The organism is Pigmentiphaga sp. NML080357 (assembly GCF_002188465.1).
Taxonomy (GTDB): Bacteria; Pseudomonadota; Gammaproteobacteria; order Burkholderiales; family Burkholderiaceae_B; genus Pigmentiphaga.
On the sequence record NZ_NINW01000041.1, the window covers coordinates 114,419 to 170,062 of the forward strand.

A 55,644-nucleotide genomic window follows, 5' to 3' on the forward strand; every position below is an offset into this window, starting at 1 on the left:
CAGCGCTGGCAAGAGTGGCTGTCCCTGTATGAACCCGACGCGGTGTACTGGGTACCGGCCTGGAAGGACGATCACCTTCCCACGAACGACCCGTCGAGCGAAATCTCGCTCATCTATGCGGCGGGCCGCCACCGGCTGGAGGAACGCGTCAAGCGCGCCACCGGCACGAAGTCCCTGGCATCCCAGCCGCTGCCCCGCACGATGCATTGCATCAGCAATCCGATAGTGAGCGCGGGCGCCAGCGGCGATGCGTGGCTGGTCCGGTCTTACTGCGTCACGCACATCTACGACTTGCGCACCGAGACGCTGCGCAGCGCGGCCAGCCGCTGCGAGCACACGCTGGTGATGCGGGACGGCCAGCCCCGCATCGCGCGCAAGAAAGCGCTGCTGATCAACGACAAGGTGCCGACCGTGCTCGATTTCTATTGCATCTGACAGGAAGGAACGATGGCGATGAACACGACGCCAAGGGACGCGATGCCCACCGTCCAGCGCCCTCTCCGGCAAGCCGAGCTCGACCGCCTGCTGGACGACCGCGCCGGCGAGGGCATTTTCCGCATTCATCGCGATGCCTTCACGAACCCGGCCGTCTTCGAGCACGAGCTGGCATCGATCTTCGAAAGCACCTGGGTCTTCGTCGGCCTGGGCTCGCAACTGAAGGCATCGCACGATTTCTTCACCACCCGCATCGGCCGCCAGCCGGTCCTGGTCACCCGCGACGGCGGCGGCACGCTGCACTGCCTGCTGAACTCCTGCCGCCACCGCGGCATGGTGGTCACGGCGCAGCGCGGCGGCAATCGGCGCACCCATACCTGTCGCTATCACGGCTGGGTCTACGGCAGCGACGGCGCCAACCAGTACGTCGCCAACCAGGCCGAGGGACGCTATCCCGGCTGGTTCCGATCCGCCGACCATGGTCTGGCGCCGGTGGCCCGCTTCGACAGCTACCGGGACTTCCTTTTCGCCAGCCTGTCGGACGACGTGCCGCCACTGTCCGAATACCTGGGCGACGCCCGCGCGTTCCTGGACCTCATCGCCGACCAGGGTCCCGACGGCCTGGAGTTCGTGCCCGGAAACGCCGGCTATACGTTCAATGCCAACTGGAAGCTGCAGTTGGAAAACTCGCTGGACATGTACCACTTCTCGTCCACCCACGCCTCGTACGTGGAACTGCTGGCGCGCCGCGAGACCGATGCCTACGCCGGCGGCCCGCCGCCCGCGACGTCGGAAACCCAGGGCACGTTCAGCTTCGGACACGGGCATGCGGTGACGTGGCGCGAAAGCCGCGCGTCGGAAACCCTCCTGGCGCGGCGCCGCGCGGCCTACTCGGCCACGATGGACGAGCCCCGCCTGCGATGGGCCTTGCGAGCCAAGAACCTGACCATCTTCCCCAACCTGCAGATCGTGGACAACGTCACGAGCACCATGCTGCGCGTCATCCACCCGCTGGCGGTGGACCGGACGGAAATGCGGACCCATTGCCTCGCGCCCAAGGGCGAGGATGCCGACATACGCACCGCCCGCATCCGCGACTACGAGGACTTCTTCAATGCCAGCGGCCTGGCCACGCCGGACGACAACGTGGCGTACGAGCACAGCCAGGCCGGTTTCGCCGCCAGGGCGGCGGGCTGGACCGCCGGCTACCTGCGCGGCCTGGAGACGGACGGCATGCCGTCCATCGATGCCTACGCCGCCGAACTCGGCATGCGCCATGTCGACGGCCGCCTCGGACCGAGGACCCTGGGCGACGAGACCTGCTTCCACGACGGCTACCGTGAATGGCATCGGCTGATGCGGCGCGCGCTGGAACGGTAGCGGCTGCCCGGCGCCTCGGGCCGGCATTCGCATCCCCCATCCATACCAATAAACGGAGACAACCATGTCGATACGTCGAAACATCCTCGGCGCCGCGCTCGCGGTGGCGGCGTTCGTGGCCGGCCCTGCCGCGGCGCAGGACGCCTACCCGCAAGGCCCGGCGACCATGATCGTGCCCTTTCCCGCGGGCGGTCCCACCGACGTCCTGGCCCGCATCGTGAGCCAGCAATTGGCGGAAACCTGGAAGCATCCGGTGATCGTCGACTACAAGCCCGGCGCCAGCACCATGCTCGGCACGGCCGCCGTCGCCAGGGCAGCGCCGGACGGCTACACCATAGGCGTGGTCAATTCGGCCTACGTAATCAACCCCAGCCTGCAGAAGAAACTGCTCTACAAGAACGACGACCTGGCCGCGGTCACGCAATTGATACGCGTGCCGCTGGCCATTGCCGCCAACCCCGGCGCGCCGTTCAATACGCTCGACGAGCTGGTCGACTACGCCAAGCGCCATCCCGGCGCGGTGACCTTCGCCAGCCCCGGCACCGGCGGCACCTCGCATCTGGCCGGCGAACTGCTGGCTCGCCGCGCGGGGGTGGACCTCGTCCACGTCCCCTACAAGGGCAGCGCGCCGGCCCACACCGACGTCATCGGCGGGCGCGTCATGGTCATGATCGACCCCATTTTTTCCCTCATGCCGCACATCCAGTCCGGCCGCTTGAAAATGCTGGCCACGACCGGCCCCAAGCGCGAAGCGGCCTATCCGGACTATGCCGCGGTTGCGGAGAAATATCCCGGCTTCTCGGTGCAGGCGTTCATCGGCCTGGTCGTCCCGGCAGGCACGCCGGCGGCGATCATCGACAAGATCCAGCGCGACGCCGCGGCCGCGCTGGCCATGCCCTCGGTCAAGCAGCGCGTGGAGGGCCTGGGCATGGCGATCGTGGCCTCCCGTCCCTCGGAATTCGAGAGCCGGATCAAGACGGAGACGGAACAATGGGCGCGGGTCATCCGCGACGCGAAGATCGAACTGCAGGACTGAGCCTTCCGCACCGCTTCGATGCCGGCGTGGGCAATGGCACAATAGGGCTCCTCCGTGTCGACGGTGCCTCTATGCCCACTCCAAGCAAAATCCGCGTCTGGGACCTGCCCACCCGAATTTTCCATTGGCTGCTGGTAGCCTGTGTCGTCGGCGCATTCGTCACCATCAAGGTCGGCGGCCTCTGGACCGAATACCACATGCTGTTCGGCTATGCGGTGCTGGGCCTGATCCTGTTTCGCATCGTCTGGGGCTTCGTGGGCAGCAGCCATGCCCGCTTTTTCCGTTTCGTGCGCGGCCCCGGCGCCATCCTGGCGTACTTGAAGGGAACCATGCCGCGCACGCCCGGCCACAATCCGCTGGGAGCGCTGTCCGTCCTGGCCATGATCCTGCTGCTGGGCTGCCAGGCGGTCACGGGCCTTTTCGCCAACGACGACATCTTTACCGAAGGTCCGCTGGCAAGCCGCGTCGGCAAGGAGCTGTCGGACCGGCTCACGGGCCTGCACAAGCTCGACGAGTGGCCCATCCTGATCCTGCTCGGCCTGCACGTGGCCGCGATCATCTGGTATCGCCTGGCCAAGAAGCAGAAACTGACCAGCGCCATGGTGACCGGCGATGCGCCGGCTTCCGAATTCGGCCCCGAGACGGACTCCGCACGCGACACCGCGGGCACGCGCCTACTGGCCCTCGTCATCGCAGCCATCGTCGCCGCCGTGGTCTACGGCATCGTTTCGTTGCGGCCGGCCGGCTTCTGATCGCTACCGGCCCGGCGCTCAGTCGAAGCGACCGCCGTGGTGGCCGCCGCGCCCTTCCCCGTTTCCGTGGCTCGCGGGCCCGCGGCCGAAGTCACGCCCGCCGAACTCGCGGCCGGCGAATTCCCGGCTCCCGGCGTCACGGCCGCTGAACCCGCGCCCGCCCTGCGGCCCATCCATTCCGCGCCCCGGCCCGGCTTCGGGACGCGGCCCCGCTTGCACACCGCCGGCATCGCCACGGCCGACGCTCCAGCCGCCTTCCCGGCCGCCTTGCCCGCCTGCCGGCGGCCTCGAAGCCACGGCGCCGGGACCGCGGCCGGCATCCTGACCGGCGTCGGCCCGCTGCCCGCCCGGACGGCCGTCTAGCCTGCCGCCGGGCGTCCCGCGGTCGCCCGGGGCGGAGCGGCTGCCGTCGAAACGGCTGCCGTGGTTCCCGTCGAAGCGTCCGCCGGCCGTCCCCCGGCCGTCTCCATGTCCCGGGTCCCGGTCGCGCAACGTGGTGCGATCGATGTTGGGCAGGTCCCGCCGCCAGGCGTCGGCACGGGCCCGGTAGGCTTCCCGGGCGGCGAAGTGCGCGGCCGGGTCGCCGCCGTAGAACTGCCGCGCCCTGCCGGGATCCCCGTAGGCCACGTTGCGGCGATGATAGGGATCATGCCGCCATTCGACGTGTCGGAAGCGGGTGCGGTTGAAGTTGTTGTAGTTGTAGATATTGACCACGTTCACCCGATGCGCGTGCCAGTCGTAGCCGCCCCAGAGGGCATGGCCGATGAACAGTCCCACGCCGAACGAGAACACCACGCCGGCGGCGACGTAGCCGGGCGGATACCAGTAGAACGGCGTATAGGCCGGATAGAGCCACGGGCCGTACACGACAGTGGGGTTGTAGACCGGGACATAGACGACGTCGGGGCGGGCTGGCTCGATGCGGATGACCGTCGCGCCGCCGGAAGCGGGGGCCACGGTCACCGTCTGCTCGGGGCCGGACTTCAGGTTGCCGGCCGCCTGCGCCCGCGCCCGCAGCGCCTGGACCTGGTCCATCAGGGCGTCCTGCTGAGCCAGGAAGACGTCGCCCAGGCGGGTGGTCCAGGTCAGGCGGTCATTCATCATGGCCAGGACGTTGGGGAAGGCCACCAGCGACTTGACGCTGGGATCCCAGTCCTGGTCCTGCAAGGCCGCTTCCAGCTCCGCGCCCTTGAGATCGGGATGGGCTTTTTGCCAGCGCGCGGCCTCCACCACTTCCAGCGGATAGGTGGAGGCCATCAGGACCTGCGAAAGCAGCGCGTCGGGATACAAGGCGATCGGCGCGGCCAGTTGTTCCAGCTCGGCCGTCTGGGCGAGGCTGCCGCGGGTGGAGACCGTGGTCTGGGCGGCGACCGGCACAGGCGTGCCGGCCACGGTGGAAAAGGCCGCGGCCATGCACAAAGCGATTTTCGGGACGGAAGCCATGGCGGCCCCCCTTGTCAGAAGTACACGGGTATTCGACCGCCGGACCACGAAAAAAGCCAGGGCGGACCCTGGCTTTTTTTGAAACAACCGGCTTACAAACGAGGAAAGCTATTTCGATCGATTACCGATTGCGGAAGTTGTCGTGGCAGGCCTTGCAACTGGCGCCCACCGCGCCATAGGCGGTCCGCACCTGGGCCAGGTCCCCGGACTGGGCCGCCGCGACCAGCTTGGCGATATCCCCCTGCAAACGCTCCTGGCCTTGCTTGAACTTGGCGTTGTCGGACCACACCGCCGGCCGGGCGCCGCCCCCTTCCGTTCCCTCGCCGAACGCGCTCCAAGGCAGCTTGGACATCATGGCGACGATGGCCACGTCGGCCTGCACCTGTGCCGGATCGTACGGCTGCTGTCCGCGCACCACCGGCGCGATGCGGCCGAAGTGATTGGACATGACGGTAAGCACCGACTGGCGGTACTTGATGGCGTCCTCGGGTTTGGCGAACTGGGCGGCCGCGGTGGCGGGCAGCAGCATCGGCGCCGCGGCAATACAGGCTACGGACAGTACGCGCGCAAGCTTCTTCATCAAGGGCTCCTGGGTGGAACGAGAAGGGAGTTGGACCAGCGGGAAAATAAACCAGGCAGACGATCCTGCCAACGACTTCGATGCGAGGACCTCGCGGAGGTTCCATGGGAGGGAAGCCCACCCCCTTGCGGCCTTCGGCCGCTCCCCCTCAAGAGGGCGGCACTGGCGGACCGGCAAAGCCGGATCCGCTGTGCCCTGGGGTACGACCAGGCTGGCGGGGAACGGCGATTCTGCCTTTTGCCTTCGCGTAACCACCGAGCAACTGTGCCTACCTCTACGCTGGCAGCCAGCGAAGCACCGACACCCCAACCCAAGATAACAGTACTAGACCCGGGATGCGGCGGATCTGGCTCCGCCAGTCCGCCCGCATCGCCCCCTCGAGGGGGACGCGCGCAGCGCGGAGGGGGGGTTATATAGCTCGCGCCAGCTTCGCCGCGAGCCCGATGTAGCTGCGTGGCGTCATCGCCAGCAATCTCGCCTTGGGTTCATCCGGCAGTTCGAGGCCCAGGATGAACTCGCGCAGGGCCTCTTCGGTGATGCCCTTGCCGCGGGTGAGCGCCTTCAGGCGTTCATAGGGCTGGGGCAACCCGTAGCGGCGCATGACGGTCTGCACCGGTTCGGCCAGGACTTCCCAGCACGCGTCCAGGTCGGCGTCGATGGCGGGCGCGTTGATCTCGAGCTTGTCGAGGCCGCGCAGGCAGGCGTCGTAGGCCACCAGGCAATAGCCGAAGCCCACGCCCAGGTTGCGCAGCACGGTGGAGTCGGTCAGGTCGCGCTGCCAGCGGGAAATGGGCAGCTTGTCGGCCAGGTGGCGCAGCGTGGCATTGGCCAGGCCGAGGTTGCCTTCGGAGTTCTCGAAATCGATGGGGTTGACCTTGTGCGGCATGGTCGACGAGCCGATCTCGCCTTCCTTCAGGCGCTGCTTGAAGTAGCCGAGGGCGATGTAGCCCCAGATGTCGCGGTTGACGTCGAGCAGGATCACGTTGGCGCGCGCCACGGCGTCGAAGAGGCTCGCCATCCAGTCGTGCGGCTCGATCTGGATGGTGTGGCGGTTCTGCGTCAGGCCCAGTCCGGTGAGCACCTTGGCACTGAAGGTTTCCCAGTCGATCTCGGGATAGGCCGACAGGTGGGCGTTGAAGTTGCCGGTGGCGCCGTTGAGCTTGGCCAGCGGCTCGACGCGCTCGATCTCGGCAATGGCCCGGCCCAGGCGTGCCGCCATGTTGGCGAATTCCTTGCCCATCGTGGTGGGGCTGGCGGGCTGGCCATGGGTGCGCGACAGCAACGGCTGGTCGGCGTGCTGGTCGGCCAGCGCCACGAGCTTGTCGTAGAGCTTGCGCAGCGCCGGCACCAGGGCCTGGTCCCGCGCGGCACGCAGCATCAGCGCGTGCGACGTGTTATTGATGTCTTCCGAGGTGCAGGCGAAGTGGATGAACTCGGCCGCGCCGCGCAGCTCGTCGTTGTCGGCGACCTTTTCCTTCAGCCAGTATTCCACCGCCTTGACGTCGTGATTGGTCGTGCGCTCGATTTCCTTGATGCGCGCGGCGTCGTCTTCGGAGAACTCGGACACCAGCGCCGCCAGGCGCTGGCGGGCCGCGACGCTGAAGGGCTTCAACTCCGGCAGTCCGGCGTCGGACAGCGCGACCAGCCACGCCACTTCGACCTGCACCCGGTGATGCATGAAGCCGGCTTCGGACAAAAGCGGGCGCAGCAAGGCGCCACGGCTGGCATAGCGGCCGTCCAGCGGCGACAATGCATTGAGGGGGGTGAGCTGGTCGGAAGTTTTCATAAGCACTTGAAAGTAAAAAGAAATTGTAGCACCGCACCGTTTCCGGGACCGGCCTGGATGGTATACTCCGCGACCCATCCCACGCCCGCCGGTGGCTCGATTTTAGGCCCTCCGGTTTTCGCCCTATGAAATTGATCGGCTCGTTGGCCAGCCCTTTCGTCCGCAAAGTCCGCATCGTCCTGGCAGAGAAAAAACTCGACTACCAGTTCGAACAGGAAAACGTGTGGGCCGAAGACACGCGCATCCAGGACTCCAATCCGCTGGGGAAGGTACCCTGCCTGATCATGGAGGACGGCGGCGCCGTGTTCGATTCGCGCGTCATCGCCGAGTACCTGGACACCATCACGCCGGTCTGTCGCCTGCTGCCGCAGTCCGGCCGCGACCGCGCGGAGGTCAAGTGCTGGGAAGCGCTGGCCGACGGCCTCCTGGACGCCGCCGTGCTAATCCGCGCCGAGCACACCCAGCGGCCGGAAGCCCTGCGCAGCGCGAGCTGGATCGCCCGCCAGCAAGGCAAGATCGATGCCGCGCTGGAAGCCATGGAAACGGGCCTGGGCGAAAAGCCCTTCTGCGCGGGCAACAGCTATACGCTGGCCGACGTCGCCGTGGGCTGTGCGCTCGGCTACCTGGATTTCCGCTATCCGGAGCAGGACTGGCGCAGCAGCCACCCGCGGCTGACGCGGCTGCTCGACAAACTGTCGCAGCGCCCCTCGTTCATCGACACCGACCCGCGCAAGGCCTAGCCGGCCGTTCGCCCCGCCTCCCCCGCGGCCCGGCCAGGCGCCGCATGACCATGCCGGCGACTCGCCCGGGCCGCGGGCGATTTCCGCCCGCTGCTATGCTTGACTCCGTTTTCGCACGAAGGAGGCTTGCATGTCCTGGTTCACCGCCCGATACACCACCTTCTGGCTGGCCGTGCTGGGCACCGCGGTGTTCGGAATCGTCGCCCTGTACGACCCCGACTGGAGCGTCCTTGCGCTGATGTTCGCCGCCCTGGTGGTACTGGGCATCGTCGACCTGCTCCAGAAAAAGCACGCCATCCGGCGCAATTACCCGATCCTGGGCAACCTGCGTTTCCTGTTCGAATTCATCCGGCCCGAACTGCGCCAGTATTTCTTCGAGGACGACACCAAGGCGGCGCCGTTCTCCCGCAACCAGCGCTCCATCGTCTACCAGCGGGCCAAGCAGGACATCGACAAGCGCCCCTTCGGAACACAGGAAGACGTCTACGAGCGGCGCTACGAATGGATCAACCACTCGATGGCGCCCGTGCACATCGAGAACTTCGATTTCCGCGTCACCGTGGGCGGGCCGGACTGTACCCAGCCCTACAGCGCCTCGGTCTTCAACATCTCGGCCATGAGCTTCGGCGCCCTCTCGGCCAACGCGGTGCTGGCCCTGAACACCGGCGCGCGCAAAGGCAACTTCGCCCACGACACCGGCGAGGGCGGCATCAGCCGCTATCACCGCGCGCCGGGCGGCGACCTGATCTGGAACATCGGCTCGGGCTACTTCGGCTGCCGGGACGCCGACGGCAACTTCAGCGAGGAAGCCTTCGTCGCCAACGCCACGTCGCCGCAAGTCCGCATGATCGAGATCAAGCTCTCGCAAGGCGCCAAGCCCGGGCACGGCGGCATCCTGCCGGGCGCCAAGGTCACGCCCGAGATCGCCGAGGCGCGCGGCGTGCTGACAGGCGTGGATTGCAATTCGCCCTCGCGGCACGGCGCCTTCTCCACGCCGATCGGCCTGATGCAGTTCGTGGCGAGACTGCGCAAGCTGTCCGGCGGCAAGCCGGTGGGCTTCAAGCTGTGCGTGGGCCATCCCTGGGAATGGTTCGCCATCGTCAAGGCCATGCTGCAGACCGGCATCACGCCGGACTTCATCGTGGTGGACGGCGCCGAAGGCGGCACCGGCGCGGCGCCCGTGGAGTTCACCGACCACGTGGGCGTGCCGCTGCAGGATGGCCTGCTGCTGGTCCACAACACCCTGGTGGGCGTCGACCTGCGCGACAAGATACGCATCGGCGCCTCGGGCAAGATCATCACCGCCTTCGACATCGCACGCACGCTGGCGCTGGGCGCGGACTGGTGCAACAGCGCCCGGGGCTTCATGTTCTCGCTGGGTTGCGTCCAGGCTCAGGCCTGCCACACCGACAAGTGCCCGACCGGCGTCACGACGCAGGACCCGCTGCGCCAGAAGGCGCTGGTCGTGCCGGACAAGGCCGAACGGGTCTACAACTTCCACCGCAATACGCTGCGGGCGCTGAGCGAGCTGGTCTCGGCGGCGGGCCTCGACCATCCCTCCAAGCTGAGCGCCGAGCACATCGTCCGCCGCGTATCGGGCAACGAAGTGAAGCTGCTCGCCGGCCTGTTCCCCTTTCTCAAGCGCGGCGAACTGCTGGCCGGTTCGTCCTCCTATGCGGTCTATCGGAAATACTGGCCGATGGCGCAGGCCGAGTCGTTCGAGGCCATGCTGCCGCAGACCGAGGCCGCGACCGCCTGAATCATTCAGGCGAAGCCGCCGTTGGCCCGCAGCACCTGGGCATTGACCCAGCCGCCGTCCGGACCGGCGAGGAACGACACCACGCCGGCGATGTCCTCCGGCGTGCCCAGACGCTCGAGCGGCGGCAGCTTGGCCATCTGCGCGATCTGCTCGGGACTCTTGCCGTGGAAGAACAGCTCGGTGCCGACCGGCCCCGGCGCGACGGCATTGACGGTAATGCCGCGTCCGCGCAGCTCGTTGGCAAGCACGCGCACCAGGCCTTCCACGCCCGCCTTCGACGCGATGTAGGGACCATAGGCCGGGAACGACCTGGCAATCACGCTGGTGGACAAGGCAATGATGCGGCCGCCCTCGCCCACGTGGGCCGCGGCCTGGGCCAGCACCAGGAACGCGCCGCGCAGGTTGGTGGCGATCACCTTGTCGAAATCCGCCAGGCTGCTTTCGGCGATGCGCGCCATGGGCAGAATCCCGGCGCTGTTGACCACCACGTCGATGCGGCCCAGCTCGCGCTTGGCGGCCGCGAACAGCTCGGCGACCTGCTCGGGCCGTCCGACGTCGCCCTGGATCGCGATGGCCTGGCCACCGGCGGATTCGATTGCGGCCACCGTCTGCTCGGCGGCAACCGTATTGCCGGCATAGTTGACGACGACGGCGAAGCCATCGGCGGCAAGGCGCTTGGAGATGGCTTGACCGATGCCGCGAGAACCGCCCGTGACCAGGGCGACGCGAGAAATATCCGTATTCATGGAACGCTCCGTTGGAAGGTGGGATACCGTGGCACCCATTCTCCTTGTTAATTTCCATGAAATAAATACGCCAAAATTGGCAATAAAATTCAACACCACACAACAATTGCCGCCATGGACCGATTCGACTCGCTGCAGCTCTTCACTCGCATCGTGGAACTGGGCAGCTTCAGCCGCGCCGCGGCCGCGCTCGACATTCCGCGCGCCACCGCCACGCATGCGATCAAGGAACTCGAGGGACGGCTGGGCACCCGGCTGCTGGACCGCACGACACGCCACGTGCGGCCGACTCCCGATGGCCAGGCGTTCTATGAACGGTGCGTGCACGTCCTGAGCGAACTGGACGACGCCGAATCCTCGTTGCGGCACCTCGCCGCCAACCCGCGCGGCGTGCTGCGCGTGGACCTGCACGGCACACATGCGACGCAGGTCATCCTGCCGCGCATCGACGAGTTCCGCGCTCGCTATCCCGGCCTCGACCTGGTCGTCAGCGGCGGCGACAGATTGGTCGATCTCGTGCGGGAAGGCGTGGACTGCGTGGTACGCGCGGGCAAGCCCCGGGACTCGACGCTCGCGGCAAGGCGCCTGGCGGTCATGCCTCAGATCGTCTGCGCCAGCCCCGCCTACCTGGCCCGGTTCGGCACGCCCCGCCACCCTGACGAGCTCGCGGCGCACCAGGCGGTGAAATTCTTCTCGAGCAGCGGCGCCGTGGATTACCCGCTGGAACTGATCGTCGACGGGCAGTTGCGCACGTTCGCACTGGACGGCTGGGTATCGGTCAACGATGCCGAGAACTACGTCATCTGCGGCCGGCGCGGCTGCGGCCTGGTCCAGTTGCCGCGCTTCCACGTGGAAGAGGACTTGCGCGCCGGGCGCCTGGTCGAAGTACTGGGGGCGTGGGCCAGCCCCGCCATGCCGCTGGCCGCGATGTATCCGTCCCAACGGCAGTTGTCGCCGCGCGTGCGGGTGTTCATCGACTGGCTGGTGCAGGTGTACGAAGAGAAGTTCGGTCCGCCGCCCGTGGGCCAGGCTTAGGCCGAACGGGGGTACGAGAGCCCTTGCCGCTGGATCTTCCAAGGGGCGTTCTCCCTCGGGGACGGCGGCAGGCAAAAAAAAGCGCGCCGAAGCGCGCTTTCTTCCCTCCGTACCGGCTGATGCCGGAACGCGGCCTCTTGGTCAGGCAGCCTCGGCCTGCACCGGGTTGCGCAACAGGCCGACCTTCTCGATCTCGATCTCGACCACGTCGCCCGGCTTCATCCAGACTTGCGGATTGCGCGCCTGGCCCACGCCGGCGGGCGTGCCCATGACGATGACGTCGCCAGGCTCAAGCGTCAGGACTTCGGTAAGCAGTTCGATGGTCTCGGGCACGTCGAAGATCATGTCGCTGGTGTTGGCGTCCTGCATGACCTGGCCGTTCAGGCGGCACTTGATGGACAGGCCGCGGGCCGCTTCGGGCAGTTCGTCGGCGGTGACCAGTTGCGGGCCGAAGCCGCCCGTGGCGTCGAAATTCTTGCCGATGGTCCATTGCGGCGTGCGCTTCTGGTAGTCGCGCACCGAGATGTCGTTGAAGCACGCATAACCGAAGACGAGGTCGAGCGCCTTGTCGCGCTTGACGTGCCGGCCGGCCTTGCCGATCACCACGGCGAGCTCGGCCTCGTAGTCGAACTTGTCGGAGACGCGCGGACGCAGCGTGGGCTCGCCGTGCGCCAGCAGCGAAGTGGCGCCGCGGAAGAAGAACCACGGATATTCCGGCTTGTCGCGGCCGCCTTCCTTGGCATGATCGAAATAGTTCAAGCCCAGGCAGATGATCTTGCCAGGACGCGGCACGACCGGCGCATAGGCGATCGAATCGAGCGACAGGCGCGGGGCGGACGAGGCGATCGCGGCCTTGGCGGCGGCCTGCAGGTCGACACCTGCCTGCAGCGCGGCGCCCAGGTCGGCCGGTACTTGGGGCTGGGCCTGGTTCAGGTCGATGACGCCATCGTCGGCCAGGACACCGAGGCGCACGGCGCCGTCTTTGCGGAAACTCACGAATTTCATCTCAAACTCCGGTTGTGCAAGGTAAGAAACGCGCATGCGCGACGTGCCTGCCAGGGGACGGCGCTCCCCGACGGGGTCTATTCGCTCCTTTGGCTCCGCCATTTTATATACATTTTTTGGAATGGCAATTTTTTATACATATTTTCCTCGGCAATCGCGGTTTATACACTTTCGGATAAAATCCGATCCCAGGGCGCAACCGCCCGGGCAGCCCCGGCATGCCGGGCATTCTGGAGTCTTCGTGGCAAAAACCCCCGCCCTTCCAGTCGATCAAGGCGCAGCCGCCCCGACCATGGCGACCTCGCTGTACGACCGCATGCGCGCCGATCTGCTGGCGGGCCGGCTGCTCGCCCCCGGTCGCAAGCTGCAAATCGAATTCCTGAGTCATCACTACGGCGCCGGGCAGACGCCCGTGCGCGAGGCCCTGAACCGGCTCACGGCGGACGGCCTGGTGGAACAGCGCGACCAGCGTGGCTTCGCCGTAGCCGCGGTCAGCCCGGCGGACCTGATCGAAATCACCAACACCCGTTGTTGGCTGGAGGAACTCGCGCTGCGCAAATCCATGGCGTCCGGCTCCTCGCAGTGGGAGGAAGAACTGGTACTGGCCTTCCATCGACTGTCGAAGACACCCCGCTCCTTGCACCCCGAGCGCTTCGAGGCCAATCCGGAATGGGAACAACGGCACCGGGCCTTTCACCGGGCGCTGATAGGCGGCTGCGGCTCGCGCTGGCTGATCGGTTTCTGCGAGCAACTGGCCGACCAGCTCTATCGCTATCGCCAGTTGTCGGTGCAGAAAATCTTTCCGGACCGGCCGATCCAGGAAGAACACGAGGCGCTGATGGAAGCCATCACCGCCGGCAACGCCGACCTTGCCGTCTCGCTATTGACCGAGCACTATCAGAAGACCGCCCGGATCGTGCTCGAGGATCCTGAAGTATTCCCCCGATAGGGGGACCCACCCCCTTGCGGCCTTCGGCCGCTCCCCCTCAAGGGGGCGGCGCTGGCGGACCGGCAAAGCCGGATCCGCGGCGCCCTGGGTCTAGTGCGAATTTCTCGGATTGCGGCACCGTAGCTACCGCTGGCAGCCAGCGAAGCACCGGCGCCACATTCCAAGAAAGCGGTACTAGATCCAGGATGCGGCGGATCCGGCTCCGCCGGTCCGCCCGCATCGCCCCCTGGGGGGCGCCCGTCAGGGCGTAGGGGGGGGCGTAATCACACCGCCACCCAGGCAGACTTCGCCGTCATACAGCACGGCCGATTGGCCCGGCGTCACCGCCCATTGCGCCTCGGGGAAGCTCAGCTCGAAGCCTTCGCCTTCGGCCCGTTCGAGCACGGACGCGGCGTCGGGTTGGCGGTAGCGCGTCTTGGCGCCGTAAGAACCGGGCGCGGGGGGCTCGCCGGCCACCCACGAGGCCTGCTGCGCATGCAGCGACTCGCTCAGCAGCCAGGGGTGGTCGTGGCCTTGCACCACGTACAGCGTATTCGATTCGAGATCCTTCTTCGCCACGTACCAGGCGTCGGCCGTGCCGTCCTCCTGCTGGCGTCCCTTCACGCCGCCTATGCCCAGGCCCTTGCGCTGGCCCAGGGTGTAGAAGGACAACCCCACATGCCGGCCCAGGACCTGGCCTTCCGGAGTGCGTATCGGGCCGGGCTGGGTCGGCAGGTAGCGGTTCAGGAATTCGCGGAACGGCCGTTCGCCGATGAAGCAGATGCCGGTGGAGTCCTTCTTCGCGGCATTGGACAGTCCGAGTTCGTGGGCGATGCGGCGCACTTCGGTCTTGCGGATCTCGCCCAGCGGGAACACGGTGCGCGACAGCTGGTCCTGGTTCAGGCGATGCAGGAAATAGCTCTGGTCCTTGGTGTCGTCCAGAGCCTTGAGCAGCTGGTAGCGCCCCGCCTGCGGCCCGGATTCCACACGGCGCACGCGCGCGTAGTGGCCGGTCGCGATGTGTTCGGCCCCCATGCGCATGGCGTGGTCCAGGAAAGCCTTGAACTTGATCTCGGCATTGCACAGCACGTCGGGGTTGGGCGTGCGGCCGGCCGAATATTCGCGCAGGAATTCCGCGAAGACGCGGTCCTTGTATTCGGCGGCGAAATTGACCGCCTCGATATCGATGCCGACGACGTCGGCCACGCTGGCCGCGTCCAGCCAATCCTGGCGGGTCGAGCAGTATTCGGAGTCGTCGTCGTCCTCCCAGTTCTTCATGAACAGGCCGACGACCTCGTAGCCCTGCTGCTTCAGCAGCCAGGCGCTGACCGACGAATCCACACCGCCGGACATGCCGATGACGATGCGTCCCTTACTGCTTGCCATGATGCGTATCCAAGATTGCTGAATGGGTATAGAGGGCGTCCAGGGCCAGCCATGCCCGCCCCGACGCCCGCGCGCGCAGATAGTCGTCCACGCAGCGCATCACCAGCGGACTGCGATGCTCGGCCTGCCGGGCACGCAATTCGTCGGCGGAAATCCAGAACGCGCGGCGTATGCCTTCGTCCAGCGCGCGGCCGGGGATGGGCTCTCCCACGGCGCCGACGAATGCGAATCGCAGGAAGGTGGGCGCGGCCTCGCCGCCGGGACGCCACAGGTAGGTGCCCAGCAGCCCTTCCGGCCGGAAAGGATGCGCGGTTTCTTCCAGGGTTTCGCGGAGCACCGCCTGCTCGAGCGATTCGCCGGCTTCCAAGTGGCCGGCCGGCTGGTTCAGCCTGATGCCGTCGTCGGTGTCTTCTTCGATGACCAGAAACCTGCCGCCGCGCTCGATCACGGCGGCGACGGTCACGCGGGGCGTCCAGACCATGGATGTTGCTCGTTCGGATCCATGGGCGATTTTACCCCGTCCCGCCGGATGCCTCCGAAGCGCCAGCGCCGCCTTGCCGAGGGGGCCGCGCGAAGGCGCGGAGAAGGTGGACTTCCGTTCCCTGGAGGGCGCCTGTCAAGGCGTAGAGGGGCATCTACAGGAGGCCACCGTCACCTGATTCCGGGCATGTCGAAGCCCAGCTCCTCGAGCTTGCCGATCAGCTCGGCCTCTTGCTCGCCCGGCATGTCGGTCAGCGGCGGACGCACGGCGCGCCAGGCGGGATCCTGCGAGAAATACGCGATGACGGCCTTGAGCGCCGGGATCATCGGGTACTTCTGCACCAGCTCGCGGGTCTGGCTGACTTTCTGCTGCAAGGCCTCCGCGTCGGGCCCCTGCCAATTGTCGTAGAGCCGGCTGATGGGCCCCGGGTTGATGTTGCCGGTGGCCGTGATGCAGCCCTTGCCGCCGGCTCGCAGGCCGCGCAGCAGCAGCGTCTCGCTGGCGGGGAACACGTCGAAGCCGGTCGAGGCGAAGGCATCGATGACGGACTTGGAGTAGTTCCAGTCGCCGGACGAATCCTTCAGGCCCACGACGGTGTCGGGATAGGCCTTGACCAGGCGCTCGATCAGCGGCAGCGAAATCGGCACCTGCGATACCGGCGGGATGTGATACAGGTAGACGCGCAGCGCGGAATCGCCGACGTTCTCGATGACCTGGCTGTAGTACCGGAACAGGCCTTCGTCGGACACGCCCTTGTAGAAGAACGGCGGCAGCATCAACACGCCGGCGGCCCCCAGCTTGACCGCCGCCGTCGTCAACTGCGCGGCCTCGGGCACCGAGCAGGCGCCCGTGCCGGGCATGAGCTTGGCGCCGGGAATGCCGTCCGCCACCAGCTTGTTCATCAGTTCGATCTTCTCCGGCGCCGACAGCGAATTGGCTTCGCTGTTGGTACCGAAGATGGCCAGGCCCGCGCAGCCGCTGTCGAGCAGCCAGCGGCAATGACGGGCGAAGCGGCCGGCGTCGGGCAGCATGTCGTTCTGGAATGGCGTGACGACCGGAGCAAGCAGGCCTTGCAGGCGGGGTGGAGTGGACATGTCTCTCTCTTCCTCGATCAGTGGGCTTGGATTCGTTGCAGGCGGGCCATCGCGTTGCTCATGTGCGCATGGGCGGCCTGCCTGGCGGCGGCGGGATCGTGCGCGGCGATCGCCTCGTAGATGGCTTCGTGTTCCATCCTGATGTCGCTGAGCCAGCCGGCCAGCTCGCAGTTGCGCCGGCTGATGGAAAGCTGGCTACGGGTATAGCGTTCCAGGAATTCGAAGAAATCGTCGTAGACCGGGTTGTTGGCCGCGCGCGCGATGGCCCGGTGGAACAGGATGTCTTCCTCCACGCCGTCGCCGCCGCGCTGGCTTGCCTGGTTCAGGACCTTGAGCGCGCTGCGGATCTCCTTGACCTGCGCCGGCGTGGCACGGGCGGCCGCCAGCGCGGCGGCCTCGGTTTCGACGCCTATGCGCAGTTCGAATACCTGCTGCACGACGGCATGGGCCTCCTGGCGATCGCCGCCGATGCGGAAAGGCCGCCCCACGGGCGTGGCGGCGACGAACGCGCCGAGCCCCTGGCGCGTGGTGACCAGGCCGTCGGACTTCAGGCGGGCGATGGCTTCGCGTACCACGGTGCGGCTGACGCCGAACTCGGACGCCAGGCGTTCTTCAGTCGGCAATCGGCTGCCGGCCGCCCGCTCGCCCGACACGATCTGCGTGGAGAGCACTTCGCTGAGCTGTTCGGCAAGATTGCTGCTGCGCAACGGGTTCGACGACATGCGGGCCAGGACGAGATGAAGTGGGTTCACATATTGCCCGGTTATCATACAACCCGTCAACCAGGAGACCAGCAACACCGGGGCGGCCGGACAGGGCGGCAAGAAAGCCACGGGAAAACAGAAGGCGCATGCTAGGATGCACCGGGGCGATACGGGGGGAACGCACAGGCCGCGCAAGACGGCAATGCCCTCGTGCCGATCCGCCACAACGCACAGAGGAGAGTCTCATGAAGATTGGGGTCCCGACTGAAATACGGCCGGGGGAGACGCGTGTTGCCGCCACGCCGGAAACGGTGAAGAAGCTCACGGCCGGCGACGCCAACCAGGTGCTGGTGCAAGCCGGCGCCGGAGGACAAGCCAGCTTTACCGACGAGGCCTATGCCGCCGCGGGCGCCACGCTGGTGCCCGATGCCGCGCAAGTCTATGCGCAGGCCGACCTGGTCTTGAAAGTACAGGCGCCGCAGGAATCCGAGCTCGCGCAGCTGCGAGAGGGCCAGATCCTGCTCGGCATGCTCAATCCGTTCGATGCCGAGGGCCTTACGAAACTCGCCGCCACCGGCGTGACGGGATTCGCGCTCGAGGCGGCTCCCCGCATCACGCGGGCGCAGAGCCTGGACGTCCTGTCCTCGCAGGCGAACATCGCGGGCTACAAGGCAGTCATCGTGGCCGCCGATCACTATGGCCGCTTCATGCCCATGCTGATGACCGCCGCCGGCACCGTCAAGGCGGCGCGCGTGGTGGTGCTGGGCGCCGGCGTGGCGGGCCTGCAGGCCATTGCCACCGCCAAGCGGCTGGGCGCGGTGGTCGAGGCCTCCGACGTGCGCCCCGCCGCCAAGGAACAGATCGAATCGCTGGGGGCCAAGTTCATCGACGTGCCCTACGAGACCGACGAGGAACGCGAGATCGCCCAAGGAGTGGGCGGCTATGCGCGCCCCATGCCGGCCGCGTGGATGGCGCGCCAGGCGGCGCTCGTGGCCGAGCGGTGCAGACAGGCCGACATCGTCATCACGACGGCATTGATCCCGGGCCGCCCTGCGCCCGTCCTCGTCAGCGAAGAGACGGTCGCCGGCATGAAGCCGGGCTCGGTCATCGTCGACCTCGCCGTCGAACGCGGCGGCAACTGCCCGCTGTCCAAGCCCGATCAGGTGGTCGAAGCGCACGGCGTGAAGATCGTCGGCTACACCAACCTCGCCGCCCGCGTGGCGACCGACGCATCGGCCCTCTACGCCCGCAACCTGCTGGATTTCCTGAAGCTGGTCGTCGCCAAGGATGGCGCGCCGGCCATCCAGCGCGAAGACGAGATCGTCGCCGCCTGCATGGTGTGCGATGCCCATCGTGTGCTGAGGAACAAGTAATGGAACTCATCGACCACACCATCATCAACCTGATCATCTTCGTGCTGGCCATCTACGTGGGCTACCACGTCGTCTGGAACGTCACCCCCGCCCTGCATACGCCGCTGATGGCGGTGACCAACGCCATTTCGGCCATCATCATCGTCGGCGCCATGCTTGCCGCGGCCCTGACCGATACGGGCCTGGGCAAGGCCATGGGCGTGCTGGCCGTGGCGCTGGCCGCGGTCAACGTGTTCGGCGGCTTCCTCGTCACGCGGCGCATGCTGGAGATGTTCCGCAAGAAGCCCAAGGCTGCCCCGGCCGGCGCGTCCAAGCAGGAGGCCCGCTGATGCTTTCGCTCAACGTCGTCACCCTGCTGTACCTCGTCGCCTCGGTATGTTTCATCCAGGCGCTCAAGGGACTCTCGCACCCCACGACTTCCCGCATGGGCAACACCTTCGGCATGATCGGCATGGCGATCGCCGTGCTGACCACCGCCGCGCTCATCGCCAAGCTGAGCGGCGAACCCATCGCCGGGCTGGGCTGGGTGGTGCTCGGGCTCCTGGTGGGCGGCACCGCCGGCACCATCATGGCCAAGCGCGTGGAAATGACCAAGATGCCCGAGCTGGTGGCCTTCATGCACAGCATGATCGGTCTGGCCGCGGTATTCATCGCCATTGCGGCGGTGGCCGAGCCGCACGCCTTCGGCATCGCCGGTCCGGGGCTTCCCATCCCCACCGGCAACCGCATCGAACTGTTTATCGGCACCTTCGTCGGCGCGATCACCTTCTCCGGTTCGGTCATCGCCTTCGGCAAGCTCTCGGGCCGCTACAAGTTGCGCGTGTTCCGTGGCGCGCCGGTGGTGTTCGCCGGCCAGCACATGCTGAACCTGCTCCTGGCGATCGTCATGGTGGCCTGCGGCATCTGGTTCGCCGTCACGCAGCAATGGACGCCCTACGTGATCATGACCGCCATCGCCTTCGTGCTGGGCGTGCTCATCATCATTCCCATCGGCGGCGCCGACATGCCGGTGGTGGTGTCGATGCTGAACAGCTACTCGGGCTGGGCGGCCGCGGGCATCGGGTTTTCGCTCAACAACCCCATGCTCATCATCGCCGGCTCGCTGGTGGGTTCGTCGGGCGCGATCCTGTCCTACATCATGTGCAAGGCGATGAACCGCTCGTTCTTCAACGTGATCCTGGGCGGTTTCGGCGGCGACGCCTCGGCCGGCGCGGCGGCCGGCGACCAGCAGCAGCGCAGCGTGAAATCGGGCAGCCCCGATGATGCGGCCTTCATGCTGACCAATGCCGAGACCGTGGTGATCGTGCCAGGCTACGGCCTGGCGGTGGCCCGCGCCCAGCATGCGCTCAAGGAACTCACCACCAAGCTGACCGAGAAAGGCGTGGACGTGAAATACGCCATCCATCCGGTGGCCGGCCGCATGCCCGGGCACATGAACGTGCTGCTGGCCGAGGCCGAGGTACCCTACGACCAGGTGTTCGAAATGGAGGACATCAACTCCGAGTTCGGACAGGTCGACGTGGTGCTGGTGCTGGGCGCCAACGACGTGGTGAACCCCGCCGCGAAGAACGACCCCAAGTCGCCCATCGCGGGCATGCCCATTCTCGAGGCCTACAAGGCGCGCACCATCATCGTCAACAAGCGGTCGATGGCGGCGGGCTACGCGGGCCTGGACAACGAACTGTTCTACCTGGACAAGACCATGATGGTGTTCGGCGACGCGAAGAAGGTCGTCGAGGACATGGTCAAGGCCGTGGAGTAAGCAGCGCCCGTAGCGTCGAGATCAGCGCCAGCGGTTGGTCCAGCATCACATAGTGATAGGACTCCGGGACGACGATCGGCCCGCGTCCATGCCGCAGGCAGGCAACGGTGCGTTCCGCGTCCTGCTGGCGGACCACGGCGCTGAACTCGCCACGCACGTAGTCCACGGGGACATCCAGCCCGCGCAGCAGTCCGCCCATGTCCGGCTCGTGCGGTCCGGGCGGCAGGAACGGATCGAATTTCCATAGCCAGCCCTGCCCTACCGGACGCAGCGAAAAGCGCGCCACGTGATCCAGCAGGAAATCGTTATCGCATGGCTGCCCGGGTGTCAGCCGATAGCGGGCCCTGGCACTGGCGAAATCGGGATAAGGCTCGGTGCGAGGCCGGCGGGGCGGCGATGCCGAGCTGGGCGGGCTATCGGCGAAACGGCAGATGCTGTCGACCGCCACCACGTGCCGGATCCTGCCGGGAAACTCCGCGGCGGCCCGCAATGCACGGGCGCCGCCGAAGCTGTGCCCGACCACCGCGGCTGGCCCGAGTCCGGCATCGTCGATGACCGCCGCGATATCCGCGGCGAAACCCAGGGCGCTGTAGGCCTGGCGATGACCGCTGTCGCCCATGCCTGAGAGGTCGATGGCCGCGACTCGGTAGCGGTCGGCGAAGTATGGTGCGATGAAATCCCAATAGCGCGCATGCGCCCGGTAGCCGTGGACGAACAGCAGGCCCGGCCGCGTCCGGTGCTCCAGCCCCCACCCCAGGTAGTGCAGGCGCACGCCGTCCGACGTAACGAACCGCGACTCGGCCGGCCATGCCAGCGCACGCTCGAACCAGGCCGGCACGCCGGTTCCGGGCTTGCCCTCGATCATCCTCGGTCCACCCTGGCTCGAGGCTGGGCGCCTGCGCCATCCACCACCGAGGCATGGCGGCCGGACTGCGCAATGTCCATCCTCGCTTCGGCGACGAGCTGCAGGTGGCGTGCGATGGCTGCGCGCCGCTCGGCCAGCACCAGCCGCTTGGTCAGCCGCGTGGCTCGCATCGAATTGCCGGACAACGATCGCGCCAACGCAAGCGCCTCGGCATAGGGATCCGGCACGACGCGGTTGACCAGGCGGATCTCCCGGGCCTCCTCGGCCGTATAAGCGCGTCCCGTCAGCATGATCTCCAGCGCGGCGGCTTCGCCCACGATGCCCGGCAAGGTGATGTCGCTGATGCCGGACAGCATGCCGTGCTCGACCTCGGGAAAGGCCAGGCGCGCGTCGGGACCGGCTATGCGCATGTCGCAATGGATGGCCAGCGTCAGCCCGAAGCCGATCACATAGCCATGCAACGCCGCCACGACCGGCTTGGTCAGTTCCACGCCCACCGACGGTATGGCATTGGCCAGGGTCTCGGTGTCGACCGTGCGTCCCGTGGCCTTCATTTCCTTGAAATCCGATCCCGCCGAGAACGCCTTGGGGCCCGCGCCGCGTACCACGATCGCCCTCACATCGTCGCGCGCCTCGGCCTTTCGCCAGATGTCTGCCAGGGCCGCCTTGTGAGCGGCATCCAACGCATTCAGGCGCTCGGGCCGGTTCAGGGTGACGACAAACACGCCGTCGCCCATGCCTTCGAATTCGATGCTCATCGATGCTCCTTCCATGCCTGCGCGTCGAGACAGGCGTGGAAGGGCATTCTAGGAATAGTTTGTATAGAGCACAACATGTGTTTATTATGAACATACCGCCCAGGGCCGACAGGCTGCCGCCCATCCATCCATGAACATCCCCACGCTTCTCGAACAGGCCGGCAGGACCTGGCCCGATCGTTGCGCATTGATCGACGCGGATAGCGGCCGGCGCTATGGCTTCCCGGAACTGGTCCGCGCGATATTCGGGTTCTCGCACCGGCTGCTCGCGGCATTCGACACCCGCCCGGGCGACCGCATCGCGCTGCTGGGAGACGCCACGCCCGACTTCCTGTTCGCCGACTACGGCGTCATGAGCGCGGGCCGCGTCAGGGTGTCGCTGGATCCTGCCCTCGATCCGGCCGAGCTGCTGGCCCAGTTGCGCGATTCCGAAGCTCGCGTGCTGCTGTATTGCCCGCCCTACTCCGCGCGGATAGAAGCGCTGGGCCCGGACCTGGAGGCTTGCGGCATCGATGCCCGCCCGCTCGAAAGCCTCGCCCCGGCGCCGGACCCGGCCGGGTCCGGCCCGCCCATCCCGTGCGAACCGGACTGGATCGCGGCGCTGAACTATACGGGCGGCACCACGGGCACGCCCAAGGCAGTCGTGCATACGCACGCCACCTACTGCGCCGCCCTACACAACATCGCCAAGGCGCGCCGCCCGTGGACGGGCGACCGGATGCTCAACGTACGGCCGCTCTGGCCGATCGCGGCAATTTCGCTGCTTGCGCACCTGCTGCAAGGCGGCACGCTGATTCTGGGATCCCATTTCGATCCTCGGCGCTTCCTCGAACTGGTGGAGCGATACCGGCCGACCTGCACGTCGCTGGTGCCCACGCACCTGGTCCGCATACTTCGGTTGTTGCCGGATGTCCGCGCCGATCTCGGCTCGCTGTCGTGCATAGAAATCGGCGCGGCGGCCATGCCGCCGGAATTGTTCGAACAGGCGGTCTCCGTCTTCGGTCCTGTCTTCTCCGTCATCTATGGCCTGACGGAAGCTCCTTGGACCTGCTATCGTCCCCCGCCCGCCGCCTCGGAACTGCTGGCCGATCCCGCCGGCACGCTCGGCCTGGTCGGGCCTGCCACCGACCTGGCAGAGGTCGCCATCGGCGATGGCCAAGCGCGCCTGCCACCCGGAACGACCGGCGAAGTGTTGATACGCGGCCCCCATGTCATGCGGGGTTACTGGAACCAGCCGGAGCTGACTGCGGCCGTGATCGAAGACGGCTGGTTCCATACAGGCGACCTGGGCTGCCTCGATGTCCAGGGGCGGCTGCGCATACAGGGCCGGGCCAAGGCCGTCATCCGGACCGGCGGCAAGTCGGTGCAGCCCGACGAAGTGGAGCAAGTGCTGTGCAGCCATCCGTGGGTGCTGGAGGCCGCGGTCGTCGGCGTCGCGGATCCCGAATGGGGCGAGATCGTCGCCGCGGCGGTCGTGGCGCGGCCTGGCGCCCGCCTGAACGGCGAGGAACTGGCTGCGCTCTGCCGGGAGCGCCTGTCCTCGCACAAGCGCCCCAAGCGAATGCTGTTCATGGACGCCCTGCCGCGCTCTCACTACGGTAAAGTGTTGACCCGGAAAGTCCAGGACGCGATAGCCGCCTACGGGGCCGTCCGCCGGGATTGAACGCGGCGGCCGCCAGTCCCCCGCGGCGTTTTGCCACCCCTACCCTTATCGAGCGCTAGCCTTGCAGACGACGCCAGAACAACGCCAGTCCGATGCCGACGGCACCGGGCGGGTCCAGTCCATAGACCGTGCCTTCGTGGTGCTGCGCGAACTGGCCACCACGCCCCAAGGCGCCACCGCGCTGGACCTGTCCCGCCGCACGGGCATAGAGCGGACCACGGTACATCGACTGCTCAAGACCCTCGTTCACTGGGGCATGGTCACCGCGGACGACGGTGTCTACGCACTCGGGCCCGAGTGCCTGCTATTCGCCACGGCGCATGCCAGCCGGCTCAACGTGAGCCGGGCGGCGCTGCCGTATGCCGTCGAGTTGCAGGAAAAAGTGCTGCAGGGCCGCTCCGCTCTGGTTTCGATCTCCGTACCGGCGCGCGATCGGGTCATCATCGTCGAACGCATCTGGACACCGCACACGCCGATGAACGTCATCATCGACATCGGCAACCAGTTTCTCATCGACGACTGCGCCAGCGGCAAATCCATTCTTTCGACCTATCCCGACGAGCTCTGCATCGCGACCCTCGGCCAGGCCCGTTTCGACAAGGTCCGCCCCGCGCTGCGCAAGATCCGGCAGGCGGGAGGGTTCTGCGCCACCGTGGGACGCTACAAGCGCGGCCTGGCCTCGCTGGCCTGTCCCTTCCGGGGACGGGGCTCGGCGGCGCAAGGTGCCATCGTCGTATCCGGCCTGGACCTCGACGACTGTCTGGACATGGACTCGGCGCTGGCGCAGCACTTGCACCGCGCCTGCGAAAACGTCTCGGCGGCGCTGCAGCACGGCTGAGGCCGCGTTGGCTCAAGCCGCGGGATAGCGGCGCGGACGCAGGCCGGCGTGGAACCAGTTGATCAGAGACACGCCATCGAACACGGGCACGCCGAAGCGTTCGACGATGTCGGCGCTAAACGGCGTCATGTTGGCGCACTCGGACACGATGGCGCCAACGTCGGGATGGCTGCGCAGCAGGCGATCCGCCGCCTCGAGCACCTCGGCGCGCATCTCGCCGTACCGGGAAGCGACGTCGCCGGACTTGATCGCCGTCACGAACACGGAATCGGCAGGCATGCCCTCCACCGGCGTGCCGGCATCCACCCCCACGGCTTCGAGATGCGAAGCATGCAGGCTTTCCTGGCTGAAGGTCAGAATGCCCACCCGCTTGCCCGGCGCGATCAATCGCTCCACCATCGGTACCTGCAACAGGCTGCTGGAGGCCACCGGAACGCCGCACGCGGCAGCCAGCTCCCGCTGGTACAAGGCCAGAAAACCGCAAGTCGTCGCAATGCCGTCCACGCCACCGTCAACCAGGTCCCGCGCCGCGGCCTTGAAATCGTCCAGCAGCCCCGACGATTCGAGGGCCATCATCTTGTCCGGCGTCGCGCCTTCGACGACCCGGTACTGAACAGGGAAGTCCCAGGTTCCCGCATGGCCGACATCGCCGGGCAGCCGGCAGAACCCGGTCTTCACCATCAGGATCCCGACGGTCACGCCGTGGAAAGTTTTCTTGCGCCTAACCACCCTGCTTCCTCCTTCCATCCCGCTTTCCCCGCAGACTCACTTCGGCTCGATCTTCGCATCCGCGACGGCCTGCGCGTATTTCTTGCTCTCCTGCTGGACATAGTTGCCGAATTGCTTGCCGGTGACGGTGCCGGCGACCATCCCTTGCTTGTCGAGCCAGGCCTTGAACTGCGGCGAGCCCAGCACCTTGGTCAAGGCCGCCTGGATGCGGCCGGACACCGGCTCCGGTATGCCGGCGGGCCCCCACATGCCGTACCACGAGACGAAGTCCATGTTCGGCACGCCGGCCTCGCTCAGGGTAGGCACCGAGGGCAGCAACGCGCTACGACGCTCGCCGGTCACTGCAATTGCCTTCAGGCGGCCGGTGCTGACGAAAGGCAGGGTGGTCAGTACGGGATCCATGATCGCACTGAGCTGGCCGCCCACGATGTCGGTCAGCGCCGGTGCGGATCCTTTGTAGATCACCATGGGAATCGACGTGCCGGCGCGGACGTTGAAGGTTTCCATGGCCAGGTGGCCGCCCGAGCCGAATCCCCCGACGCCGAAATTGATCTTGTCCGGATGCGCTTTCGCCTGCTTGATGAAATCGCCCACGGTGTTGATCCCGCTCTGGGGCGAGACGACGAAGACCAGGGGCGTGCTCGCCACCATGCCGATCGGGGTGAAATCCTTGTGCAGATCGAAGCGCTGCTTCTCTTTCATCACCAGCGGATTGACGATGACCGTGCTGGCGGTCAGGAGCAGGACATGGCCATCGGGCTCCGAGCCGGCCACATATTCGGCGCCGATGTTGCCCGACGCCCCGGCGCGGTTCTCGACCACCACCTGCTGGCCGAACTCCTCGGACAACTGCGCGGCAAGCGCGCGGGACAAGGCATCCACGGTGCCGCCAGGCACATAGGGCGCAACGATGCGAACGGGCTTGGTGGGGAACCCCTGCGCCGATACCGCAGCTGCCGTAAAAGCGAATGCCGCGGCGACCGTGCGGACTGCCATTTTCTTCATCACCATCATGAACACTTCCCCCTTGCCGATTGAAAGGGCCGGACATCTCCCGCAGATACTCCGGGCTTTTCGTCGATTGTTCGCAATATGGACAAGTTGTGCGAATAATGGGTAGGTTATGCGCGTGCCTTTATTCGGTCAACGAATTTCTGGGTAGATGCTTATGGTCACGCCTGCTCGGTCGCCGTGGGCAACAGCGCCGAGAGCGTCTCCAGCGTGTCGGCCTCTTCCACCGGTTTGTCCTGGCGCCAGCGCAGCATGCGCGGAAAGCGCACCGCGATGCCGCTCTTGTGGCGCGTGCTCCGGGCGATGCCTTCGAACCCCAGCTCGAACACCATGGTAGGCGTCACGCTTCGCACCGGGCCGAAGGTTTCCTGCGTGGTCTTGCGCACGATGGCGTCCACCTTGCGGATCTCTTCGTCCGTCAGGCCCGAATACGCCTTGGCGAACGGAATCAGCCGGCGGCCGGCGACTCCCGGGGGCGCATCCCATACCGCGAAAGTGTAGTCGGTATACAGGCTCGCCCGGCGGCCATGTCCCTTCTGCGCGTAGATGAGCACGGCATCCACCGAGTACGGATCGACCTTCCACTTCCACCACAGGCCCACGTCCTTGCTGCGCCCCACGCCGTAGCTGCCGCCCGCCTGCTTGAGCATCATGCCTTCCACGCCGCGTTCGCGGGATCCCTCCCGCAAGCGCGCGTAGTCCTCCCAGCCCGGCTCCTCCAGCAGTGGACTGGACCGCAGCGCATCGACCGCGGTCCGGGCCAGCAGCGCATCCAGCGCCGCGCGCCGCTCGCGCTGGGGACGCGGCCGCCAGTCTTCGCCTTCCCACTCGAGGAGGTCGTAGGCCAGCAGCGCCACGGGTACGTCGCGCAGGATCCGCGGCGTCAGCGTCTTGCGGCCGATGCGCTGCTGCAACTGCGCGAAGGGCTGGACGCGACCTTCCCTGCAGACGACGATCTCGCCGTCAATGACAGTTCCGTCCGGCAATGCCGCGCCCGCCTCCACCAGTTCCGGAAAGCGATCGCTGACCAGCTCTTCGCCGCGCGACCAGAGCCAGGTATCGCCAGCGCGCCGGACCAGCTGGGCCCGGATCCCGTCCCATTTCCATTCCACCAGCCAGTTCGATGGAGGTCCGAGCAGGCGGTCGAAATCCGCGATATCGGCCTGCAGGGCATGGGCGAGGAAAAAGGGATAGGGCATGCCGCCCTGCTGGAGGCCGGAGGGCGCCTCGGCGGCAATCAGGGATTGATAGGCTTGCGCGGAAGGACGAGCGTTGAGATCGGTGTAGCCCACCATGCGCTGGGCGATTTCCTTGGCGTCCACGCCTGCCAGCTCGGCCAGGACGCGTGTCACGAGCAGCCGGGACACCCCCACGCGGAAGCTGCCGGTAATGAGCTTGGTGAAAACCAGCCGGCCGCGCGCATCGAGCCGCCCCCACGCCTCGAGGAGCCTGGGTTTCAACTGTTCGGGCGCCATGCCGCGCAGCGGCAGCAGGCTGTGCTCCATCCAGGCCGCCAGGCTCGCGTCGTCGGCATGCGGCTGCTCGGGCAGCAACAAGGCGATGGTCTCGGCCAGGTCGCCGACAGCCTGGTAGCTCTCGTCGAACAGCCACTCGGGAACGCCGGCGGCCTCGCGTGCGTATTCCTTCAGCAACTTGCCCGGCACCAATTGCCGGGGCTTGCCGCCCGCCAGGAAATACACCGCCCAGGCAGCGTCGGCGGCGCTGGCGCGGCGCAGGTAATCCAGCATGGCGGCCCGTTTGCCCAGGCTGGACGTGGTCGATTCGAGCGCGACATACAGGTCGACGAAGGCTTTCATGCGTCGTCCGCTGCAAGAAGGGTTTCGCCGCTGTCCACGTCTTCCTCGTCGCCGTATTCCGTGGCGAATGCCTGCGCCTGCAATCCGCGTTCATTCAGCCAGCGCACCATGGCATGGACGCTGCCATGGGTCACGAAGACCCTTTCGGCGCCGGAGGCCGCGATCGCCCGCTGCAGGCCGGGCCAATCGGCATGGTCGGACAGGACGAATCCCCTGTCGACGCCGCGCCGGCGCCGGTTGCCCCGCACCCGCATCCAGCCGCTGGCGAAACCGTCCGAATAATTCCCGAAGCGCCGCAACCAGGGCGAGCCCTGCGCCGACGGCGGCGCCAATACGAGCGCACGGCGGAGCACGGACTTGTCGCCGATCTCCGCCATTCGCATCGCGGCGGGCAGCTCGACGCCGCCGCGGCGATAGGCGTCATTGAGGGCGGCGACCGCGCCATGCGCGACGATGGGCCCGATGGACGGATCCACGCTTGCCAGGATGCGCTGCGCCTTGCCGAAGGCATAGCAGAACAGCACCGAGGCGCGGTCCTCCCGCCGGTTTCGCTCCCACCAGGCATTCACATCGGCGAACAGCGTCTCGTTGGCCTGCCATCGGTAGATCGGCAGGCCGAAGGTCGATTCGGTAATGAAAGTGTGGCAGCGCACGGGCTCGAACGGCGCGCAAGTGGGGTCGGCCTCGAGCTTGTAGTCGCCGGAAGCGACCCAGACCTCTCCCCGGTACTCGACGCGGACCTGGGCGGACCCCAGCACGTGGCCGGCCGGGTGCAGCGAGACCCGGACGCCGTCCAGCACCACCTCCTGGCCATAGTCGAGCGGTTGCAGGCGGATGTCGCCCAGCCGGGCCCGAAGCACCGGTTCGCCGGCGGCGGCAGCCAGGTATGCGCCGTGCCCGGCCCGCGCATGATCCGCATGGGCATGCGTGATCACCGCGCGATCGACGGTTCGCCAGGGATCGATATGGAAACGCCCCGGCGGGCAGTACAGCCCCTCTCGGGTGGCGACGATAAGGTCCATCCGCGGGTTCCGGAACCAGATACCTGGAAGATATGAGCGCGCGGCGCCAAAAGACAAGGAGGGCTTGGCAAGAGGACGAGTCGGTTGGTGAGCAGATGTGAACGAAGGCCCGCGCCCCTTGCTCAGGGAGCGTCTGAGCAAATGCGAAATTCTTGGTTGGGATTCCGGCCGCCGGGCATTATGTTGTCGCCTTCCGTACCGAAAACCTCGCCATGTACACAGTCCTGACCATTACCGGCAGCCCTTCGGCGGCGTCCCGGTCTACCCTGCTCGCGCACACGCTGGAGAAACAATTGGAGCAGGCGGGATACACCGTCCGCTCGCTGCGCGTGCGAGACCTGCCCGCCCAGGCGCTGCTGACGGCCAATACGCAGGATCCCGCCGTCGCGGCCGCCGCGCGCTCGCTGGCCTCGGCCGATGCCGTGGTCGTCGCCACCCCCATCTACAAGGCGGCCTACAGCGGCATCCTCAAGGCGTTCCTCGACGTCCTTCCGCAGACGGCGCTGCAAGGCAAGGTCGTCCTGCCGCTGGCAACGGGAGGTTCGCCGGCCCATCTGCTGGCGGTCGACTATGCGCTCAAGCCCGTGCTTGCGGCGCTGGGAGCAAGACACATACTGAGCACGGTCTATGCGACCGACGCCCAGATAGGCGGCGATTCGGTAACCGGGTATGTATTGTCGGCCGACATCTTCGACCGGCTGCAGGCTGGCGTCCGTGAACTGGAATCCAGCCTGTCCTGGACCCGGCGGCGGCAGGAAGCCGCCGCCGGGGAAGTGCGCGAACGGCTCTATGCGTGAAGGGGGAGCCGGCTCGGCCGCTCCGCCGCAGGACATGGGTCAATCACCGACGATCTTGCGTTCGCGGATGATGGCGCCGAAGCGCTTGGCGTCGTCCTCGGCACGGGCATGGAACTGCTCAGGCGTCATCGGCGCCGGGTCGCCGCCCATGGACACCAGACGCTCGCGGAACGCCGGCGTACTGATGATCTTGTTGATCTCCGTATTCAGCCGGGTGACGATTTCCTTGGGCGTGCCGGCCGGTGCATAGAAGCCGAATACGGTATCGGCATCGAAACCCTTCAGCCCCGCTTCGTCGAGCGTCGGCACGTTGGGGAACAGCGGCGAACGCGTCAGGCTGCCCACGGCCAGCATGTTGAGCTTGCCCGACTGCACGTGCTGCATCGCGATGCCGGGGTCGAACGAGAAGTCGATCTGGCCCGCCAGGAGGTCGACCAGAGCGGGCGCGGCCCCGCGATAGGGAACGTGCACGGCGCTCACGCCCGCCTGGCTCTGGAACATCTCGGCCGCCAGGTGCGGCGAGCTGCCGTTGCCGGGGGTACCGTAGGTCAGCTTGCCGGGATTGGCCTTCAGGTAGGCAATGAAGGACTTGATGTCGGAGGGCAGCTTGCCCGGCTTGGTCACCAGGAACACCTTGACCTTGGCGGCCGCGGCGACCGGATCCAGGTCCTTGATGGGGTCGAACGACATCTTGGGATAGATGAAGGGATTGACCGACACCATGCCGCCGGAGCTCATCAGCAGCGTATAGCCGTCGGGCGCGGCACGGGCCACGGCCTCGCCGCCGATGTTGCCGCCCGCCCCGCCTTTGTTCTCCACCACCACGGGCTGGCCCAGCGCTTCCTGCAACGGCCCGGTGATGGCGCGGGCGATCTGGTCCGCCGCGCCGCCCGGCGGGAAATTGACCACTACCTTCACCGGCTTGGTGGGCCACGACTGGGCCGCGGCGCCGAACGCCATGGCGCATCCCAGCGCGAGCACGCCCAGTTTGGCCGCGAAGGCCCGCTTGCCTGCTTGACGGTTCATGTTTGTCTCCTGTCTTGTCATGAACGAACACGGACCCCCTTCGTCCGTGCCGGCCGCCGCGGCGGCCGGCGCACCGGGGGGTCAGAACGGATAGTGCCGAGGCGTGGTCTGCACGGTGATCCAGCGCAGCTCGGTGAACTCGTGGATGCCGGCGTTGCCGCCGAAACGGCCGATGCCGCTGGCCTTGACGCCGCCGAACGGCATCTGCGCCTCGTCATGGACCGTGGGACCGTTGATGTGGCAGATGCCGGACTCGATGCGCTTGGCCACTTGCATCGCGCGCGCGATGTCGCGTCCGAACACCGCGGAGGACAGCCCGTATTCGGTATCGTTGGCGCTCTCGATGGCGGCGTCGACGCCGCTGACCCGCACGACGGCCTTGACCGGGCCGAAGGACTCCTCGCTGTAGATCTTCATCTCGGGCGTGACGCGATCGATGAGCGTGGCGGGCATCAGCGTGTTCTCGGCCTTGCCGCCGCACACCAGCACGGCGCCCTTGGCGAGCGCGTCGTCGATCATGGCGTTGCAGCGCTCGACCGTGCTCATGTCGACGACCGAGCCGAGCACCGCCGGGCCCTTGCGCGGATCCTGCAGCGGCAGCGACTTGGCCTTGGCCGCGAACTTGGCCACGAACTCGTCGGCGACCTTCTCGTCGACGATGATGCGTTCGGTGGACATGCAGATCTGGCCGGAATTGGCGAATGCGCCGAAGGCCGCGGCATTGACGGCGGCGTCCAGGTCGGCGTCGTCCAGGATGACCAGCGGCGCCTTGCCGCCGAGCTCCAGGACCACGGGCTTGAGATACTTGGCGCACGTCTGGGCGATGATCTTGCCCACCCGGGTCGAGCCGGTGAAGTTCACGCGCCGCACCGCGGGATGCGCGACGGCGGCCTCGACCACCGGGCCCGCGTCGGCCGGCGCATTGGTGATGAAGTTGACCACGCCCGGCGGAAAACCGGCCTCGTTGAGCGCCTCGACGATCAGGCCGTGCGTGGCGGGGCAGAGCTCCGAGCCCTTGAACACTACCGTATTGCCACATGCCAGCGGCACGGCAAGCGAGCGCACGCCCAGGATGACGGGCGCGTTCCAGGGCGCGATCCCCAGCACTACGCCGGCGCCCTGGCGCACCGCCATGGCCAGGCTGCCCGGCACGTCGGACGGGATGACTTCGCCGCTGATCTGCGTGGTCAGCGCCGCGGCTTCCTGCAGCATGCCGGCGGCCAGGTGCACGTTGAAGCCGGCCCACATGGCCGATGCGCCGGTCTCGGCCGCCATCGCCTCGACAAACGCATCGTTCTTGGCCTCCAGGGCCTGCGCGGCCTTGAGCAGCAGCGCGCGGCGCTCGCCGGGGCCGGTATCGCGCCAGCTTTCGAAAGCGCGCGCCGCCGCATCGACGGCCTTGACCATGTCTTCGGGCGAAGCGGCCGGCGCCTTGGTAGCAACCGAGCCGTCCAGCGGGTTGCGACGCTCGAAGGTCGCGTCCCGGGAGGCCGCCGCAGATTTGCCGTCGATCAGCATGGCTATTGTTTTCATATCAGTCTCCTGCTCTGGGTAGGGATAGGCGAAGCGGAATCAGGCGATTTCCACGTCCACCAGGATGGGAACCGGCGATGCCAGCGCTTGGCGCAGCACATCCGGCAGCTTGGCGGGATCCGACACCCGTACGCCCTCGCAGGCGAGACCGCGCGCCAGCGACACGAAATCGAGATCCGGCAGGTCGGTGCCGGCGAGCGGGTCTTCGGGCTTGAAGCCGAACGTGGGCGCGAATTCCGTCAATGCAGCATAGCGCCGGTTGTTCAGGATGACGAAAGTAATGGGCAGCTTGAGCTGGGCAGCGGTCCAGAGCGCCTGGATGGAGTACATGCTGGAGCCGTCGCCGATCAGCCCGATCACCTTGCTCTGCGGCTTGGCGAGCGCCACGCCCACGGCCGCGGGCATGCTGTAGCCCAATCCGCCGCTGCACATGGTGTAGAAGGTCTCGCTCTGCAGCATGGGCAAGTACTTGTGCATGACCGGGCGGGCGCTGGGCGATTCCTCCACCACGATAGAGGCCGGATCGCGCACCTCGGCCAGCGTCTGCAGCACATACGCCACGGACATGGGCGAGGAGGGCTCGGCGCGCGGCAGCGGCGCGCGCGGCGCCGGCAGTTCCCGCACCGGAGCCGCGGTACGTTGGAGCAATTCCCGCACGCCCAGGCTGATGCTGCCCACCGCCGCCGTGCCCACGGGCGCCCAGGCGGCGACGTTGGGGTCGTCGGTCAGCTGCAGCAGCGTCGCGCCAGGGGGCACGTGGGGGCCGAAGCCTTCGACGTGATAGGTGAAGGCCGGCGCGCCGATCACGAAGACGCAGTCGTAGCCGCCCAGCAGCGAGACGATCTTCTCGCGGATGGCCGGCAGGAATCCCATGAATTGCCGGTGGTCTTCGGGGAACCCGCAGCGGCCCGACATGGGGGCCACCCATACGCCGGCCTTGTGGCGCTCGGCCAGTTCGACCACGTCGTCCCAGGCGCCGTCGCGGTCGACCGCCGCGCCGATCACGAATGCCGGACGGCGGGCCTTGTCCAGGGCCTGGGCGATCTCGGCCATGACGTCCGGGTCGGGCCGCAACAGCTTGCCGACGCGGCGCGCGGCGACGGGCTCGCACTGGCGCGACCAGTCGTCGGCCGGCACCGAGATCAGCACCGGACCGCAGGGCGGCTGCATGGCGATGTAGTAGCCGCGCGCGATGGCCAGCGGCACGTCTTCGGCGCGGGCCGGCTCGCAACTCCACTTGACGTAGGGCTTGGGCAGCTCGGTGGCCTGGGCCGAGTACAGGAAGGGATCGAACGGAAGGATGGAGCGGGCCTGCTGGCCCGCCGTGATGACCAGCGGCGTACGGTTCTTGTATGCCGTGAAGATGTTGCCCATGGCGTTGCCGACGCCGGCCGCCGAGTGCAGGTTGATGAACGAGGCGTTGCGGCGGGCCTGGGCGTAGCCGTCCGCCATGCCCACGACCACGCCCTCGTGCAGCCCCAGCACGTAGCGGAAATCGCTGGGGAAATCGAGGAACAGCGGCAGCTCGGTCGATCCCGGGTTGCCGAAGATGGTGGTCATGTCGAAAGCGCGCAGCAGGTCGAGCACCGCTTCGCGGACAGTCGTGGTGGTTCCGGGATGGGCGCCGGCCTTGACCGGGCTGGATGGCGTCATGAATCGTCTCCGGGGTTGGTATTCCGGGCATGGCCCGGCGAATCACGCAAGTATGGCAAGCTCACCCCTTGCCTGAACATTGCTTTTTAGCGAAAAAGTCATTACCTTTTGGCATGACCTTCGACATACGGCAGCTCAATGCTTTTCTCGCCGTCGTCCAGCATGGATCGCTGGGGCGCGCGGCGCAGACGCTCAACGTCACCCAGCCGGCCCTGAGCCGCACGATACGGCGCCTGGAGGACCAGATCGGCGCTCCGCTGTTCGAGCGCTATTCCACCGGCATGATGCTGACCAGTTTCGGCCAGGCGCTGCTGCCGCATGCCACGCTACTGCAGCGCGAGGCCGAACAGGCGACCGAGGAACTCAACGCGTTGCGGGGACTGGCGCGCGGCACCATCCGGGTGGGCGCCGTGGCCAGCGCCGTCAGCCTCGTGCTGCCCATCGCCATAGGACGGGTGCTGGCGCAATGGCCCAATCTGCAGGTGCACGTCGTCGAAGGCGTCGGCGACCTGCTCACCGACGCCCTGCTCACCCACGATATCGACCTCGCCATCGGGGTGTCCATGCCCGGCACCACCGAAATCAGCGTCGTACCCGACTGCGAATGGCACGACACCAGCCAGATCATCGCCGCGGCCTCGCACCCGCTGCGCAAGCGCGCCCGCCTGAAGCTGGAGGACACGGTGGACCACAAGTGGGTCCTGCCGCCGCGCGGGACGGCTCCATTCGAGGAGCTCACGCGGCTGTTCGCCTCGCGCGGCCTGCCGCTGCCGGACGTCGTCGTGGAAACGCGCTCCATCATTGCCATCAAGAGCATGGTCGCGCATGCGGGCTTCCTGAGCTGGATGCCGCAGCCCATGTACGAGGCCGAGCGCGCGGCCGGCATGGCCGATACGCTGCACATTCCCGGCGTCGGCCTGCAGCGCAGGCTGATGGTATTCCGCCGCAGCAAGGGGATTCTTCCCCAACCCGCGGTCAAGCTGCTGGACGAGCTTCGCTTGATCGCCGGGAAAGGGCCGCTATAGCTTCCTTACGTGCCATGGCCCTCGGCTTGCAGGGCGGCATCGACGGCTTCGATCCAGTGCAGGACCGGCGTATCGGTGCCGCCCTGCAAGTGGGCGAGGCAGCCGATATTGGCGGACAGAATCACGTCCGGTTCGGTTTTACGGATCGCCTCGAGCTTGCGGTCGCGCAGTTCGCCGGCGATCTCGGGTTGCAGCACCGAGTATGTGCCGGCGGAACCGCAGCACAGGTGGCTGTCGGCGAAAGGCTGGAGCGCAAAGCCCAGCTTCGCCAGCAGGTTTTCGGTAAGCGGCCGCAGGCCCTGCCAATGCTGCAAGGTGCACGGGGGATGAAAGGCAGGACGCGCGGGAAGGCGGCCGGCCAGCCTGGGCGCCAGCTCGCCGGCATGCGGCGCGAGGATTTCCGCCACGTCGCGCACCAGCGCGGACACGCGCTCCGCCTTGGCGGCGTAGGCCGGATCGTCCTGCAAATGGTGGCCATATTCGCGTACGGTGGCGCCGCAGCCCGAGGCGTTCATCACGATGGCTTCGACACGGCCGGCCGCTATGTCGGGCCACCACGCGTCGATGTTGGCGCGCATTTGCGCCAGCGCCGCCGCCTGCTGGTTCAAATGGAAGCGCGCCGCGCCGCAGCAGCCCGAACGGGGCGCGACACGGGCCGAAATGCCGACCGCATCGAGCACGCGCAGCGTGGCGGCATCGATGGCCGGCATCATGGACGGCTGCACGCAGCCTGACAGCATGAAGACCTCGCGGGCGTGCGTGCGGCGCGGCAGGGCGCCGGGTGCCCGGCGCGGCGGCACCTTGGCGGCCATGGCGGCGGGTAGCATAGGACGCAGCGCCTGGCCCGCGCGCATCGCGGCCCCGAACAGCGGCGACGCCAGCGCCCTGCCGAGGACGGCGCGCTTGACCTGGTCTCCGGGTTCGCGCTCGACGCGAGTCTCGACCAGGCGGCGGCCGATGTCGATCAACTGGCCGTACTGCACGCCCGACGGGCACGTGGTCTCGCAATTGCGGCAGGTCAGGCAACGGTCCAGATGCAGCTGCGTGCTGGCCGTCACTTCGTTGCCTTCGAGCATCTGCTTGATCAGGTAGATGCGGCCGCGCGGGCTGTCGAGCTCGTCGCCCAGCACCTGATAGGTCGGACAGGTGGCGGTGCAGAAACCGCAATGCACGCACTTGCGCAGGATGGCCTCGGCACGCTTGCCGTCGGGCGTATCCTTCATTGATTCCATAAGCCGGGTTTGCATGAGGCGTTGCTCGCGTCTGGGACCTAGAGGTCGGGGTACATGCGGCCGGGATTGAACACGCCGTCCGGATCGAATTCGTTCTTCAGGCGCCGGTGGATGGTCGCGACGGCGGGCGGCAGCGGATGGAAGACGCCCGAAGCGCGGGCCTCTTCGGTGGACGAGGCGCGAAACAGGGTGGCGTGCCCGCCGGCCCGCACCGCGGCCTTGCGCACGGCGTCCACCGCCAGCGGGCCGCCCAGCCAGCGTTGCGCGCCGCCCCATTCGATCAGCGTCGAGCCCAGCCCAAGCGCCGGCGCGATGGAGGGAACGGACAGGCGCCACAGCGGCCGCCGCGTCAGAAAGGGATGGGTATGATCGCGCAGGGCCCGCCACCATGCCGTCGCCACCGCGTCCGGCAATGGCTCGCCGCCGAGCCTTTTCGCCGCGGCGGCGACTGCCACGCCGGCGCCGGAAAGCCGCACCGTCAGGCGGCCCTTTCCGTCCGCATCGGTATCCCATGCGCTCGCGCTGATCGGCAGTGCCTGCCCGCCCCAGGCGTTCATCTGCCGCAGGGCGCCCTCCTCGTCCATCGCGAACCGCAGCGTGGTCTCGGCAGCCGGCCTGGGCAACACTTTCAAGGACGCCTCCAGTATCACACCCAGCGTGCCGAGCGAACCGGTTACCAGGCGCGTGACATCGTAGCCCGCCACATTCTTCATGACCTCGCCACCGAACCGCAACACCCGGCCCTGGGCATCGAGCAGCCGGACCCCGAGCACGAAATCGCGGACCGACCCCGCGCTGGCGCGGCGCGGGCCCGCCAGCGCCGCCGCCACGCAGCCGCCCAGCGTGGCGCAGCCGCCGAAATGCGGCGGTTCGAACGCCAGCATCTGGCCCTGGCTGGCCAGCATGGCCTCGATCTGCGTCAACGGCGTGCCGGCACGGGCGGTCACCACCAGTTCGGAGGGCTGGTAGTCGACTACGCCGGCGTAGGGCGACATGTCCAGCACCGCCTCATGCTCGACCGGCAAGCCGTAGAACGACTTGCTTCCTCCGCCACGGATATACAGCCCCTTGCCGGCCGCATTGGCCAGCAGCACGCGAGCGCGAAGATCGGACAACAGCACGTCCATGAATGGAATCGTCTCCGGAACGGGCGCGTGCCCCCGCGGGGCGGCACCCTGGCTTTCAAAAACGGGGGATCTCGGGAAAGCGGACGGCGCCGCGATGGACGTGCCGCTGGCCATACTCGTTGCACCGGGCCAAGGTCGGAATGGCCTTGCCGGGATTGAGCAGGCCCGCGGCGTCGAACGCATGCTTGACGCCGAAGAAGACGTCCAGTTCCTCGCGCGCGAACTGGACGCACATCTGGTCGATCTTCTCGGTGCCCACGCCGTGCTCGCCGGTGATCGTGCCGCCCACCTCGACGCAAAGCTCGAGGATCTCCGCGCCGAAACGCTCGGCCCGCTCCACCTCGTCCAGGTCGTTGGCATCGAACAGGATGAGCGGGTGCAGGTTGCCGTCCCCGGCATGGAAGACATTGGCGCAGCGCAGGCCGTACTTGTGCTCCATCTCGGTGATCGCCGCCAGGACACGGCCCAGGCAGCGCCGCGGGATGGTGCCGTCCATGCAATAGTAGTCGGGGGAAATCCGCCCCGCCGCCGGAAAGGCGTTCTTGCGCCCGGCCCAGAACAACAGCCGCTCGGCCTCGGAGCACGACACCTGCAGCCGCGTGGCGCCGCATCGGGCGAACAACGCCTCGATGCGCGCGATCTCGTCGGCCACCTCCTCTTCCGTTCCGTCGGATTCGCACAGGAGAATGGCGGCAGCCTCGAGGTCGTAGCCCGCGCAGACGAATGGCTCGACCATGTGGACGGCGCGCTGGTCCATCATTTCGAGGCCGGCCGGGATGATGCCCTCGGCGATGACGCCCGCCACGGCCTCGCCGGCCGCTTCGATCGACGCGAAACTGGCCATCACGACGCGCGCCACCGCGGGCTTGGGAATGAGCTTGACGGTGACTTCGGTCACGATGCCCAGCATGCCTTCGGACCCGATGATGAGCGAGAGCAGGTCCAGTCCCGGCGCATCGAGCCCGGCGGCGCCCAGCTCGAGCACTTCCCCGTCCACGGTCACCACCCGCGCGGCCATGACGTTGTGCACCGTGAGCCCGTACTTCAGGCAATGCACCCCACCCGAGTTCTCCGCCACGTTGCCGCCTATGGTGCAGGCGATCTGGCTGGAAGGATCGGGCGCATAGTAGAGCCCGTAAGGCGCGGCGGCCTCGGAAATGGCGAGGTTGCGCACTCCCGGCTGCACGACCGCCTGGCGCGCCTGCGGATCGATCCTCACGATGCGATTGAACTTCGCCATGCCCAGCAGCACCCCTTCGGCATGCGGCATGGCTCCTCCTGACAGGCCCGTCCCCGCGCCGCGCGCAACCACCGGCACGCCCAGCCGCTTGCACAACCGCAAGACATCCCGGACCTGCTCCTCGGTCTCCGGCAAAACCACCACCATGGGCAGTTGGCGATACAGCGACAGTCCGTCGCACTCGTACGGACGCGTGTCTTCTTCCCGGAAAAGCACGCAGTGATGGGGAAGCACATCGCGCAACGCCTGCACCACCTCGACCTGGCGCTCGGCTGCGATCGGGTCCAGCCCGATTTCTGTTGGGGCGTTCATGCACCGTCTCCAGTAATCCATGAAGATAGCGTGCACCCACAGCGGCCAACAGCGTAGAAACCCCTATGAAGGGATGCCCACCCCCTCGCGCTTCGCGCTCCCCCTCCAAGGGGCGGCGCTGGCGGACCGGCAAAGCCGGATCCGCGGCGCCCTGGGGTACTCCAGGCTGGCGGGGAGTGGCGATTCTGCCCTCCGTCTTCGCGTAACCGCGGAGCACTTGTGCCTGCCTTCTACGCTGGCAGCCAGCAAAGCACGGACGTCCCACCCCAAGAAAGCGGTACTAGACCCAGGATGCGGTGGATCCGGCTCCGCCGGTCCACCCGCATCGCCCTCTTGAGGGGGGCGCGCGTCAGCGCGGAGGGGGGGGTAATACCTTCCCGGGGTTGAGAATATTCAGCGGATCGAAAGCCTGCTTGATCTGGCGCATCAGCGCGAGCGCGTCTTCGCCGTGCTCTTCGCCCATGAACTGCATCTTGTGCAGGCCCACGCCGTGCTCGCCCGTGCAGGTGCCGTCCATGTCGAGCGCGCGCCGGACCATGCGTCGGTTGATGGCCTCGGCTTCGGCCCATTCGGCTTCGCTGTCGGGATCGAGCAGCATCTGCACGTGGAAGTTGCCGTCCCCCACGTGCCCGACCACGCAAGTGGGAAAGCTGGCGCGGGCCAGGTCTTCGTTGGTTTCGCGGATGCAATCGGCCAGGCGGGAGATGGGCACGCATACGTCGGTGCTGGAGGCGCGCGCGCCGGGGCGCAGCTGCAGCGTGGCGAAATATGCATTGTGGCGCGCCGCCCAGAGCCGATTGCGGTCTTCCGGGTGCACGGCCCATTCGAAATCCATGCCGCCATGCTCGCGCGTGATTTCCTGGACCAGCGTGGCCTGCTCCTCGACCCCGACCGGGCTGCCGTGGAATTCGAACAGCAGCAAGGGGGTCTCGCGCAGGGTCAGCTTGCTGTAGAGGTTGAGCGCACGCACGGTGGCCGTGTCCAGCAGTTCCACCCGGGCCACGGGGATGCCCATCTGTATGGTCTGGATCACTGCGGCGACGGCCGCGTCCACGCTGGGAAAATTGCAGACGGCCGCGGACACCGCCTCGGGCTGGGGATACAGGCGCACGGTGACTTCGGTGATGATCCCCAGCGTCCCCTCGCTGCCGATGAAAAGGCGGGTCAGGTCGTAGCCCGCCGAAGACTTCTTCGCCCGGCGCGCAGTGCGGATGACCTTACCCTGCGCGGTGACTACCGTCAGCGACAGGATGTTGTCGCGCATCGTGCCGTAGCGCACCGCGTTGGTGCCGGAGGCCCGTGTGGCCGCCATGCCGCCGAACGACGCGTCGGCGCCCGGATCGATGGGGAAGAACAATCCGGTATCGCGGATTTCGTTATTGAGTTGCTTGCGGGTGACGCCCGCTTGTACCGTGACGGTGAGGTCGTCGGGCCTGACCGACAGCACGCGGTTCATGCGCGATACGTCGAGCGTGATGCCGCCCTCGACCGCCAGCAGGTGTCCCTCGAGCGAAGACCCGGAACCATAGGCGATCAGCGGGACGCCATGCGCCGCGCAGGCATTGACGGCGGCCACGACGTCCTCGGTGCTTTCGGCGAAGACGACCGCGTCGGGCGGCACCGCCGGGTAGGGGGACTCGTCCCGGCCATGGTGCTCCCTGACCGCCTGGCCGAGCGACAGGCGGTCGCCGAAATGGACGGCAAGCGCGTCGAGACAGGCCTGGGGCACGGCGCGACGCAAGGAAGGCGGCAAAGCGGGGGCGTTCATGGCAATCCGGCAAATGAATGAATGATGGGATTTTACGCCCGCCCGACGGACCGGCCGCTGACTACAATGCCGACACGGCATGCAGCCGCGGGTGCGCGCCGGCAATACGGGAGCAATCATGGGGAATCGACTCAGTGTCATCGCCACGCGCACGGGCGACGACGGCACCACGGGGCTGGCCGATGGCGAGCGCCTCGCCAAGGACGCGCCGCGCATCGTCGCCATCGGCGACGTGGACGAGCTCAACAGCGCGCTCGGCCTGCTGGCGACAGAAGCCTTGCCTCCGGAAATGGCCGGTGACCTGCTGGACGTCCAGCACGACCTGTTCGACCTGGGCGGCGAGCTCAGCATGCCGGGGCAAACCCTGTTGCAGCCGGCACGGGTCGCGCACCTGGACCGACTGCTGGCCGACTACAACGCGCGGCTCGCGCCGCTGCGCGAGTTCGTCCTGCCCGGCGGCAGCCGGGCCGCAGCACTGGCCCACATGGCGCGAACCGTCTGCCGCCGCGCCGAGCGCAGCGTCGTCGCACTGGCCCGGACCGGAATCGTCCAGCCGCCGGTGCGCCAATACCTGAACCGGCTGTCGGACCTGTTGTTCGTGCTTGCCCGGGTCATCAACCAGGATGCCGGCGTGCCCGAGGTCCTGTGGCGTTCGGAGAGGACGCGGGGCAAGTAGGCCATGCCCCGGGGCGCGGCCGCCGGCCTGTCCCGCTATCCGGGCAAAGTCCTACTTCCCGCTGCTCGTCGCCACCAGGCGCCGGGCCTGCACCGCCTGCGCCAGGCGCTCGAGCACGCGCACCGAGGTGTCCCAGTCGATGCAGCCGTCGGTGATGCTCTGGCCGTACACCAGCGGCTTGCCGGGGACGAGATCCTGCCGGCCGGCGACCAGGTGGCTTTCCACCATCACGCCGATGATGCGGTTGTCGCCCGATTCGATCTGGCCCGCGACATCGTCGATCACCTGCGGCTGGTTCTCCGGCTTCTTGCTGCTGTTGGCGTGGCTGGCATCGATCATCACCCGCTGCGCCAGCCCGGCCTTGGCCATGTCCTGGGCGGCGGCCTCCACGCTGGCGGCGTCGTAGTTCGGAGCCTTGCCGCCGCGAAGGATGACGTGGCAATCCTCGTTGCCGTTGGTCGAAACGATGGCCGACACGCCGCCCTTGGTCACGGACAGGAAATGGTGCGGCTGCGAGGCCGCCTTGATGGCGTCGACCGCGATGCGGATGTTGCCGTCGGTGCCGTTCTTGAAACCCACCGGACACGACAGGCCGGACGCCAGTTCGCGATGGACCTGGCTTTCGGTGGTGCGGGCGCCGATGGCTCCCCAGGAGACGAGGTCGGCGATGTACTGGGGTGTGATCATGTCCAGATATTCACACCCCGCAGGCAGCCCGCGGGCGTTGATCTCCAGCAGCAACTGGCGCGCGGTGCGCAGGCCCTTGTTGATGTTGAAGCTGCCGTCCAGGTCGGGATCGTTGATCAGCCCTTTCCAGCCCACCGTGGTGCGGGGCTTTTCGAAGTACACCCGCATGATGATTTCCAGCTCGCCGGCGAAGCGGTCGCGCTCGGCCTTCAGGCGGGAGGCGTATTCCAGCGCGGCCTCGGTGTCGTGAATGGAACACGGCCCGATCACCACCGCCAGCCGGTCGTCCATGCCGTGCAGGATGCGGTGCAAGGCTTCCCGGGCGTTGTAGACCGTGTCGGAAACGTCGGTGGTGCAGGGAAACTCGCGCATCAGGTGCGAAGGCGGAGCCAGCTCCTTGATTTCTCGAATGCGCAAGTCGTCGGTGTTGTGGGACACGATCCTCTCCTGGATTTCAGTGATGTCTGTTCGGCATGTTTGTCGATGGTTCGCCCCTTGCTGCATCGTCCAGGCACAAAAAAAGCCGCCAGGACGCTGGCGGCTTTTTTGGGGCAGGAATCCGTTAGATACGACGCTTCCTTTCCTCCGCCAGCGGCTTCGGAAAACCAAAAAAGTAAAAGTAGTAGGAAGCGTAGTTCATGAAATATATCGTAGCAGGGGTCGGCCGCTTGGGCAAGTGGCAGGCACCTTTCTTGCGGACGCCCCCCGCGCGACGCGGCAGCCCCCCCGAGGCGCCGCCCCCGCGAGGAGCCCCCATGGCCACGCATGTTTCTTCCTGGGCGCCGCCCCGCCGGCGGCGCTCCCGGCTCGTGTTCTATGCCCTGGCGGCCGCCGTCCTGTGGTTCGGCTGGCCCATCGTCCGGCCGGCGCTGGAGATCCCGCTTTACGGCCTGCGGCTGGCCGCGATGCCGGCGCCGGAGCGCCTGCCCGTGCCCGTCCAGGGCATCCGGCCGCGGGACCTGCGCGATACCTGGAACGCCCCGCGCGCCGACGGCCGGCGCCACGAAGGCATCGACATCTTCGCCCGCCGCCATACCGCCGTGCTGTCCGCGACCGAAGGCATCGTGACGCGGGTCGGCCAGAATTCGCTCGGCGGCAACACCGTATGGGTAATGGGCCCGGGCCGGCAAATGCACTACTACGCGCACCTGGAGCGCTATGCCGACGTGCGGCCGGGCCAGCGCATCCAGGCGGGGATGCCGCTGGGCTACGTGGGCAACAGCGGCAACGCCCGCGGCACGCCCCCGCACCTGCACTACGGCATCTATGCGCCAGGGGGCGCCATCAATCCCTATCCGCTCCTGGCTGGCCGTTGACGCCCGGTCTCGGGCGCCGCAGCCAGAGATAGACGCCGCTTCCCAGCACCACGATGGTCGCCAGGGTGAACGCCGCCCAGGCCAGCTTGAGCCCCAGCCCCGCAAAATCCCCGTAGTGCAAGGGGCCCGATATGCGCAGCGCGGCCACGTAGGCCGGCATGTCCCGCTTGGCCGCGAACGCGCCCGTTTCGGCGTCCACCAGCACGGGCGTGATCAGCCGGGAGACGAACATGCCCTCGCCGCGCATGAAAACGGCATAGTGGCGCGGCCCCGCGAGCGGCGTTCCGGGAAAGGCGACGAAGGCCAGCTCCTTGCCCGGCGCCTCGGCCCGGGCGAGCGCCACGGCCTGGTCCACCGAAGCCAGGACGCGGGCCGGCCCCTGGCCGCTCCAGGGCTGCGTCATCGCGGCCAGTTCCGTCGCCTGCCACAGGCCGTAGACAGGCTTGGACAAGGCCAGCAGCACGCCGGTCAGGCCGACCAGCAGCATCCAGACCAGGGCCAGCATGCCGAGCAGGTTATGCAGGTCCAGCCACTTGATGCGCGCCGAGCGGCCCAGGCGCACCTTGCCGAAAGGAACCTTGGCGAGGATGGGTGCGTAGACGACCACGCCCGACACGATGGACACGGCGAACAGCACGCCCATCGCGGCAAGAATCAGCGAACCGGGCAAGCCCGCGAACATGTCGGTATGCAGCTTGGCCAGCAGCCGCATCAGGTTGCTGCGCAGCGAACCTTCGTGCACCAGCTCGCCCGTGCGCGCGTCGTAGGTGAACAAGGCGCCGCCCGCCGCCGTGCCGGGCGGGCTGACCGACACGAACAGCGCGGGCTCTTCGTCGTCGGCGGTCAGGAAGCGCACCTGGGCGCCGGGACGCCGCGACAGCGCATCGGCCAGGATGCCGTCGAGCGGCGCCCGGGGCGCGGGTTCGGCCATCGCGGGCAGGTCCAGGTCGGCGCCCAGGGCATGGTCGATCTCATGGCCGAAGATGAGCGGCAGCCCCGTCAGGCACAGCATCAACAGGAACAGCGTGCAGATGAGGCTGCTCCACCGGTGCACGCCGTACCACGCGGCCAGCCGGCGCGCCGGCCGGACCGGCGCCGGGGAGGAAAGAACCCTCATTGGCCGGGCCTCACCAGCGATAGGTGGCGGTGGCGAGCACCGTGCGCCGGTAGCCGTAGTAGCACGTCGTCGCGCTGCCGCAGGAGCCGATGTACGACTTGTCGAACAGGTTGCTGGCGTTCAGGCTGAAGCGCCAGTGCCTGTCGAGCTGGTAATGCAGGGCCGCATCGAACAAGGCCACGGCCCCGACCTTGAAGGTATTGCCGGCGTCGCCCCAGGTCGACCCCATGTAGCGCACGCCCGCGCCGAACCCCAGCCCCTGCAGCGGTCCGCCGCGCAAGGTGTAGTCCGCCCACAGGGATGCCATGTGGCGCGGGCGGTTGGTCGGCGTCTTGTGCAGATCGGCCGCGTTGCTGCGGGTGACCTCCATGTCCATGTAGGTATAGGCGCCCAGCAGCTTGAGCCCGTTGTCGAACTCGAACGCGCCTTCGAGCTCCAGCCCCCGCGAGCGGATTTCGCCGGTCTGCACGCGCGCGCTGGGGCCGTGCGAAAGATCCGGATCCGCCGTCAGGACATTCTGCTGCCGCAAATCGTAGACCGATGCGATCACGTAGCTTTCCGAGCCTGCCGGCTGGTACTTGACCCCGATCTCGGTCTGCTTGCCGGTGGTGGGCTTGAACGGCGTGCCCGCGTAGTCGGTGCCGGCCTGCGGCTGGAACGAGGTGGAATGGCTCACATACGGAGCCAGGCCGCTGGGGCTGCGATAGACCATGCCCAGGCGATAGGTGAAGTCGCTCTGGTCCACGGGCGTATTGGTGCCCGTGGCGGCGCCGGTCGCGGCCACGACCCGCTCGGACAGCGTGTCGGAACGTGCCCAGTCCTTGCGGGCGCTCGCCACCAGTATCCAGCGCTCGCCGAACTTCATCTGGTCCTGCGCATAGATGCCGAGCTGGCGCTGGTTCTGGTCCGCGCGGGTGAACGAAGGAATGGGATTGATGCTCTGCCCGTATTCGGGCGAGAACGGATCGAGCAGCCCCAGCCCGGCGCCGACCGTGCCGTAGCCCTGGGATTCCTTGAATTTCGCCCGCTGGTAGTCCAGCCCGACCAAGGCCGTATGCCTGACCGGCCCGGTGCCGAAGTCGGCCTGCAGCTGGTTGTCGAGCACCACACTGTCGAGCTTGCCTTCGTCCCGCAGAGAGGCCCGGCGCAGATGGGTCTGCGCGGCCGAGGACCAGCCCACGGCGTAGACGCCGGTGTAGTCGAGATCGCTGCGCATGTAGCGGGCGTTCTGCCTGAACACGAGCGCATCGCTGAAACGATGCTCGAACTGGTAGCCCAGCGAGTACTGCTTGCGATCAAAGGTGTTGTAGCCCGGTTCGCCGGAAAAGAACGACGACGGAATGGTGCGGCCGTCCACGGTGGGTATGAGCGTCCCTTCGCGCGGCAGGAAGTTGATCAGGGTTCCCTGCTTGTCGTGCTGGTAGCTGGCCAGCAGCGTGAGGCGGCTGCGCTCGGACAGCTTCAGGTCCAGCGAGGGCGCGAGGAACACCCGGTTGTCGCGCGCGTGATCGGTCTGCGTATCGCTGTCGCGCACCAGGCCGGTCAGGCGGAAGCGGGCCACGCCATTGGCGTCGACGGCGTCCGAGAAATCGAAGCTGCCTTGCAGCCTGCTGTTCGTGCCGGCCTGCAGGTTGATCTCGCGCAGAGGCGTATCGGTCGGCCGCTTGCTGACGAGGTTCAGCAGGCCGCCGGGAGAATTGGCGCCATAGAGCACCGAACTGGGGCCGCGCAGGATTTCCACGCGTTCCAGTCCGTAAGGCTCGATCAGCGGCATGTTGTAGCCGCTGCTGTAGTAGTTCACGTAGAGGCCGTCGAGAAACTGGCGCGCGGCAAAGCCCCGGATCACCGGCTTGTCGTAGCGGACGTCGGCGGCGTTGTCGCCGATGATGCCGGCCGAGTACAGGATGGCCTCGGTGACGCTCTGCACTTCCCGGTCCCGCATCTGCTCGCGCGAGACGACGGAAATGGACTGCGGGGTCTCGATCAGCGGCGTATCGGTCTTGGTCGCCGTCGCGCTGCGCCGCGCGACGTATCCTTCGACCGGCCCGGTCGCGGTCTCGGCGCGGCCCACGACCCGCACGGGTGCCAGCGTGCCGCCGTCCGCAGCCGGCTGCGGCGCCGGGCGCACGGTGTAGCTGCCGAGGTCGGTGCGCACCAGTTCGAGGCCGGTTCCCGCCAGCGCGCGGCGCAGCGCCTCCGGCCCGTCGAAGCGGCCGCGCACCGGCGCGCCGACCTTGCCTTCCAGCAGGGACGACTCCACGGTGACGGCCAGCCCGGCGTCGCGGGCGATGCGGTTGACCGTTGCGGACAACGGCGCGGCCGGCAGGTCGTAGTCCCGCGCCGCATCCGCCGCCTGCGCCCAGCCGCTTGCCCCGGTCAGCGCGCCGCAGGCCAGCAGGGCGGCCAGGAGCCGCTTGGTCCGGTGAGCGCCGGGTGCGTGTCGAACAGGGGAAGACCCGGCGCTGCGCCGGGTTCCGGGAGAATGGTCGGGAGGGATCACAATGCGGCTCCGTACGTCACGGGATAAGGGGTTCTTTTCCCGTTTGCCGGACGAGACCGGAAAAGTGACAGGGCCAGGGAGAAAAAAATTTGTATCAGTTGCCGGACGCGGCGCCGACCTCCAGCCAGAGCCCGGCGTAGTTGCGGATGCGCACCGGCAATCCGCGCGTGAGCATGGCGAGGGAACGGTCGATGTCGTCCAGTGGCACGGTGCCGGTCAACCGCACGCCGGCGGCTTCCGGCTTCAGCGTGATGGGCCCGAAGCGGTAGCGCGCGAGTTCCGCGACCACCTCGGCCAGCGGGCGGTTCTGCACGACCAGCATGCCGTCCCGCCAGGCATCGGCGTCGGGATCGGCGGCGGCGGCATCGCTCACCCCATCCGGACGCATGGAAACCGCCCCGCCCTGCCCGACCCGGCGCGCGAGGGCGCAGGCGGCGGGCGCGGGAGCGCAGTATCCGGGACGCGCCTCCACGGCCGACTCGTATACCGCCAGGCGGGTGGCGTCGTCGTCGCGGCGGACGGTGAAGCGCGTGCCCTGCGGCAGCAGGACGCCGTCGGCGGTACGCACGGCGAAGGGGCGGAGTTCGCCGGGCGGATGGGCCGTCCGGACATGGATTTCGCCCCGCCGCAGGACCAGCAGCCGCTGGCGATCGTCGAAGCGCACATCTACCGCGGTGCGGGTATTGAGATCGAGCACCGTGCCGTCGGGCAGGATCACCTGCTGGCGCTGGCCGACCGCGGTGAGATAGTCCGCGCCCAGGTCAGCCAGCGGCCATTCCCGGTTCACCAGCGCAAGCGCCGCGCCGGCGAGCATCAGCACGCCCAGCAGCGGCCCCAGTTTCTTGAGCCGGCGCGCCGGACGCGGCCGGGCAAGCACGCCTCGCACGGCCGCGCCCCGGGCCGCCTCGAACTGCGCATCCAGTTCGCCCAGTTGCCGCCACGCGCGACGGTGGTCGGGATGCATGGACAGCCAGCGGTTCAGCGCGGCGCCGTCCGCCTGGGTCGCATCGCCCGAGCCCATGCGCAATTGCCACGCGATGGCAGCTTCGAGTACGGGATCGGGCACCGGCATCTGCTCCGCGGGACGGGACACGGCTCGCTCCACGTCAGGCCGCCTCGCCGGCGCCATCGGCCGCGCCGAAACGCAACCGGTAGCAGTGCCTGGCCGCCGTGGCCAGGTACTGGCGCACCCGCGAGACCGAAACGCCGAGCTGGGCGGCGATGTCGGCATGCGGCAGGCCGTCGAGGCGGTTCAGCATCCAGGCGGCGCGGGCCTTGGGCGAAAGGCCGTCGAGCATCCTGTCGATGGCGAGCAGGGTTTCGAGGGCCAGCAGCCGGGTCTCGGGCGACGCCTCCACCGGCTGGGGCGCGGCCGCCAGATCGGCCAGCCAGGCGCGCTCGAGGTCGGCGCGGCGGAAAAAGTCCACCAGCAGGCCGTGGGCGACGGCGGTCAGGTAGGCACGCGGTTCGTTCAGCCGCGGCAGGCCGAGCTGCGTGCGGGTGGCCAGCAACCGCACGAAGGTGTCCTGGGTCAGGTCGGCGGCCGTCTCGGTGCACCCCAACCGGCGCCGCAGCCATTGGTGCAGCCACGATCGATGATCGCTATAGAGGGTTTGCACCACATCGGGGGTGATCGGGGTGGGAGCGGACACGATGGCACCGGCGCGCGCGGAAACAAATGAGAACAACTCTCATTATTATCCCAAGCCCGGATTACCGCAACGCGTCCGGCGCAACAGTTCAGCCGAAAAAGTCCGCCAGCAGCCGGTTGGTCGCCTCCGCCTGCTCGTACTGCACCCAATGCCCGGCATCGGCGACACTCCGCCACGCGCGTTCGGGACGGCCGTCGACCCACATGGGCCCCACTCGCCCGGGATCGGCCGTCACGTCGTGCTCTCCCCACAGGAACAGGATGGGCATGGCGAATCCGTCCAAGATCGCCTTCATCGGACCGCCCAGCGACAAGGCCTTGCTGCGGAAGCGGGTGGCCTCGCATGCCTGCCGGTGCACGGCCATGGCCAGGGCATCGATACGGCGTTCGTCGTGCAGCATGAGCGCGCGCAGATTGTGGCGCAGGTCTTCCAGGAGCGCCTGCTCGCCGCTCGCCAGCCGCCAGTTGACCATGGCGGCCTGCTGCCGCCTGGGCGTGCCATGGCCCGCGGCACCCACCAGCGCGAGCCGCGCGACGTGCCCCCGATGCGCCGCCATGCGGGCGGCGCAGAGCCCCCCGAAAGAAAAGCCCGCCAATCCGATGGGCGTCTGCGCGCCCACGAGCCGGTCCAGCGTGGCGGCCGTGGTGGCGACCAGGTGGCCCAGGTCGGCGGGCGCCGACAAGGTTCCCGACTCGCCGAACGACGGCAGGTCGGGCATCCATAGCGTGTACCGGCTTGCCAGCGCGTCGACGTTGCGGATCCAGTGCCGCCAGCTTCCATGCCCGCCATGCAGCAGCACCAACGGCCGGCCCTGGCCGGCCGAGCGCCAGCGCACGCGCGTGCCGGCATGTTCCACGTCGTGCCGCGTGGTCATGGCCTCCACGGCGGCAATGGTCCGGACGGCGTCGGCCATCTCGTCCGGGCGGAAAATCGGCTGGGTATCGTTCATGGGATCGAAGCTTAACCCGGCGCTCCGCCGGGGGGCTTCGCGCCATCCTCTAAACTAGCGCCTGCACCCATTCTCCCTGAAGCCGCCGCATGTCCGAACCCGTCCGCTTGTCCAAACGCATGTCCGAACTGGGGCTTTGCTCCCGCCGGGAGGCCGACGAATGGATCAGCCGTGGCTGGGTGCGCGTCGACGGCGTGGTGGTCTCGGTGCTGGGCAGCAAGGTGCTGCCGCACCAGAAGATCAGCGTCGAACGCGAGGCCAGCGCCGAACAGGCGAGGCGCGTCACCATCCTCCTCAACAAGCCGGTGGGCTATGTCAGCGGACAGGCCGAGGACGGCTACCAGCCTGCCGTGACCCTGATCAAGGCCAGCACCCGCTGGAGCGGCGACCGCTCACCCACCCGTTTCCAGCCCAGCCAGCTGCGCAGCCTGGTACCCGCGGGCCGGCTGGACATCGATTCGGTCGGCCTCCTGGTCCTGACCCAGGACGGCCGCATCGCCAAGCACCTGATCGGCGAGGACTCCACCGTCGACAAGGAGTACCTGGTGCGCGTGCAGTACACGCGGCCGGGGCGCCTGCCCGACAGCGGCCTGAAACTCCTCAATCACGGCCTGTCGCTGGACGGCAAGCCGCTGCGGCCGGCCAGGGTCCGCTGGCAGAACGAAGACCAGCTGTCGTTCGTGCTGCGCGAGGGCAAAAAGCGGCAGATTCGCCGCATGTGCGAGATGGTCGGCCTGAAGGTGGTGGGACTGAAGCGGATCCGCATCGGCGGCGTCGTGCTGGGCGACCTGCCGCCGGGGCAATGGCGGTACCTGCGGGCGGACGAACGCTTCTGAACGTTCGCCCCCGCGCGCTCAATCGAGCGACGCCCCCGACTCCTTGACCGCCGCCGACCAGATCTTGTTGTCCTGGACCAGCTTCTTGGCGAACTGCTCCGGCGTATTGCACAGCACCGAGACGCCGATGTTGGCCAGCTTGGCCGCGAAGCCCGCGTCCTTGCCCGCCTCGGCCAGCGAAGACGCGATGCGGTCGACCACCTCCTTGGGCGTGCCGGCGGGCGCCGCGATGCCGTTCCACGTCTCGGTGGAGAATCCCGGATACCCTTGCTCGGCCACCGTTTTCACGGAAGGCAGGTCGGCCGAGCGCTGATCGCCCGACACCGCGACCACGTGCAGGCGGTTGCTCTTGACGTATGGCAGGACCTCGGCAACGTTGGCGAAGTACATGGGCACCTGCCCGCCCACGACGTCGGCGATGGCCGGCGCGCCGCCGCGATAGGGAGCATGGATCATGGAAAGCCCCGCGCGCTTGACGAACATCGCCATCGTCAGGTGGCTGACCGAGCCGCTGCCCGCCGAGGCGTAGGCGACCTGGCCGGGCCGCGCCTTGATGTAGTCCACGAGTTCGGGCAGCGTCTTGCCGGGAAAGCCGGGGCCGACGGCGAGCGCGAATTCGTTGGTGGCGACGATGGACACCGGCGCGAAATCCTTGATGGGGTCGTACCGGACTTTCTGCAGATAGGGAACGATGGCCATCTGCGGCAAGGTGGCCATGAAGAGGGTATAGCCGTCGGGCTTGGCGCGGGCGACGTAGTCGGCAGCGATGGCGCCGTTGGCGCCCGGGCGGTTGTCGACCACCACGGTCTGCTTGAGCTGCGTGGTCAGCCATTCCGCCGTGATGCGCGCAATGCTGTCGGTATTGCCGCCCGCGGCGAACGGCACGACCAGCGTGATCGGGCGCTCAGGCCATGCGGCTTGCGCGCCGCCCGCCATGGCCGACATGGCGACAACCGAGAACAGGGCTCCGAGGCCGGCCGCCATGCGGCCCCGAAGCCCTCCGTGGAGCCGCGCGATGCGCGCGGGGGTAATTCGCCAATTCATCTTCATCTCCCATCCTTGCGGTACGTGGTTGAAAAAACCCCCGCGCTTGCCGCTTTGCGGCAGCGCTGCCCCCGCCAAGGGGGCGTTTTCATCTTGGGGCGGCCCGACGATGAAAAATCAGGCAGCCTGGTTCATCGCTCGATATACCTCGCGCGCTTCGGCCTCGGCGGCCTTCACGTGCGCCACCGCGGCCGCGCGCGCGGCGCGGGCGTCGCCCTTCTCCAGCGCGGCATAAATGTTCTCGAGTTCGCGCACGCTGTGCTTGGCGCGTCCGGGACTGGCCATGGTCCTGGCTCGCAGGAAGTTGATGCGCGTCAACAGGCCATGCAGCACCTCGCCCATGATCGCGTTGCCGCAGCACTGGATGACGACCTCGTAGAAATCGGCGGTGGCCGAAATGCGCGCCTTCCAGTCCTGCTGCTCGACGGCATCGGCGAAGGCATCGAGCGCGGCGCGCATGCGGGCCAGGTCCTCGGGCTGCACGCGGGCGGCCGCCAGGGCAGCCGCCTCCCCTTCGAGCAGAGCCCGCAGGTGGTAGATGTTCTCGGCCTCTTGCCAGCTCAGCTCTGCTACCGAAGGCCCCTTGTTCGGGACAATGGTGATGAGCTTTTCGGTCGCCAGCACCCGCAGCGCCTCGCGCACGGAAGTCCGGCTGACGCCCAGCAGGCTGCACAGCTTGGCTTCGACCAGCCTTTCGCCGGGCTTGAAGTACCCGCTGGTGATGGCCTCGCGTACCAGGCGCACCGTTTCCTGCTGCACCGATCGCGGGGAAATTTTCAGTTCCATGCTTGTCGTGTCTCCACAGTTACAGCGCCGGCATCTGCCTGGCCCCATGGCGATCGAAGAGGTCGTACACGCCCTTGAACCAAGGCTGCACCGCCAGGCGCTCGCGCCAAGGTGTAGCACGAGCGCGCGCCCGCGCCGGCGACTCCAGCGCCGCGGCATCGTCCAGGTAGTGCAACGCGAGGCGGTTGTAGTGGCCCGGCTCGCCGTCGCGGACATGGAAACGGCGCACCGCGCGCCATTGCGGGCACTCCAGCAGGAGCGGGACATGGTCTTGCTCGTACCAGGCGTCGAAATCGGCCAGGTTTTCCTGCGGCACGTTGAACCAGACCGGATAGAGCACCGGCGCGTCGATGGCCTGCGGCGAAGGATCCCCGGCGCTGCCGATTTCCTCGCACAGGTAGCGCGTGAACCCCGATACGTTGCGCAGCATCCAGGCGGTTTCTTCCGACGGATGCTGCTTGATGGCCTGGTAGGCGACGGTGCGCAGCGCGGCCAGGTCGTCCATCTCGTATACGGCCAGGTAGTTGCGCTCGGCGCCCGTGTAACGCTGGGCGCTGACGAACCCGCGCAAGCCCATGCGAATGGGGATGTGTTCGCCGTCGTACCAGCGGTTGAACTTTTCCTCCCAATCCGGGGCAGGCGTCATTTCGGAAAAAAGGATGGCGCGTCCGCGCATGAAAGTTCTCCGTCCGGCTTCGATTGACTTTATGATTGTATGACAATAACATCGTCAAACATTCTGTACAACAAGAATTTGGCCTTACCCATCCCCGGGAAATGGCAGACCTCAGGAGCGATGCATGCAATTGAAAGTACGCAGGTGGCAGGCGGTGCTGGAAGAAAAACTGGAAGAGGCCGGCCGGATCGCGGACGGGCCCCTACGCAAGGCGGCCATCATCGCCTTTGTGGAAAACCCTTATGCGGGCAGGTACGTGGAAGACCTGTCGCCCATGATCGAGGCCAGCCCCGAGCTGGGCGCCCGCATGGCGGCCAAGCTGCGGGAGGCCTATGGCGACCATCCCGTGCTCTCGTACGGCAAGGCGGGCGTGGTGGGCCTGGGCGGTGAACAGGAGCATGCCAATGCCCTCCTGACGACGCCGGCCGCCGAGCCGCTGCGGCGCGAGATCGGCGGCGGCAAGGCATGGATTTCCTCCGTGACCAAAGTGGGCGGACCGGGTACCGTGCTGGACGTGCCGCTCGCCTCCAAGGACGCGCTGTACGTGCGCGCGCTCTACAACGCAATGACGCTGTACTTCCCCGACGGCCCTCTGCCCGACGAGATTGCGCTGGTGTTCGCGGTCTCCAACCGGGAGCGGCTCAACGCCCGGGTCGGCGGCCTGCAGCTCAAGGATGTGCAAGGCAAGGACGGACTCATCTGAGGAGAACGCGATGAAACTGGCTATCGTCAACCTGGGTCGGATCCTGACCGGCGAATGGCGCGAACCCCATGCGCCGGGGGACGCCATCCTGATGCAGGACGGCCTGATCTCCAAGGTCGGCACACTCTCTTCCAGCGAGGTCGAGAGCGCCGACGTGGTCATCGACGCGGCAGGCACCACGGCCATCCCCGGCCTGATCGACTCGCAGGTCCACAATACATTCGGCGACTACACGCCCCGCCAGAAAACGGTGGGATTCCTGGAAAGCTACGTGCACGGCGGCGTCACGACCGCCATCAGCGCATCGGAAGTCCACGTGCCCGGACGTCCGAAAGACCCCGCGGGCGTCAAGGCGCTGGCGGTCGCCGCCCTCAAGTGCTTCGAACATTTCCGGCCGGGCGGCATGCGCGTCTACGCAGGCTCGATCATTCTCGAGCCGGGCCTGAAGGAGCAGGATTTCGCCGACGTGGCCGCACAGGGCGTGTGGCTGGCCAAGGCCGGTTTCGGCGCCGTCAAGTCGCCGTTCGAATATGCGGAGATGGTGGGCTGGGCCAAGAAGCACGGCATGATCACCACCGTGCATACGGGCGGCTCGTCCATCCCCGGCTCTTCGGGCATCTGGGCCGATCACCTGATCGCGATGCAGCCCCACGTATCGTTCCACGTCAACGGCGGCCCGGTGGCCATGCCCGACGAAGACTTCCCCAAGCTGGTCCACGAGTCCCAGATCGCCTTGCAGGTCTGCACTGCGGGCAATCTTCGCACCACGCTCATGCTGGGCGACATGGTCCGGGCCGCCGACCAGTTCGATCGCTTCCTGATCGCCACCGACACGCCCACCGGCAGCGGCATCATGCCGCTCGGCATGATGTACACCATCACGCACCTGGCCAGCCTCACCGACATGCCGGTGGAATGGGCCATCGCCGCGGCCACCGGCAACAACGCGCGGGTCTACGGCATCAACAGCGGTTTCATCCAGCCGGGCAAGGACGCCGACGTCATCCTGCTCGATGCCTGCGTGGGCGGTTCCAAGAGCGATCCGCTCGATGCCTTGCGCAACGGCGACATCGCCGCCGTGTCGGCGGTGGTGACCGACGGCGTGCCGCGCTTCGTCGGCAAGAGCCGCAACACGCCGGCCGGCAACCGGCCGGTCCGCGTGGCCCGCTGCAACATCCCGCAAGACTATTCCGCGGGAGGCCATTGAATGAGCAAGCACATTGCGATCGTCGGCGCCGGGCCGGTCGGCGTCGTCGCGGCGCTGGCCGCCGTGCAGCAGGGATTCCGGGTATCGCTGTACGAGGCCGAAGCCCAGGTGGACGACAGCCCCCGGGCGGCCACCACGCATTGCTCGACGCTGGAAATGATCGCGCGCGTAGGCCTGATCGACCGCTTCATCGCCGAAGGGCTGACTGCGCGCTACTTCCAGTTCTGGGACCAGACCACGCAGAGCATGGTGGCGCAGTTCGACCATGAGATCCTGAAGGACGATACGCCCTATCCGTTCGTCGTGCAGACCGAGCAGCACAAGCTCGGGAATATGGGAATCGAAAAGCTGCGCAGCTACGCCGACGCCGGCGTGCATTTCCGGCACCGCATCACCGCCGTGTCGCAAGACGCGGACGGCGTGACGCTCACGGCCGCGACGCCCGACGGCGAGATCCGCATCCAGGCCGACTACGTCATCGCCGCAGACGGCGGACGCAGCGCCCTGCGCAAGGCGCTCGACATCCCGTTCGAGGGCATCACCTGGCCCGAACGCTTCATCGTCATCACGGTCAAGGACGATTTCGAGCGGCTGATGGGATGCTGCTATCGCAACTACCTCGCCCATCCCGACGCGTGGACCAATCTCTTCAAG

The 55,644-nt window shown here is 67.5% G+C and carries 52 protein-coding genes (2 of these 52 only partly in view); 21 read left to right on the plus strand and 31 right to left on the minus strand.

Annotated elements, in window-relative coordinates; genetic code table 11:
- The 4 genes from CDO44_RS19155 to CDO44_RS19170 form a co-directional block, all read left to right on the plus strand.
- Window positions 1-435 carry the 3' portion of an aromatic-ring-hydroxylating dioxygenase subunit beta gene (locus CDO44_RS19155; protein ID WP_087781883.1) on the plus strand. It extends 66 nt beyond the left edge of the window, so 435 of the gene's 501 nt are visible here — the last part of the coding sequence; its start codon lies beyond the left edge, outside the window; it ends in the stop codon at window positions 433-435.
- Between the two features lie 12 nt (window positions 436-447).
- On the plus strand, window positions 448-1,815 hold the full coding sequence (locus CDO44_RS19160; protein ID WP_198951397.1) for an aromatic ring-hydroxylating dioxygenase subunit alpha: 1,368 nt from the start codon (window positions 448-450) through the stop codon (window positions 1,813-1,815).
- 64 nt (window positions 1,816-1,879) lie between these two features.
- Window positions 1,880-2,851, plus strand: a complete 972-nt coding sequence (locus tag CDO44_RS19165; protein ID WP_087781885.1) for a tripartite tricarboxylate transporter substrate binding protein — start codon at window positions 1,880-1,882, stop codon at window positions 2,849-2,851.
- Between the two features lie 71 nt (window positions 2,852-2,922).
- The gene (locus CDO44_RS19170) at window positions 2,923-3,603 is read left to right on the plus strand and encodes a cytochrome b/b6 domain-containing protein (protein ID WP_087781886.1); all 681 of its coding nucleotides are present in this window, start codon (window positions 2,923-2,925) and stop codon (window positions 3,601-3,603) included.
- Between the two features lie 18 nt (window positions 3,604-3,621).
- Here the strand turns inward: CDO44_RS19170 and CDO44_RS19175 are convergent, their stop codons facing one another.
- From CDO44_RS19175 to purB, 3 genes are all read right to left on the minus strand, one after another.
- Window positions 3,622-5,046, minus strand: coding sequence for a DUF3300 domain-containing protein (locus CDO44_RS19175; RefSeq protein WP_087781887.1), 1,425 nt, complete (start codon window positions 5,044-5,046; stop codon window positions 3,622-3,624).
- Window positions 5,047-5,167: 121 nt separating this feature from the next.
- Complete coding sequence (locus CDO44_RS19180; RefSeq protein WP_087781888.1) at window positions 5,168-5,626, minus strand: cytochrome c; 459 nt, start codon at window positions 5,624-5,626, stop codon at window positions 5,168-5,170.
- Between the two features lie 409 nt (window positions 5,627-6,035).
- Window positions 6,036-7,412, minus strand: a complete 1,377-nt coding sequence (purB, locus tag CDO44_RS19185; RefSeq protein WP_087781889.1) for an adenylosuccinate lyase — start codon at window positions 7,410-7,412, stop codon at window positions 6,036-6,038.
- Window positions 7,413-7,537: 125 nt separating this feature from the next.
- Here purB and CDO44_RS19190 point away from each other — a divergent pair, with 125 nt between their 5' ends.
- Entirely contained in the window at window positions 7,538-8,152 is a 615-nt protein-coding gene (locus CDO44_RS19190) for a glutathione S-transferase (protein ID WP_087781890.1), read from the plus strand.
- A gap of 130 nt (window positions 8,153-8,282) precedes the next feature.
- The gene (locus CDO44_RS19195; protein WP_087781891.1) at window positions 8,283-9,911 is read left to right on the plus strand and encodes an FMN-binding glutamate synthase family protein; all 1,629 of its coding nucleotides are present in this window, start codon (window positions 8,283-8,285) and stop codon (window positions 9,909-9,911) included.
- Between the two features lie 5 nt (window positions 9,912-9,916).
- On the opposite strand, the gene CDO44_RS19200 is transcribed toward CDO44_RS19195, so the two are convergent.
- Window positions 9,917-10,657, minus strand: coding sequence for an SDR family oxidoreductase (locus tag CDO44_RS19200; protein WP_087781892.1), 741 nt, complete (start codon window positions 10,655-10,657; stop codon window positions 9,917-9,919).
- Between the two features lie 114 nt (window positions 10,658-10,771).
- Between CDO44_RS19200 and CDO44_RS19205 the strand changes: the two genes are divergently transcribed.
- Window positions 10,772-11,692, plus strand: coding sequence for a LysR family transcriptional regulator (locus tag CDO44_RS19205; protein WP_087781893.1), 921 nt, complete (start codon window positions 10,772-10,774; stop codon window positions 11,690-11,692).
- Window positions 11,693-11,833: 141 nt separating this feature from the next.
- Here the strand turns inward: CDO44_RS19205 and CDO44_RS19210 are convergent, their stop codons facing one another.
- The gene (locus CDO44_RS19210) at window positions 11,834-12,697 is read right to left on the minus strand and encodes a fumarylacetoacetate hydrolase family protein (protein ID WP_087781894.1); all 864 of its coding nucleotides are present in this window, start codon (window positions 12,695-12,697) and stop codon (window positions 11,834-11,836) included.
- A 241-nt stretch (window positions 12,698-12,938) separates the two neighbouring features.
- Between CDO44_RS19210 and CDO44_RS19215 the strand changes: the two genes are divergently transcribed.
- Window positions 12,939-13,646 carry a GntR family transcriptional regulator gene (locus CDO44_RS19215; protein ID WP_233146273.1) on the plus strand — a complete coding sequence of 236 codons (708 nt, stop codon included), beginning with the start codon at window positions 12,939-12,941 and terminating at the stop codon, window positions 13,644-13,646.
- Between the two features lie 240 nt (window positions 13,647-13,886).
- Here the strand turns inward: CDO44_RS19215 and mnmA are convergent, their stop codons facing one another.
- The 4 genes from mnmA to CDO44_RS19235 all read right to left on the minus strand — a co-directional run bounded on the left by mnmA (window position 13,887) and on the right by CDO44_RS19235 (window position 17,338).
- A complete protein-coding gene (mnmA, locus tag CDO44_RS19220; protein WP_087781896.1) occupies window positions 13,887-15,011 on the minus strand; it encodes a tRNA 2-thiouridine(34) synthase MnmA in 1,125 nt (374 codons plus the stop codon).
- Window positions 14,998-15,492, minus strand: a complete 495-nt coding sequence (locus CDO44_RS19225) for an NUDIX hydrolase (RefSeq protein WP_087781897.1) — start codon at window positions 15,490-15,492, stop codon at window positions 14,998-15,000. Before CDO44_RS19225 ends, mnmA begins: the two co-directional genes overlap by 14 nt.
- 170 nt (window positions 15,493-15,662) lie before the next feature.
- Complete coding sequence (locus CDO44_RS19230; RefSeq protein WP_087781898.1) at window positions 15,663-16,586, minus strand: dihydrodipicolinate synthase family protein; 924 nt, start codon at window positions 16,584-16,586, stop codon at window positions 15,663-15,665.
- A gap of 17 nt (window positions 16,587-16,603) precedes the next feature.
- Entirely contained in the window at window positions 16,604-17,338 is a 735-nt protein-coding gene (locus tag CDO44_RS19235) for a FadR/GntR family transcriptional regulator (RefSeq protein ID WP_158213340.1), read from the minus strand.
- Between the two features lie 197 nt (window positions 17,339-17,535).
- On the opposite strand from CDO44_RS19235, the gene CDO44_RS19240 reads away from it, so the two are divergent.
- Genes CDO44_RS19240 through CDO44_RS19250 form a run of 3 tightly spaced genes read left to right on the plus strand, consistent with a single transcriptional unit; the run spans window position 17,536 to window position 20,425 of the window.
- Window positions 17,536-18,663: a Re/Si-specific NAD(P)(+) transhydrogenase subunit alpha gene (locus tag CDO44_RS19240; RefSeq protein WP_087781900.1), complete on the plus strand. Its 1,128-nt coding sequence runs from the start codon at window positions 17,536-17,538 to the stop codon at window positions 18,661-18,663.
- Window positions 18,663-18,992: an NAD(P) transhydrogenase subunit alpha gene (locus CDO44_RS19245; protein WP_087781901.1), complete on the plus strand. Its 330-nt coding sequence runs from the start codon at window positions 18,663-18,665 to the stop codon at window positions 18,990-18,992. The genes CDO44_RS19240 and CDO44_RS19245 overlap by 1 nt, the downstream gene beginning before the upstream one ends.
- The gene (locus CDO44_RS19250) at window positions 18,992-20,425 is read left to right on the plus strand and encodes an NAD(P)(+) transhydrogenase (Re/Si-specific) subunit beta (RefSeq protein WP_087781902.1); all 1,434 of its coding nucleotides are present in this window, start codon (window positions 18,992-18,994) and stop codon (window positions 20,423-20,425) included. The genes CDO44_RS19245 and CDO44_RS19250 overlap by 1 nt, the downstream gene beginning before the upstream one ends.
- Here the strand turns inward: CDO44_RS19250 and CDO44_RS19255 are convergent.
- Window positions 20,409-21,290: an alpha/beta fold hydrolase gene (locus tag CDO44_RS19255; protein ID WP_087781903.1), complete on the minus strand. Its 882-nt coding sequence runs from the start codon at window positions 21,288-21,290 to the stop codon at window positions 20,409-20,411. The two genes, CDO44_RS19250 and CDO44_RS19255, sit on opposite strands and share 17 nt — an antisense overlap.
- Window positions 21,287-22,048, minus strand: a complete 762-nt coding sequence (locus CDO44_RS19260; RefSeq protein ID WP_087781904.1) for an enoyl-CoA hydratase/isomerase family protein — start codon at window positions 22,046-22,048, stop codon at window positions 21,287-21,289. The genes CDO44_RS19255 and CDO44_RS19260 overlap by 4 nt, the downstream gene beginning before the upstream one ends.
- Window positions 22,049-22,178: 130 nt before the next feature.
- Between CDO44_RS19260 and CDO44_RS19265 the strand changes: the two genes are divergently transcribed.
- Complete coding sequence (locus CDO44_RS19265) at window positions 22,179-23,711, plus strand: class I adenylate-forming enzyme family protein (protein ID WP_087781905.1); 1,533 nt, start codon at window positions 22,179-22,181, stop codon at window positions 23,709-23,711.
- 61 nt (window positions 23,712-23,772) lie between these two features.
- Window positions 23,773-24,549 carry an IclR family transcriptional regulator gene (locus tag CDO44_RS19270; protein WP_087781906.1) on the plus strand — a complete coding sequence of 259 codons (777 nt, stop codon included), beginning with the start codon at window positions 23,773-23,775 and terminating at the stop codon, window positions 24,547-24,549.
- A 12-nt stretch (window positions 24,550-24,561) separates the two neighbouring features.
- Here CDO44_RS19270 and CDO44_RS19275 read toward each other — a convergent pair whose 3' ends face one another.
- The 4 genes from CDO44_RS19275 to CDO44_RS19290 form a co-directional block, all read right to left on the minus strand.
- Window positions 24,562-25,296: an aspartate/glutamate racemase family protein gene (locus CDO44_RS19275; protein ID WP_255407807.1), complete on the minus strand. Its 735-nt coding sequence runs from the start codon at window positions 25,294-25,296 to the stop codon at window positions 24,562-24,564.
- Window positions 25,297-25,314: 18 nt separating this feature from the next.
- A complete protein-coding gene (locus tag CDO44_RS19280; RefSeq protein WP_158213341.1) occupies window positions 25,315-26,274 on the minus strand; it encodes a tripartite tricarboxylate transporter substrate binding protein in 960 nt (319 codons plus the stop codon).
- 176 nt (window positions 26,275-26,450) lie between these two features.
- The gene (locus CDO44_RS19285) at window positions 26,451-28,106 is read right to left on the minus strand and encodes an ATP-dependent DNA ligase (RefSeq protein ID WP_087781908.1); all 1,656 of its coding nucleotides are present in this window, start codon (window positions 28,104-28,106) and stop codon (window positions 26,451-26,453) included.
- Window positions 28,103-29,128 carry a ligase-associated DNA damage response exonuclease gene (locus tag CDO44_RS19290; RefSeq protein WP_087781909.1) on the minus strand — a complete coding sequence of 342 codons (1,026 nt, stop codon included), beginning with the start codon at window positions 29,126-29,128 and terminating at the stop codon, window positions 28,103-28,105. The genes CDO44_RS19285 and CDO44_RS19290 overlap by 4 nt, the downstream gene beginning before the upstream one ends.
- 212 nt (window positions 29,129-29,340) lie before the next feature.
- On the opposite strand from CDO44_RS19290, the gene ssuE reads away from it, so the two are divergent.
- On the plus strand, window positions 29,341-29,925 hold the full coding sequence (gene ssuE / locus CDO44_RS19295) for an NADPH-dependent FMN reductase (protein ID WP_087781910.1): 585 nt from the start codon (window positions 29,341-29,343) through the stop codon (window positions 29,923-29,925).
- Between the two features lie 39 nt (window positions 29,926-29,964).
- Here the strand turns inward: ssuE and CDO44_RS19300 are convergent, their stop codons facing one another.
- The 3 genes from CDO44_RS19300 to mdlC form a co-directional block, all read right to left on the minus strand.
- Window positions 29,965-30,951, minus strand: a complete 987-nt coding sequence (locus tag CDO44_RS19300; RefSeq protein WP_369824693.1) for a Bug family tripartite tricarboxylate transporter substrate binding protein — start codon at window positions 30,949-30,951, stop codon at window positions 29,965-29,967.
- Between the two features lie 81 nt (window positions 30,952-31,032).
- Window positions 31,033-32,484, minus strand: coding sequence for an aldehyde dehydrogenase (locus tag CDO44_RS19305; protein ID WP_087781912.1), 1,452 nt, complete (start codon window positions 32,482-32,484; stop codon window positions 31,033-31,035).
- Window positions 32,485-32,523: 39 nt separating this feature from the next.
- Window positions 32,524-34,137, minus strand: a complete 1,614-nt coding sequence (gene mdlC, locus CDO44_RS19310; RefSeq protein ID WP_087781913.1) for a benzoylformate decarboxylase — start codon at window positions 34,135-34,137, stop codon at window positions 32,524-32,526.
- Between the two features lie 113 nt (window positions 34,138-34,250).
- Between mdlC and CDO44_RS19315 the strand changes: the two genes are divergently transcribed.
- Window positions 34,251-35,162: a LysR family transcriptional regulator gene (locus CDO44_RS19315; protein WP_087781914.1), complete on the plus strand. Its 912-nt coding sequence runs from the start codon at window positions 34,251-34,253 to the stop codon at window positions 35,160-35,162.
- A 5-nt stretch (window positions 35,163-35,167) separates the two neighbouring features.
- Here the strand turns inward: CDO44_RS19315 and glcF are convergent, their stop codons facing one another.
- From glcF to CDO44_RS19335, 4 genes are all read right to left on the minus strand, one after another.
- Window positions 35,168-36,409 carry a glycolate oxidase subunit GlcF gene (gene glcF / locus CDO44_RS19320; protein ID WP_087781915.1) on the minus strand — a complete coding sequence of 414 codons (1,242 nt, stop codon included), beginning with the start codon at window positions 36,407-36,409 and terminating at the stop codon, window positions 35,168-35,170.
- Window positions 36,410-36,432: 23 nt separating this feature from the next.
- Window positions 36,433-37,521: a glycolate oxidase subunit GlcE gene (gene glcE / locus CDO44_RS19325; RefSeq protein ID WP_087781916.1), complete on the minus strand. Its 1,089-nt coding sequence runs from the start codon at window positions 37,519-37,521 to the stop codon at window positions 36,433-36,435.
- A 55-nt stretch (window positions 37,522-37,576) separates the two neighbouring features.
- On the minus strand, window positions 37,577-39,073 hold the full coding sequence (locus CDO44_RS19330) for an FAD-linked oxidase C-terminal domain-containing protein (protein WP_087781917.1): 1,497 nt from the start codon (window positions 39,071-39,073) through the stop codon (window positions 37,577-37,579).
- 349 nt (window positions 39,074-39,422) lie between these two features.
- Entirely contained in the window at window positions 39,423-40,841 is a 1,419-nt protein-coding gene (locus CDO44_RS19335; RefSeq protein ID WP_087781918.1) for an FAD-binding oxidoreductase, read from the minus strand.
- 118 nt (window positions 40,842-40,959) lie between these two features.
- On the opposite strand from CDO44_RS19335, the gene CDO44_RS19340 reads away from it, so the two are divergent.
- Window positions 40,960-41,517, plus strand: coding sequence for a cob(I)yrinic acid a,c-diamide adenosyltransferase (locus tag CDO44_RS19340; protein ID WP_087781999.1), 558 nt, complete (start codon window positions 40,960-40,962; stop codon window positions 41,515-41,517).
- A 51-nt stretch (window positions 41,518-41,568) separates the two neighbouring features.
- On the opposite strand, the gene aroG is transcribed toward CDO44_RS19340, so the two are convergent.
- Window positions 41,569-42,642, minus strand: a complete 1,074-nt coding sequence (gene aroG, locus CDO44_RS19345) for a 3-deoxy-7-phosphoheptulonate synthase AroG (RefSeq protein ID WP_087781919.1) — start codon at window positions 42,640-42,642, stop codon at window positions 41,569-41,571.
- Window positions 42,643-42,959: 317 nt separating this feature from the next.
- On the opposite strand from aroG, the gene CDO44_RS19350 reads away from it, so the two are divergent.
- The gene (locus CDO44_RS19350; protein ID WP_087781920.1) at window positions 42,960-43,520 is read left to right on the plus strand and encodes a M23 family metallopeptidase; all 561 of its coding nucleotides are present in this window, start codon (window positions 42,960-42,962) and stop codon (window positions 43,518-43,520) included.
- On the opposite strand, the gene CDO44_RS19355 is transcribed toward CDO44_RS19350, so the two are convergent.
- The 5 genes from CDO44_RS19355 to CDO44_RS19375 form a co-directional block, all read right to left on the minus strand.
- Window positions 43,489-44,637, minus strand: coding sequence for a PepSY domain-containing protein (locus tag CDO44_RS19355; protein WP_087781921.1), 1,149 nt, complete (start codon window positions 44,635-44,637; stop codon window positions 43,489-43,491). The two genes, CDO44_RS19350 and CDO44_RS19355, sit on opposite strands and share 32 nt — an antisense overlap.
- 10 nt (window positions 44,638-44,647) lie before the next feature.
- The gene (locus CDO44_RS19360; protein WP_087781922.1) at window positions 44,648-47,137 is read right to left on the minus strand and encodes a TonB-dependent siderophore receptor; all 2,490 of its coding nucleotides are present in this window, start codon (window positions 47,135-47,137) and stop codon (window positions 44,648-44,650) included.
- 94 nt (window positions 47,138-47,231) lie between these two features.
- Window positions 47,232-48,230: a FecR domain-containing protein gene (locus CDO44_RS19365; protein WP_198951398.1), complete on the minus strand. Its 999-nt coding sequence runs from the start codon at window positions 48,228-48,230 to the stop codon at window positions 47,232-47,234.
- A gap of 13 nt (window positions 48,231-48,243) precedes the next feature.
- Entirely contained in the window at window positions 48,244-48,789 is a 546-nt protein-coding gene (locus CDO44_RS19370) for a sigma-70 family RNA polymerase sigma factor (RefSeq protein WP_233146275.1), read from the minus strand.
- An 88-nt stretch (window positions 48,790-48,877) separates the two neighbouring features.
- A complete protein-coding gene (locus tag CDO44_RS19375) occupies window positions 48,878-49,738 on the minus strand; it encodes an alpha/beta fold hydrolase (RefSeq protein ID WP_233146276.1) in 861 nt (286 codons plus the stop codon).
- An 89-nt stretch (window positions 49,739-49,827) separates the two neighbouring features.
- Here CDO44_RS19375 and CDO44_RS19380 point away from each other — a divergent pair, with 89 nt between their 5' ends.
- Window positions 49,828-50,574: a pseudouridine synthase gene (locus CDO44_RS19380; RefSeq protein WP_087781924.1), complete on the plus strand. Its 747-nt coding sequence runs from the start codon at window positions 49,828-49,830 to the stop codon at window positions 50,572-50,574.
- Between the two features lie 18 nt (window positions 50,575-50,592).
- On the opposite strand, the gene CDO44_RS19385 is transcribed toward CDO44_RS19380, so the two are convergent.
- The 3 genes from CDO44_RS19385 to CDO44_RS27670 form a co-directional block, all read right to left on the minus strand.
- The gene (locus CDO44_RS19385) at window positions 50,593-51,618 is read right to left on the minus strand and encodes a tripartite tricarboxylate transporter substrate binding protein (protein WP_158213342.1); all 1,026 of its coding nucleotides are present in this window, start codon (window positions 51,616-51,618) and stop codon (window positions 50,593-50,595) included.
- 117 nt (window positions 51,619-51,735) lie between these two features.
- Entirely contained in the window at window positions 51,736-52,404 is a 669-nt protein-coding gene (locus CDO44_RS19390) for a GntR family transcriptional regulator (protein ID WP_158213343.1), read from the minus strand.
- A gap of 19 nt (window positions 52,405-52,423) precedes the next feature.
- Window positions 52,424-53,080 carry a DUF4286 family protein gene (locus tag CDO44_RS27670; RefSeq protein ID WP_158213344.1) on the minus strand — a complete coding sequence of 219 codons (657 nt, stop codon included), beginning with the start codon at window positions 53,078-53,080 and terminating at the stop codon, window positions 52,424-52,426.
- 124 nt (window positions 53,081-53,204) lie between these two features.
- Here CDO44_RS27670 and CDO44_RS19395 point away from each other — a divergent pair, with 124 nt between their 5' ends.
- The 3 genes in view from CDO44_RS19395 to CDO44_RS19405 are tightly spaced (at most 10 nt apart) and all read left to right on the plus strand, a layout consistent with a single transcriptional unit that may run on beyond the window.
- The gene (locus CDO44_RS19395) at window positions 53,205-53,783 is read left to right on the plus strand and encodes an amino acid synthesis family protein (protein ID WP_087781927.1); all 579 of its coding nucleotides are present in this window, start codon (window positions 53,205-53,207) and stop codon (window positions 53,781-53,783) included.
- A 10-nt stretch (window positions 53,784-53,793) separates the two neighbouring features.
- Entirely contained in the window at window positions 53,794-54,990 is a 1,197-nt protein-coding gene (locus CDO44_RS19400) for an amidohydrolase family protein (RefSeq protein ID WP_087781928.1), read from the plus strand.
- Window positions 54,991-55,644, plus strand: the 5' portion of a protein-coding gene (locus CDO44_RS19405; RefSeq protein WP_087781929.1) for an NAD(P)/FAD-dependent oxidoreductase. Its footprint extends 555 nt past the window's final position; the window shows 654 of its 1,209 coding nt (coding positions 1-654); the start codon lies at window positions 54,991-54,993; its stop codon lies off the right edge, out of view.

Excerpts from the sequence above, each read along its gene's own strand:
- CDO44_RS19160 (WP_198951397.1), top strand. The coding sequence starts at position 448 with ATGGCGATGAACACGACGCCAAGGGACGCGATGCCCACCGTCCAGCGC.
- CDO44_RS19165 (WP_087781885.1), top strand. The coding sequence starts at position 1,880 with ATGTCGATACGTCGAAACATCCTCGGCGCCGCGCTCGCGGTGGCGGCG.
- CDO44_RS19170 (WP_087781886.1), top strand. The coding sequence starts at position 2,923 with ATGCCCACTCCAAGCAAAATCCGCGTCTGGGACCTGCCCACCCGAATT.
- CDO44_RS19175 (WP_087781887.1), bottom strand. The coding sequence starts at position 5,046 with ATGGCTTCCGTCCCGAAAATCGCTTTGTGCATGGCCGCGGCCTTTTCC.
- CDO44_RS19180 (WP_087781888.1), bottom strand. The coding sequence starts at position 5,626 with ATGAAGAAGCTTGCGCGCGTACTGTCCGTAGCCTGTATTGCCGCGGCG.
- purB (WP_087781889.1), bottom strand. The coding sequence starts at position 7,412 with ATGAAAACTTCCGACCAGCTCACCCCCCTCAATGCATTGTCGCCGCTG.
- CDO44_RS19190 (WP_087781890.1), top strand. The coding sequence starts at position 7,538 with ATGAAATTGATCGGCTCGTTGGCCAGCCCTTTCGTCCGCAAAGTCCGC.
- CDO44_RS19195 (WP_087781891.1), top strand. The coding sequence starts at position 8,283 with ATGTCCTGGTTCACCGCCCGATACACCACCTTCTGGCTGGCCGTGCTG.
- CDO44_RS19200 (WP_087781892.1), bottom strand. The coding sequence starts at position 10,657 with ATGAATACGGATATTTCTCGCGTCGCCCTGGTCACGGGCGGTTCTCGC.
- CDO44_RS19205 (WP_087781893.1), top strand. The coding sequence starts at position 10,772 with ATGGACCGATTCGACTCGCTGCAGCTCTTCACTCGCATCGTGGAACTG.
- CDO44_RS19210 (WP_087781894.1), bottom strand. The coding sequence starts at position 12,697 with ATGAAATTCGTGAGTTTCCGCAAAGACGGCGCCGTGCGCCTCGGTGTC.
- mnmA (WP_087781896.1), bottom strand. The coding sequence starts at position 15,011 with ATGGCAAGCAGTAAGGGACGCATCGTCATCGGCATGTCCGGCGGTGTG.
- CDO44_RS19225 (WP_087781897.1), bottom strand. The coding sequence starts at position 15,492 with ATGGTCTGGACGCCCCGCGTGACCGTCGCCGCCGTGATCGAGCGCGGC.
- CDO44_RS19230 (WP_087781898.1), bottom strand. The coding sequence starts at position 16,586 with ATGTCCACTCCACCCCGCCTGCAAGGCCTGCTTGCTCCGGTCGTCACG.
- CDO44_RS19240 (WP_087781900.1), top strand. The coding sequence starts at position 17,536 with ATGAAGATTGGGGTCCCGACTGAAATACGGCCGGGGGAGACGCGTGTT.
- CDO44_RS19245 (WP_087781901.1), top strand. The coding sequence starts at position 18,663 with ATGGAACTCATCGACCACACCATCATCAACCTGATCATCTTCGTGCTG.
- CDO44_RS19250 (WP_087781902.1), top strand. The coding sequence starts at position 18,992 with ATGCTTTCGCTCAACGTCGTCACCCTGCTGTACCTCGTCGCCTCGGTA.
- CDO44_RS19255 (WP_087781903.1), bottom strand. The coding sequence starts at position 21,290 with ATGATCGAGGGCAAGCCCGGAACCGGCGTGCCGGCCTGGTTCGAGCGT.
- CDO44_RS19260 (WP_087781904.1), bottom strand. The coding sequence starts at position 22,048 with ATGAGCATCGAATTCGAAGGCATGGGCGACGGCGTGTTTGTCGTCACC.
- CDO44_RS19265 (WP_087781905.1), top strand. The coding sequence starts at position 22,179 with ATGAACATCCCCACGCTTCTCGAACAGGCCGGCAGGACCTGGCCCGAT.
- CDO44_RS19275 (WP_255407807.1), bottom strand. The coding sequence starts at position 25,296 with ATGGAAGGAGGAAGCAGGGTGGTTAGGCGCAAGAAAACTTTCCACGGC.
- CDO44_RS19280 (WP_158213341.1), bottom strand. The coding sequence starts at position 26,274 with ATGGCAGTCCGCACGGTCGCCGCGGCATTCGCTTTTACGGCAGCTGCG.
- CDO44_RS19285 (WP_087781908.1), bottom strand. The coding sequence starts at position 28,106 with ATGAAAGCCTTCGTCGACCTGTATGTCGCGCTCGAATCGACCACGTCC.
- CDO44_RS19290 (WP_087781909.1), bottom strand. The coding sequence starts at position 29,128 with ATGGACCTTATCGTCGCCACCCGAGAGGGGCTGTACTGCCCGCCGGGG.
- ssuE (WP_087781910.1), top strand. The coding sequence starts at position 29,341 with ATGTACACAGTCCTGACCATTACCGGCAGCCCTTCGGCGGCGTCCCGG.
- CDO44_RS19300 (WP_369824693.1), bottom strand. The coding sequence starts at position 30,951 with ATGAACCGTCAAGCAGGCAAGCGGGCCTTCGCGGCCAAACTGGGCGTG.
- CDO44_RS19305 (WP_087781912.1), bottom strand. The coding sequence starts at position 32,484 with ATGAAAACAATAGCCATGCTGATCGACGGCAAATCTGCGGCGGCCTCC.
- mdlC (WP_087781913.1), bottom strand. The coding sequence starts at position 34,137 with ATGACGCCATCCAGCCCGGTCAAGGCCGGCGCCCATCCCGGAACCACC.
- CDO44_RS19315 (WP_087781914.1), top strand. The coding sequence starts at position 34,251 with ATGACCTTCGACATACGGCAGCTCAATGCTTTTCTCGCCGTCGTCCAG.
- glcF (WP_087781915.1), bottom strand. The coding sequence starts at position 36,409 with ATGCAAACCCGGCTTATGGAATCAATGAAGGATACGCCCGACGGCAAG.
- glcE (WP_087781916.1), bottom strand. The coding sequence starts at position 37,521 with ATGGACGTGCTGTTGTCCGATCTTCGCGCTCGCGTGCTGCTGGCCAAT.
- CDO44_RS19330 (WP_087781917.1), bottom strand. The coding sequence starts at position 39,073 with ATGAACGCCCCAACAGAAATCGGGCTGGACCCGATCGCAGCCGAGCGC.
- CDO44_RS19335 (WP_087781918.1), bottom strand. The coding sequence starts at position 40,841 with ATGAACGCCCCCGCTTTGCCGCCTTCCTTGCGTCGCGCCGTGCCCCAG.
- CDO44_RS19340 (WP_087781999.1), top strand. The coding sequence starts at position 40,960 with ATGGGGAATCGACTCAGTGTCATCGCCACGCGCACGGGCGACGACGGC.
- CDO44_RS19350 (WP_087781920.1), top strand. The coding sequence starts at position 42,960 with ATGGCCACGCATGTTTCTTCCTGGGCGCCGCCCCGCCGGCGGCGCTCC.
- CDO44_RS19355 (WP_087781921.1), bottom strand. The coding sequence starts at position 44,637 with ATGAGGGTTCTTTCCTCCCCGGCGCCGGTCCGGCCGGCGCGCCGGCTG.
- CDO44_RS19375 (WP_233146276.1), bottom strand. The coding sequence starts at position 49,738 with ATGAACGATACCCAGCCGATTTTCCGCCCGGACGAGATGGCCGACGCC.
- CDO44_RS19380 (WP_087781924.1), top strand. The coding sequence starts at position 49,828 with ATGTCCGAACCCGTCCGCTTGTCCAAACGCATGTCCGAACTGGGGCTT.
- CDO44_RS19385 (WP_158213342.1), bottom strand. The coding sequence starts at position 51,618 with ATGAATTGGCGAATTACCCCCGCGCGCATCGCGCGGCTCCACGGAGGG.
- CDO44_RS19390 (WP_158213343.1), bottom strand. The coding sequence starts at position 52,404 with ATGGAACTGAAAATTTCCCCGCGATCGGTGCAGCAGGAAACGGTGCGC.
- CDO44_RS27670 (WP_158213344.1), bottom strand. The coding sequence starts at position 53,080 with ATGCGCGGACGCGCCATCCTTTTTTCCGAAATGACGCCTGCCCCGGAT.
- CDO44_RS19395 (WP_087781927.1), top strand. The coding sequence starts at position 53,205 with ATGCAATTGAAAGTACGCAGGTGGCAGGCGGTGCTGGAAGAAAAACTG.
- CDO44_RS19400 (WP_087781928.1), top strand. The coding sequence starts at position 53,794 with ATGAAACTGGCTATCGTCAACCTGGGTCGGATCCTGACCGGCGAATGG.